The organism is Ralstonia insidiosa (assembly GCF_008801405.1).
Taxonomy (GTDB): domain Bacteria; phylum Pseudomonadota; class Gammaproteobacteria; order Burkholderiales; family Burkholderiaceae; genus Ralstonia; species Ralstonia insidiosa.
Genome location: NZ_VZPV01000003.1, coordinates 1 through 57,330, shown reverse-complemented (window position 1 = coordinate 57,330; position 57,330 = coordinate 1). Strand labels below are relative to the sequence as shown.

Genomic DNA, 57,330 nt, shown 5'->3' with positions numbered 1-57,330 from the left:
TTTACCGAGCACGGCGTGGTGGTGGAACGCGGCCCGGCCGAGCAGCTCTTCTCGTCACCGGCGAGCGAGCGCACGCGGGCATTTCTGTCGCGCGCGCTGTCGGGGCATGCCGGGGCACGGCCGCCTGCACATGCGCCGTGGCACGCCGCCTTTGCAAGCGCGGCGTTTGCTGTCTGATCCCCCTCTCCTACCCACCGATGGCGTGCAGCTCCGCCACGGGCGCGTGCTGCAGCGCCTGCTCCAGATCGGCAATCAGGTCGTCGGCATCTTCCAGGCCAACGTGCAGGCGCAACACCGCACCGCTGCGGTTCCATTGCACATGGTCTGAAAGGCGCTCGGGCGCAACCACCGTGACAAGGCTTTCATAGCCACCCCACGAGGCGCCAATGGCGAAGAGCTGCAACGCGTCAGCAACACGCTCCGCAGCGTACTGATCTGCGTCCTTGAGTACGAAGGAGACCAGCCCGTTGGCGCCCGAGAAATCGCGCTTCCACAGCGCGTGGCCAGGGTCGTCCGGCAATGCCGGATAAAACACCTGCCCCACGCCCGGCTGCGTCTGCAACCATTGCGCAACACGCGTTGCGTTGCGTTGGTGCTGCGCCATCCGCACAGGTAGCGTGCGCACGCCACGCAAGGCCAGGTAGGCATCGTCTGCGCCAATGGTCAGGCCCAGCACATCGTGGGCGGCGGCAATGCGGGCGGCCACGGCCTCGGTGCGCGCAATCACGGCGCCCAGCATCACGTCGGAATGCCCGGCCACGTACTTGGTGGCAGCCAGCACCGAAACATCGGCCCCCGCCGCAAGCGGACGGAACAGGATGCCGGAGGCCCAGGTGTTGTCCGTCGCCAGCACGATATCGTGGCGCCGCGCCACACGGGCAATGGCCTCCAGATCGTAGATCTCGTACAGCAGCGACCCAGGCGACTCGGTAAAGATCAACCGCGTGTGTGGTCGAATGGCCGCTTCCAGGCGCCCGTCGTTGGGCTCGACATACGACACCTCGATCCCCAATCGCTGCAGCAACACGGCATCCAGCCGGCGCACGGGTGCATAGATGCTGTCGGTCACGATCACGTGGTCACCAGGCGAGAGCAGCGCCAAGAACGTCAGCGAGATGGCCGACAGGCCCGACGGCGCAAGGAACGCTCGCACGCCGCCCTCCAGCGCCAGCAGTGCATCTTCCAGCGCGCGGTGCGTTTGCGAGCCATGGCGGCCGTAGCTGGCGATGTTCTCGCCGGCCTTGCGGCGAGCGTGCACGTCGTGCAGGGCAGCGGTGCTGGCATGGCGCACGGTGCTGGTGCGTTCAACGGGCACATTGACGGGCGCGGCTCCGTCAACAAACGGTGGGCTGCCCGCATGGATGATGCGTGTGGCAAGCGCTTCGGGCACGTTGTGGGATGCGCGGGTGAATGTGCGGGTCATGGGGCCACCACCTCTGCCGTTTCGTTGACGATTGCACTCGGGCTGCCGAGCGCAAACAGCGCGCGCTCCTGCGCATCGAGTTGCGCTACCAGCCCGATCTCCCAGGCGAGATAGCCACGCGCGGCATCGAGGTTGCCGTCATGGCGGTCATGCACGAAGAAAAGGTAGTCAATGCGCTCGGCGTCTGCCGGCAGTTCTGGCGTCGCCTCAAGCGGATACCCGGCGGCATGCCACGCGGCAACGCCACCTTCGAGTCGCCGCACGGAAGCCGCCCCCTGCTCCAGCAAGTCCACCGCCGCGAGTGCGCTAACTGCAGCGTCATCGTCCACCAGCACGACCTGTGCGCCGCGCACGTCGTGCAACTGTCGCCGTGTGGCCCACCGTGCGCCGGGAATATGCGCCGTACGATAGGCCGCACTGCTGCGCAGATCGAACAACACGACTTCTCCATGCGCGAAGGCGTTGCGCAGCGTGCCCGCGTCGATCCCCACAGGGAGTGCCGGCTGCCAAGGCGTATCCCGTGTTGTCAGCAAGGCCGCATTCGCTTCGTTCAAACCGCCTTCCAGCACTGCGGCGTCGTGCCCCTGCTGGCGCAACCAACTGGCGATCACGGGAGCGCGGATACCGTCATCGTCGAAGACGATCAACCAGGCGCCGCGCACGCCGACGTACTGGTCTGTCGCCTGCAGCAACTGGCCGCCCGGCGCATGCACGGCACCCGGCAGGCTGCCGCGCGCAAAGGCATCCGCGGTGCGCACGTCGAGCAGGAAGACCGTACGCGCCCCTTGCTGGATCTCGGCTTGAACCGCCACCGCTGTGACTGTTGGCACAGCAAAGCGATCGGACAGATCCGCCACCGCTGCCTTCGCGCGCCGGCGTGCCGGCACGTCGATCGTGTCGGGGTAGCGGCGGTCGGCGCCGTGCTCCAACGTCAGGCCGTGCAACTGCCAGCCTTGCGTACCGTTCTCCAGCGCGTAGATCGGATTCGGCAGCCCCAGATTGCGCAGTGTTTGCGCACCGATGATGCTGCGTGTGCGCCCCGCGCAATTGATGACAACCGGTGTGTCGTCATCCGGCACAAGCGCATGCACGCGCAGTGCCAGCTCACCGTTCGGGCACGCAACAGCACCAGGAATGGTCATGCGGCGGTACTCGGCGACGGTGCGCCCATCCAGCAGCACGTGGCGCTTGTGCTCGCGCTGCCAGGCGGCCAGCTCACCTGCCGTGATGTGCGGTGTGTGATAGGCCAGCTCAGCCAGTTCACCAAACGTCTTGGATGGCACGTTGATGCCCTTGAACAACGCAAACCCGGCGGCCTGCCAGCCGGCATTACCGCTCTCCAGCACGTGCACGCTGTCGTAGCCAAGATCGAGCAAGCGCCGGGCTGCCAGCACGGAGAGCGCACCACCATCGGCATCCGTCACTACCAGCCGAACGTTGCGCCGGGGCACCAGACGCACGGCGTCGATCTCCAGCCGGCTGTATGGTGCTGGCGTTGCCAGGAAGAGATGTCCTTCGCCAAATTCACCAGCCTCGCGCACGTCGAGCAGTGCAATCTCCGCGCCGTCGTGGAGCCACGCCTTCAACGTGACGGCATCAATGGAAGGAACAGACATGCGGGCCTCGCGCGTAACGGAAAGGCCCATGGTAGGCACGCCGCCCCGCGCGCGAGAACGAACCGATGCGTCTATGCATATGCAGGATGCTGCGTTGGTGGTGCGTGCCCGGCGTTCTACACTGGGGCGTCTCTCCTCTGCCCTTCATTGTTCACAACGCGCCATGAGCCTCACCGAGCAACGGGACCACGCGGTCCGTCAAACCCTCATCGCCATTCGTGCCATTGCTGCGCAGGATGGCATCACCTACGCGTCACTCACCCGCATTGCTGATCGGTTGCAGGAACTGGCCGCGCAAGAGGCGCTGTTCCCCTTCGACGCCTTCCCGCCACCACCGGCAGACGAAGCCGATGCCTCCAGCCGCTACCTGCTGCATGAAGAGGCCGACAAGACCTTTGCGCTGTACCTGAACTCGATCAACCCGGGCAAGATCACGCCGCCGCACAACCACACCACGTGGGCAGTGATCGTTGCACTGGAAGGCGAGGAGTTGAACCGCGTGTACATCCGCACCGATGATGGCCGCGACCCTGAACGGGCCACGCTCGCCCTGTCGCGTGAGGTGGTCGTGCAACCCGGCACGCCAATCACGTTTCTGGCGGACGACATCCATAGCATCCACGTGGTCGGCAACAAGCCCACGCGCCACTTCCACCTGTACGGCCGCGCGCTGGAAACGCTCACCGGCCGCGTCGGTTTTGACCTCGCCACGGGGCGCGTGCTCAACTACAACCGCAACTACATGAGTGCGACCAAGCAGGCCGCCTGACCGCGCGCTACGTCGTCTTGCGCGCAGCGCCTGCCGCGGCCTGGCGCGGCATCCGGCCCAGCACCGGCTTCAGTACCGGCGCCTGCTGGGCCAGAAAATCCCACAACCGATTGGCAACGGGCCCGTGCGGCCGATCACGTCGGCGCGCCACCGCCAAGTCCTGGATCATGCCGGGGAAGTGCTTGCCTGCAATCGAGAGCAGACGCCCCTCGCGCAATTCCGCCTCGATCATGAAGCGCGGCAGATGTCCCCACGCCATACCGTGCACGATCAACTCCTTCTTCATCAGCTGATCCGGCACGAAGCACTGCGGGGCGCCCTCCAACACGTAGTGCGCCTGCGATGACGGCTGACGCGCCGAATCGTTGATCACGCATTGCATGAAGCGCTGCATCTGCTGCGGCGTAAGGCCGGACGTTGGCGCAAAAGGCAAAAAACCCGGCGCGACCACCGGCACCATCGCGATCTTGCCCAGGTCGATCCATTCCATGCGCACATCGCCTTTCGGCACGCGGTGCACGATCAGATCGGCCTCGTCTTCCAGCAGGCGCTCCCAGGGGCCGGTCACGGCTTCGAACTGCAACTGCAAGCGCGTTTGCGGGCATTGGCCGAAGAACTGGCTGAGCAATGCCAGCACCGGCTGCAACGGGCACAGATCGCCCAGCACCACGCGCAACTCGGCTTCCTCCCCCATGGCCAGTTGCCTGGCGTGGGTCCGCAACTCTTCGCTCTCCCGCAGCAATGACTGGACTTTGCGATGGAAGGACTGACCAGCCTCCGTCAACCGCACCCGATAGCCACTGCGGTCCAACAGGCTCAAGCCGAGTTGCTCCTCCAGCTTGGCCACCGCTGCAAACACCGAGGGGTGCGAGCGGTGCAGCCGGTCAGCCGCCGCCTGAAAGCTCCCCCCTGCCACCACCGCATCGAAGCACTGCAGCTCATGGAGCGTGAAGTTCGACATTGTTTGTTGAATCTACAGAGTTCTTTCAAACTTTATAGTATCCATGAAACAGCCCGGATTCTAGGATGACTCCACCTCAAACACGTTCTGGAGCCCATCATGGGATCTCACAACACCCTTTCGTTCATCACCACCGGCGACGGCGTACGTCTCGCCTATCGCTTTGACGGCTCGCCCAACAAGCCTGTCCTGCTGCTGTCCAACTCCATCGGCACCGATCTGCATATGTGGGACGTGACGGTGCCGCAGCTTGCCGAGCACTTCCACGTGTTGCGTTATGACGCGCGCGGCCACGGTGCGTCCGATGCGCCCACCGGGCTGTATTCACTCGATCGACTGGGACGCGATGTGGTGGAGCTGCTCGACGCACTCGGCCTGCAGCGCGTGCACATGCTGGGGCTTTCGCTGGGGGGCATCGTGGCGCAATGGTTGGCCATCCATGTGCCGGAGCGCATTGACCGCCTGGTGCTGTCGAACACCGCTGCCCACCTCGGCCCGGTGCAGTACTTTGACAACGCCATTGCGGAGCTGCGGCGTGCCCCCGACATGCAAGAGACGGCCGAGACCTTCCTGCGCAACTGGTTCCCGGCACACATGCTGGAGGCAAATGACCCGGCGGTCGCACCGTTCCGCCGCGCGCTGCTGGAAACGCCGCGCGAGGGCATCATCGGCGGCTGGACTGCCGTGCGGGATTCAGACCTGCGTCGCACGATCGCGCTCATCCCGCATCCCACGCTGGTCATTGCGGGCCTGCACGACACGGTGACGTCTGCGCGCCACGGCGAGGAGATCGCCGCCGCCATTCCGGGCGCACAACTGCGCATGCTGGACACCGTGCACCTTGCCAACGTGGAAGCGCCGGACGCGTTTATCGGGCTGGTGCTGGATTTCCTGGCCGTGCACGAGACGGCATAACGGATCGGCAACGATGCGCCGCAACCCGCCCGGTTGCGGTTAACATGGCGGCCATCCAACCGATGTGCCGCCAGACATGTCCCGCGTCAAGAACGAAGACGAATTCGAGCTGCGCCGCGAAAGCGTGCTCGACACCGCCGCTGAAGCCTTTGCGGCTGACAGCTACCCGAGCGTGTCGATGAACCAGCTCGCCGCCGCCTGCGGTGGCTCGAAGTCGCGCCTGTACCACTACTACGAAGGCAAGGAAGCGATCCTCTTCGATCTGCTCGACCGCTACACCACGCGGCTGGCCGACCTGGTCGAACGCGCGGAGAGCGATGCGCTGCACGCCAAGCTGTCGGCGCGGGCCACGCTACATCTGCTGATCCGCACCTTCCTGGCCGAATATGCGACGTCGCGCACGCGGCACGTGGCACTGCTCAACGACGTGAAATACCTGTCGCCCGACCAACGTGACATCGTGCTCGCCCGCGAGCGGGACGTGGTGGCCGCTGTGGGCCGGCAGCTCGGCGCGGCCTACCCCGACAAGGTGGACGAGGCTAACCGCACCCCCATCACGATGATGCTGTTCGGCATGATGAACTGGACGTTCACCTGGCTCAAACCCGATGGCCCACTGTCGTACGAAGGCTATGCCGAGATGGTGATCGAGATGCTGGAGAACGGGCTCGGCAGCCCAGGCGACAAGAAGGGCTGAAGCTCAGCAACCATCAGCGCTCGTCATAGCTCACGACAACACGCTGCGTGAGCGGACGCGCCTGGCACGTCAGCACAAAGCCTTGTTGGATCTCCCAGTCTTCCAGCGTGAAGTTCTTCTCCATCTCCACGCGCCCTTCCAGCACCTTGGCGCGGCACGTGCAGCACACACCACCCTTGCACGCATAGGGCAAGTCCAGCCCAGCATTCAGCGCGCTGTCGAGCACCTTGGCATCCCCCGCCATCGGCACGTCATGCGACTTGCCGTCGAGCACCACCGTCAACGCCACATCGCCAGCCACCGCCGCACGCTTGCGCGCTTTGGCCGATTCAGTCGACGCGTCGCCCACCGGTACGCCAAAGCGCTCGGCATGCACGCGCTCGCGTGGCACACCACGCTCCAGCAGCGCAGCTTCGACCGCATCGATCATCGTGGATGGCCCACAGATAAAGGCAGCGTCGATATCGTCGGGAGGAATCAGCGCATCCAGAAAGGCATGCGCCTTCGCACCATCCAGCCGCCCGTTGAACAACGCAATCTCCTGCGCCTGGCGCGACAGCACGTGATACAGCGCAAACCGATCGAGATAGCGGTCCTTCAGGTCTTCCAGCGCCTCGCCAAAGATGATGCTGTCGATGCTGCGGTTGCCGTAGACCAGCGTGAAGCGGCTGTGTGGCTCGGCGGCCAGCGTGGTCTTGATGAGCGAGAGGATGGGCGTGATGCCGCTGCCGGCAGCAAAGGCGACATAGTGGCGCGCACTTTCCGCAGCCAACGGCACATAGAAGCGACCATCCGGCGGCAGCACATCGAGCGATTGCCCCACGCGAATGCGGTCGTGCAGGTGGTTGGAGAACACGCCCGCATCCACACGCTTGACGGCCACGCGCAGCTCGCCATGCGCGTCGTAGTCCTGCACGGAACAACAGATGGAATACGAGCGCCGCACATCGCTCTGCCCTGTCTCGGGCACCGGCATGCGCAGCGTCAGGAACTGGCCCTGCTTGAAGCGATACGCATCGCGCAGGTCGTCCGGCACATCAAAGCGTAGGGAAATCGTATCAGCCGTCTCGCCACGCACTTCGGCAATACGCAGCGGGTGAAATTGCGGGGTCATGGCGATCGTTTCGTTTAGTAGGGCTTGAAGTAGTCGAACGGCTCACGGCACGCGCGGCAACGGTACAGCGCCTTGCACGCGGTCGAACCGAAGGCGGAGATGAGCACCGTGTCGTGCGAGCCGCATTGCGGGCAGGCAATGTGCTCGCCCTGCGCGGGGCGCATCAGGCGAATCGGGCGCGCGTTGCCCATCGTCACCACGTGGGCCGGCGGTGCAATACCGAAGTCGCGCAGCTTACGGTGCCCTTCGGGCGTGATCCAGTCCGTCGTCCACGCTGGCGAGAGCACGGAGCGCACGCGATACGCCCCCACATCCGCCGTCTGCAGCGCGCGGCTCACGTCGTCAGCAATCTGGTCCATCGCCGGGCAGCCGGAATACGTGGGCGTGATGGTTGCCACCACCGTGCCACTGCCATCGATCTCCACGTCGCGCAGGATGCCCAGTTCAGCGATCGTGACGACGGGGATCTCCGGGTCGGTCACCGCATCCAGCGCGGCCCGAGCGCGTGCAAGCCGTGTGGCCACATCGGCGGAAACAATAGGCTCGGCTACCACGATGCCCCCGGAAACTGGCGCGCCAGCCCCTGCATTTCGGCCAGCAGATAGCCCATGTGCTCGGAGTGCTCGCCGTGTTTTCCTGTGCTGACGTAGGGGCCAGACTCGGGCAAGGCAAGTGTGGCCTCAGCCAGCGCATCATTCACGGTTGCCTGCCATGCATCACGCAGATCGGCAACGCGCACGCCAATGCCGGCATCGGCCACGGCATCTTCAATGGCATCGGCGGCAAAGAACTCGTTGGTGTAGGGCATCAACCAGTTGAGCGCAGCCTGAGCACGTGCATGCGACACCTCGGTGCCATCGCCAAAGCGCACCAGCCAGTCACGCGTGTGTGCAAGGTGATAGCGCATCTCTTTGACCGACTTGGCGGCAATGGCGGCCAGTTCTGCATCCTTGGATGCGGCCAGCGCCTCCCACAACGGCACCATCAACGCCGCATACAGGAAGTGGCGGACGATGGTGACCGCGTAGTCGCGTGCCGCTGCAGATGTGGCAACCAGCGGCCCCACATGGGGCAATTCGAGCAGGGTGTAGTTGCGGAACGCGCTCTCTGCGCGCAAGTAGGCATAGTCGTCTTCGGTGCGCGGCGTGCCTGTCAGTGCGCCTTCAAGCTGGCCGGCATGTGTATAGAGCAGTCGCGCCTGACCGATCAAATCGAGGCTCAGGTTGGACAGCGCGATGTCCTCTTCGAGCACGGGGCCATGCCCCGTCCACTCAGCGTTGCGCTGACCAAGAATGAGTGCGTTGTCGGCCAGACGCAGGATGTATTGCAGATGCGCGTTGGAAGTCATCGCCACGGCTCACATGTGGTTGACTTCATCGGGCAGCCGATAGAACGTCGGGTGCCGGTAGATCTTGTCGGCCATTGGGTCGAACAGCATGGGCTTGTCATCGGGCTCGCTGGCGGTGATGGCGGCCGATGGCACGACCCAGATCGAGACGCCTTCCTGCCGGCGCGTATAGACGTCGCGCGCCATCTGCAACGCCTGCTTGGCATCGACCGCATGCAGGCTGCCGCAGTGCTTGTGCTCCAGACCCTGCTTGCTGCGGATAAACACTTCCCACAGCGGCCATTCGTGTTGATGCGTGGTTGTACTCATGCTGCGGCTCCTCAGGCGGCTTGTTCGGTGGCGGCCGCACGTTCGGCCTGTTTGCGTGCGTAGGCAAGCGCGGCTTCGCGCACCCACTCGCCTTCTTCATGCGCGCGCTTGCGGGTGGCGAGGCGCTCACGGTTGCAGGGGCCATGGCCGTCCAGCACACGCTTGAATTCGGACCAGTCCAGCGGTGAAAAATCGTAGTGGCCACGCGCCTCATTCCACGTGAGTCCAGGGTCAGGCAACGTCACGCCCAACACACGCGCCTGCTCGACGGTCGCGTCGACAAAGCGCTGGCGCAAGTCATCGTTCGAGATACGTTTGATGCCCCAGGCCATGGTCTGCGCGCTGTTGGGCGATGCGGTATCAGGCGGCCCGAACATCATCAGCACCGGAAACCACCAGCGGTTGACTGCCTCCTGCACCATGTCGCGCTGCGGCTGCGTGCCGCCCATCATGGTCAGCAGCGACTCAAAACCCTGGCGCTGGTGGAACGACTCTTCCTTGCAGATGCGGATCATGGCGCGTGCATAGGGGCCGTACGAGCAACGGCACAGCGGCACCTGGTTCATGATGGCCGCGCCGTCCACCAGCCAGCCGATCACGCCCACGTCTGCCCATGACAGCGTCGGGTAATTGAAGATGGACGAATACTTGGCCCGCCCCTCGTGCAGCGCGTCGATCATCTCGTCGCGCGTGCTGCCGAGCGTTTCGGCGGCGGAGTAGAGATAGAGGCCATGACCCGCCTCGTCCTGCACCTTGGCCAGGAGGATGGCCTTGCGCTTGAGCGACGGCGCGCGGCTGATCCAGTTGCCCTCGGGCAGCATGCCCACCACCTCTGAATGCGCGTGCTGCGAAATCTGCCGCAATAGCGTCTTGCGGTACGGCGCGGGCATCCAATCCTGCGGTTCGATCTTGTGGTCAGCACCGATGCGCGCGTCAAAGCGCGCCTGCAACTCGGCTTCGCCTTGCGGCACAGCGGCCAGTTCCTGTTCGGTGGGCAAGCCGCCAGGCTGGTCCAGGCTTTGGGTGTACATGCGATCCTCCGGCCCCGCGTTGGGGAGTGCTGGATGTGCGTGCCCCGCCATTCACGTCATGCCGGAGCTGGATCGATTATAAACAGTCCGACCGGTCGGTCAATAACGGATTACACCGCATGCCTCGATTGAGACATGCAGTGTGAATCAGCTTAGATGGAGGCTGCGGAGGACGCCTGATCCTGCGTGTGCGCGTGTGCACGTGTCCGTACGAAGGCGCCGGCCAGTGCAGAAGCCAGCACAGCCGCAATCGCCCCCAGCAGGAAAGCCAGGTGATAGCCGCCATTGAGTGCGGTGGCCGCATCGGCTCCCGCGGCAGTCAGGTTGTTCGTGCGGGCTGCCGCCAGGCTTGCGAGAATCGCCAGCCCCAATGCGCCACCCATCATGAATGACGTGTTGACCACGCCCGAAGCCAGGCCAGATTCATCCGGCGCGACATCGCTCATCGCCGCCAGCAACACCGGGTTGAAGGCCACGCCTGCACCCAGGCCCAGCAGCAGCATGCCCGGCAGCACGTCCAGCATGAAGTTGCCGCCAGCCGGCGCACGCGCAAACAGCACCAGCCCGACGGCCGCCACCAGCAAACCCAGCGACAACGGCGCGCGAATGCCAAAGCGCATCACCAGCTTGGCCGACAACCCCAGCGAGAACACCGCCATGATGATGTTGGCCGGCAGGAAGGCCAGCCCCACCTGCATGGCGCTGTAGTTCAGCACACGCTGCATGTAGAGCGCCGAGATGAAGAACCACGCGAACATCGCAGCTGCCCACAGCACGCCCACCACGTTGGCCGTGGCCACATTGCGCAGCGCGAACATGTGCAGCGGCATGAGCGGATGCGACACGCGCGACTCAATGACGAGGAACGCAATCATCAACGCGACAGCCGTGCCCAACTGGGCAAGCGTTTGCGTGGACGTCCAACCGACCTCGTTACCGTGCACGATGGCGTACACCGCCAGCATGAGCGAGGTCGTCACGGCAATCGCGCCTGCCACGTCCAGCTTGGCGCGATCTGCCAGTGGCTTGCCAGCAGGCAGCAATGCCATGCATGCGGCGTACACCGCCACACCAATCGGCAGGTTGACCAGGAAGATCCAGTGCCAGCTCAGCGCGCTGGTCAGCAACCCGCCCAGCAACACGCCGATGCTGCCACCGCCTGCGCACACGAAGCCGTAAATGCCCATCGCCTTGGCACGATCGGCCGGCGAGGTGAACAGGTTCATGATGAGCGACAGCGACACCGCCGACACCACGGCCCCGCCCAGCCCCTGTACCGCACGCGCCGCAATCAGCAACCCCTGCGAGTTCGCCAGACCACACGCCGCAGAAGCCAGCGTGAACAGCGTGATCCCCAGCAAGAACAGCTTGCGATGCCCGAACAGGTCACCCAATCGCCCACCCAGCAGCAGGAAACCGCCAAAGGTCAGCATGTAGGCGTTGACCACCCACACCAGCGAGGTTTCGGAAAAGCCCAGATCCGCCCGGATGGACGGCAGTGCGACGTTCACGATGGTCGTATCCAGCACGATCATCAGCACGCCCAGGCAGAGCACGATGAGGGCCAGCCAGCGCTTGCGTTCGTCGATGCCATGCGTCATGGAACCACTCCTTGAATGCGCTGCAGCCTCGCTCAGGATTCCGCAGCCAATTTGAGATTGGCGAGACCGGCCTCGAAGTCCTTGCCGATCACCGCGTCCATACTGAAGAACAGGCCCATCACCTTCGAGATGAACGGGCTCGGGCCGTACATGGCCCAGGTCACATGGGTGAGATCGCCCGCAGGCTTCAACGTGAATTCCGCTGTGTTGTGGGCTTCGAAGGGCTTCAGGAAATCCAATTGGATCTGGATGCGGGCGGGCGCGTTCGACAGCGAGGAATCGACGATCTCCATGCGCCCGGCGCCGACCTTGCTGGAGCCTTCCCACGCATAATTCGCGCCCTTGCCATTGGTCGGGCCGCCGTACGTGCGCTTCATCGCCGGGTCGAGCTTTTCCCACGGCGACCAGGCGGTCCAGTGGTGAAAATCATCGATCAGGGCAAACACCTTTTCGGGCGGCGCCTTGATGTCGATCTCGCGCTGCACGCGAAAGCTGTCTGGCCGCGTGGCCGCAAACCCAAGCACGGCAACAATGGCAACGACGATGACGATCGCAATGATCTTCAGCATGAAGACGGTCTCCAGAAATGGGGCTGCAGGTGAGTGGACGCCTTCGCGCAGGGAATGCGAAGGGTCGCGGCCAGAGCGGCCGGCCACCCGGGGGTGGTTTCGTTGATATTGGTAAGGCCCCGGTGAAAGCGCAGTCTAGCACCGGTCAGTCACCCGGCGCCAAGGCAAACCTTCCTACGGCTTTGCGCCGAACGGCCACCATCGGGTGGCCGTTTGCGCCGACACAATGCTTACATCGGCTTGGGCGCAATCACCATCCACGTGATGCCGAAGCGATCGGCCACCATGCCGAATGCGTTGGCAAAGAAGGTTTCCGACATCGGCATGGTCACCTGACCACCGTCACCCAGCGCCTTGAAGGTGCGCTCGGCCTCGGCCTTGTCAGCCACACTCACCGACAGCCCGAAGCCTTTGAAATCGGCCTTGCCCGAAGCCATGCCGTCGGATGCCAGGACCTGCGTTTCACCCACGCGGAAAGCTGCGTGCATCACCTTGTCGAGCGGGGGTGCCATGCCGCCACACTGCTCGGCGGTAGGTTGCGCATCCTTGGGCGCATCCTTGTAGTGCATCACCACGTCAACCTTGGCGCCAAGCGTCTTCTTGTAGAACTCAAGCGCTTCCTCACAACGGCCTTCGAAGAACAGATACGGTTGAATTTGCATCACAACTCCTTGGGGTAGGTAGGGACTCCGGGTGAAGATCCGGCCGCGCGTTGGGTCACACGGTCAGGGGAAGCCACGCATCAACAGACGCCGTCAATTGCACGCCGGTTCGGGCACCGGCATTGGCACGGAGGCGTGCTCGTGCACCACCAGCCAGCGGCCATCGATCTTGCGGAAGCACACCGTGGCACGTGTTTGCGCATCATGCTTCGCGCCGTCGCGATAGCGCGCACGCAAGCGGTTCACGCTGAAGCAATAGGCCAAGTCGCCACTCACCTCGAGGTGCAATTCGACGAACTGGAAATCAGCCTGCCCTTCCAGCGCATCGAACCAGCCCTGCCAGTTGCGCCGGTAGGCATCAGCACCTTTTACAAACAGCGGCGGCATGACATCAAACACCACCACATCAGGCGCGTAGTGACGCATCACTGCGTCCACGTCCTTGGCGCGCACGGCGGCGGCCCATTCTTCGATCAGCGCACGCACCTGCGCTTCATCATTCGCGGCATTTGTTGCAGTTGTCATGTCGGCCTCCGATGACGAAAAAAGCGCCTTGGAATCTACGACAACAGCGCCTAGTGTTGATTTGTGAACACTGTCCACAAACGATAGCAGACATAATGAACAGTGTCCACATAAAGCTTGCGGAGATTGCATGACCCAGGAACCACCCCGCCCGCCCGCGCGATCGACCTATCGTCACGGCGATTTGCGGCGCGCGCTGCTCGACGCCGGCATTGAGCTGGCGCGTGCCGGCGGCCCAGATGCCATCGTGCTGCGCGAGGCAACGCGCCGCGCTGGCGTTGCACCGAATGCGGCCTACCGGCACTTCGCCGGGCGACTGGATTTGCTGCAGGAGGTGCGCGCGGCGGCGCTGGCAGCATTGGCACGCGCCATGGAAACGGAACTGGATGCAATCGACCCGACCTGGCCGCAAGATGCGCAGGCCCGCGCCTCCTTGCGCGCCATCGGCGTGGGGTACCTGCGTTTTGCGCAAATGGAGACCGGCCTGTTCCGCACCGCGTTTGCCGTGCCCGATGAAGTGGAGAACGACGCCGACCCGGACAAGGCCGGCAACAGCGGGCTGAACCCGTTCCAGTTGCTAGGCCTGGCACTCGACCGCATGACTGCCGCAGGCGTGCTCCCAGCCGAGCGCCGTCCGGGCGCTGAATATCTCGCATGGTCTGCGGTGCACGGGCTAGCGCTGCTGATCATCGACGGCCCGCTACGCGGCCGCCCGCCCGAGCAGACAGGCGCCATCGCCCTGCGCGTGGTCGAGATGGTGGAGAACGGCCTGTAGCCGCTTCGGCTGGACGAAGCCGCGCAATCTGCGCGCAGGTTCTGACGACATGCGCAACGCTTCGTTCGTCTGCGCCGCCTTCAATGCAACGATGTCAGCCTTGTCGCGCCCGCCCACCCGGCGGTGGCGCACACCGATCCACCGGAGCCAACCTCCGCGACCAGGATGTCAACGTGACCCAAACCCACCTCGAAACGACGCCCGCGCGCTATGGCGCGGCGCTGGAGAAAGACCTCTTTGACCGCGTCGCCGCCGTGCACGCGCCACACCTGCCGCCTTCACGCACCGAGCCACCGCGCGATGCGCAAACCCCAGAAGAACGGGAAGGGGTGATCGACTACGCGCTGTGGAACGCCGCGCACGATCTTTTCATCGTGCAACTGGCAAGCGCCGGGCTGGACCGGCTGTTTCGCGACGAGCCCGAGTTTCAGCTCGCGCTCTCACGACAGATTGGCGACGACGGCTTTCACGCGGTGGCCTCGCGCGAGCGCATCCGCGTGCTGTCGGGGCACGACCAGATCGACCGCATTGCGCAAGACGTACGCCACCACTGGGACATCCTGGGCGACTACCCGCTGACCAGCCAGGCCGCCTTCCTCGCATGGGAGTTCCACTACGAGCATCACATCCTCGCGCGGCTGCAGGTCAACCGGCGCACCTCGCGTGTGCTCGATCTCGCCAACCGCGACTTTGCCGAGAACCGCATCATGCCGGACGAAGAGGTGCACCGCATCCTCATCACCGAGTGGTGGCATAACAAGCTCAATGCCGCATCGGATGCGCAACGCGAACAACTCGTCGGTGAAGTGCTGGAAGCCGACGACAAGCTGCAAGTGCTCCTGGGCGACTACCTGCGCGAATCATGGGCACTGAACGAACGCGCGGCCGGCATCGATACGCGCAACCATGTTCCGCTTTACGACGCGTGGCGGCGCGAGATCCTTGGCGTGCTGCTGCAGCGCCCTGCTGATGCGCTGCCCACCCTGACCAGCCTGGGTGCCTGAACACGATGGCCAAGAAACCGATCCTGCTCAACGCGTTCAACATGAACTGCGTGGGCCACATCAACCACGGCCTGTGGACCCACCCGCGCGATACCTCCACCGATTACCGCAAGCTCAGCTACTGGACCGACCTCGCCAAGTTGCTGGAGCGTGGCCTGTTCGACGGCTTGTTCATTGCCGACATCGTGGGCGTGTACGACGTCTACCAACAATCGGCCGACCTCACGCTGCGTGAGTCGATCCAGCTGCCGGTGAATGATCCGCTGATGCTGGTTTCCGCCATGGCGGGCGTGACGGAGCATCTCGGTTTCGGCCTGACCGTCAACCTGACGTATGAAGCGCCGTACCTGTTTGCGCGGCGCTTTTCCACGCTCGATCACCTGACCGACGGGCGTGTCGGTTGGAACATCGTCACCGGCTATCTGGACAGCGCGGCACGCGCCATGGGCCTGCGCGAACAGATCGCGCACGACGAGCGCTATGACCGCGCGGATGAGTTTCTTGATGTGGTCTACCAACTGTGGGAAGGCAGCTGGGAAGACGATGCGGTGCTGCGTGATCGCGCCGCACGCGTGTTCGCACAGCCCGACAAGGTGCACCGCATCCAGCATCACGGCCGCTACTACGACGTGGAGGGCTACCACCTGAGCGAGCCGTCACCACAGCGCACGCCGGTGCTGTTTCAGGCGGGCTCATCCGCACGCGGACAGACCTTTGCGGGGCAGCATGCGGAATGCGTGTTCCTGTCGAGCCAGAGCCAATCAGCCACGCGCGATCAGGTGGCGCAGTTGCGGCAAGCCGCCGTGCAGGCTGGGCGCCGAGCAGAGGACGTCAAAGTCTTCATGGGCATCACCGTCGTGGTCGACAAGACCGAGAAGCTGGCCCGCGAAAAGCTCGCCGAATACCAACGCTACGCCAGTGCGGAAGCCGGTCTTGCGCATTTCTCGGCAGGCTCCGGCATCGACTATTCGACCTATGCCTTGGACGATCCGCTGCGCGCGGTGAAGACGAATGCGATCGAGTCCTCCATCCGCCGCGCCACTGGCGGCGACACGCAGTTCACCGTACGGCGACTGCTTGATCAGCTGGCATTGGGCGGCCGCTACGCCACCATCGTGGGCGACCCGCAGCAGGTAGCCGACGCGCTGCAGCAGTGGATGGATGTGACCGACATCGACGGCTTCAACCTGGCGCGCACCGTCACGCCGGAAAGCTATGCGGATTTCATCGATCTGGTGGTGCCGGAGTTGCAGAACCGCGGTGTCTACAAGACCGCGTATGCGCCTGGCACCTTGCGCCGCAAACTGTTTGGCGCCGACCGTTTGCCGGACGCCCACCCGGGCGCGCAACGGCGCCGGCAACCTGCACAGGAGCTGGCGGACCAACCCTAGGCACTGGTCGTTGGCGCGCCCAGCATCTGTTGAAAGAGCGGAAGCAACGCTTCGTACGTACCCAGGTAGCCCGTTGATCCGGCATGGCGCGACGCACGCGCGGCGCAGAACAGTTCGTTGCGCAAATCGACAAGCGATGCGCGCCTGCGCTCGCGTGCGGCGCTGGTGCACGCCTCAAACGAGCCCAGCTCTTCATAGCCGTTGAACGACATGGCAAAAGCGAAGACGCCCGACACATCGGCCGGGTCAGGCAGGTCTTGCCAGGAAATTTCGTTTTTCATGATGCCCCCCGCATGACCAAACCGCCGCTCAGGCGGCCGAGACTTCCTGCACGCTGACCGCGACTTCCACACGATGCTCGCCACCGCCGAGGATCATGCCGCGCAGCAACGACACATCGCTGTAGTCGCGGCCGATCGCCAACGTCACGTGATCCAGATCGGCCAGCACATCGTTGGTCGGGTCCAGATCCACCCAACCGCTTTGCGGGCAAAACACCGACACCCACGCGTGCGAGGCATCGGCCCCAATCAGGCGCGGTTGTCCGGCCGGGGGCTCGGTACGCAGATAGCCGCTCACGTAGCGCGCAGGCAACCCGAGCGCGCGCAGGCAACCGATCATCACCTGCGAAAAGTCCTGGCACACACCGCGGCGCAGGCGAAACGCTTGCGCTGCAGGCGTATCGAAAGCGGTTGCCGTGGGTGCGTATTCAAAGTCGGTGTGAATGCGATGCATCAGGCTGATGGCACCGGCCACCACTGGCACCCCGGGCTCAAAACTCTGTCGCGCGTAGGCCTGCAACTCCGGGCTCAGCACGATGTTGGGCGAGGCAAAACAGAATTCGGCTTCCGGGTAGAACACGGAGCCCGCCTGATATCGCAGACATTGCGCGACATCCTCCCATGCCGGCGTGGCGGCCGGGTCCAGGCCACGCCAGCGCGGCAGCAGCTGTACCGTGGTCTCGCTGGTCATGCGCAGGCTTTCATGCGGCGTGTCGAGCGAGAAATACAGCACGTCGTTGCCGAAACCATCCACGCGACTGGTCACGTACGAGGGCGAAGGATCAATGTGCTCCTGATGCGCAACGATCGTCTGCCACATACACGCGCGCGGGCGAATGGTGGCCAAATGCTGGGCGGTCTCCACCGCCGTCGCGTAGTGGTAGACGGTGCTGTGCGAAACCGACAGAACTGTGGCGTGCGCGTCCATCAGGCCACCTGTGCGGTCGGAATGCTGGCGTGGCTGAAGTAGCGCGCGCTGATTTCATTGGAAGCCGCCGCCACATAGTCACCCAGCGTGTCGCACAGGCGGATGAGGTTGGCGTAGCGCCCCTCGGCATCGATCTCACACAAGGCTTCGAGGGACGGCAGCGTCGCGACCTCGGGCATCAACTCCGCAAACCGCGTGCGGCGTGTACTGGCAGCGGCGCGCTCGATCTGCCCCAGCTTGGTCCGCAGCCGGTCATACACACCGTACAGCCCGCGCGGGTTACTCGGCTCGACCACCAGCAGATCAAGCAGTGCAGGCACCTCCAGGCGCCCCGGATACATTGACCGGTACGTCAGCGTGCTGTCAAACAGCTGCAGCAGCAGGTCAAAACCTTCGGCGGTGGCCAGCGTGCCCTGCTCGGCCAGCACGCGCAGGAAGGTGGTCATGGCCCACACGCGCTCGATGTGGCGCCCGGCAAACAGCAGGCGCCAGGCCTCGTCGCGCGTCATGCGGTCACCCTGCGCGCCACTGATGGCGGAAAGTTGCGTGGCCAGGTACTCCAGCAAGTCAACCAGGGCCACGCGATCATGGGGGCCATCCGTCATCAGGTTGGCGAGCCCATCGCGAAAATCGTTGCGTGCCGCAAGGATGATGCGCCAATGGTCGTTCGATAGGCGCCCGCGCACCTCGCCAGACGCTCGCGCCTGCGCAGCCAGACATTGGCCAATGCCTGTCGTACCCGACTGCTCGCTCAAGCCAACCACCAACGCCCGCTCAAATGCCTGCGGGCTGCTGCGCGCAAACACGTCGGCGGTAAAGATCAGGCCGGACTCGGACGCCAACTCAGTCAGCGTGGCAAACATCGTGTCCGCATCATTGGCTTCGAGCGAGCCGAGGATCAGGCGGCACAGTCGCACGCCGTTCTCGGCGCGCTCGCCATAGCGGCCGGACCAGAACAGGTTCTCCGCCGCCCGGCTCGATACCGTGTGATGCTTGCGCGCCAGATCGGCTGGCCGGATCGGCGACGGTAGCAGCGTGAACGGCGCAGCGGGTTGCGGCTGGTTCGACAGCACCCAGGTGTCGACACTGCTACCGCCCATTTGCATCGATGGGGAAACTTGCCGATTGGCCGCGAGGCGTGTGAAGCCGCCGGGCATGACATGCCAGCCGCCAGCCAGATCGGCAATGGCATAAACGCGCAGCACCGAGGGCCGGCCGGCCAGCATGCCAGCCTCGTAGCGCGGCGTGCAGGAATAGGGCAGCGGCGCCTGAATCGTGAAGGCCTCGGGAGCCCGATCGATGCGCGCATGCCAGTCGGCCAGTGTCTGTTGGCCCTGCGCCATGCCGGGTGGGCCATCGGGGCTTTCGCTGGGCCAGCCGGGCCACGTTGGCAGCAGCAGCCCGGTGGTCAATCGGGCCTGCGCTTCATTGCGCGCCAGCGCCTCACCGCACCACCACGTCGGCACGCTGGGCAGCACCAGTGGCTCACCCAGCAATGCCTGCGCGATGCGCGGCAGGAAACCCAGCACAGCCGGTGACTCGACAAACCCGGCGCCGGGCACGTTCGACACCATCACATTGCCCGCACGCATCACCTGCAGCAGACCCGGCACCCCGATGGTGGAATCGGCGCGCAGCTCCACCGGGTCGCAAAACACGTCGTCCAGGCGGCGCAGCACAGCATGCACGCGCTCCAGGCCGTTGAAGGTCTTCAGATAAAGCTTGTCGCCACGCACCGTCAGGTCTTTACCTTCGGCCAGCGTCACCCCCAGATAGCGCGCCAGAAAGGCGTGTTCAAAATAGGTTTCGCTGAAGGGGCCGGGGGTGAGCAGCACGATGTGCGGCGAACCGCCCGCCTCGTCCCCACGCATCGTGGTGTGGGCGGCAGCGGCCAACGCGCCGATCAACTGCGAATACGTTGGCGCGAGACGCGTGGCGTGCAACTCGCGAAACGCATCGGCAAACAGGCTGGAGACGATCAGCCGGTTCTCCAGTGCATACCCCAGGCCGGAGGGCGCCTCCGTGCGGTGGCCGACAACAGTCCAGGTGCCGTCGGGTGCGCGGGCCAGATCCACCGCCACGATCTGCAGGTAGTGCCCGCCCGGCGGCGTATAACCGCGTACGGCACGCAGGTAGCCCGGATGGCCGAACACCAGCGCAGGCGGCACCAGCCCCTGCGCAAGCAACGATTGTGGGCCGTAGGTATCCGCCACGATGGCGTTGAGCAACCGTGCACGCTGGGTAACGCCCTGCTCGATCACCGCCCAGTCTGCGTGATCAATCAGAAACGGCAGCACGTCGAGCGCCCACGGGCGGGGCTCGCCCTTGTCGGCGTAGACGTTGTAGCTGATGTCGTTGTCGCGCACCTGCTGCGCGACGGAAGCGCGGGCCTGCTCCAGCCCGACCAAGCCGCCCTCGCGCACATGCTCGAAAAACTGCCGCCAAGGCGCACGCAACGCGCCCGTCGCGTCGTGCAGCTCATCCCAGTGGCCCTCCCGCACCGGCAACATGCGAAGGAGGGCCAGCACATCCGCGTGGGCGGCAGCGGGCTGTAGTGGATCAAGCGGCAGGGTCGACTGGTAAGACAAGATCGGCTTGGCTGGAAGAGATTAGTAGCGGCGTAAATCCAGCGTAAACGGAAACTCCAGACTGCGCTCGGGCGCCCTCACCTCCATCGGGCCGGGCGTGTGCCCGGTGGTGAAGAAGCGCGCGCGGCGGCGGCTTTCCGCCTCATAAGCGTTGACTGGAAACGTCTGGTAGTTGCGTCCACCCGGATGCGCCACATGATACTGGCAACCACCCAGCGAACGGCCGGTCCAGGTATCGGCCAAGTCGAACGTCAGCGGCGCATGCTCGCCAATGGTCGGGTGCAAGGCCGATGGCTGCGACCACGCCCGGAACCGCACCCCCGCCACCTGCTCGCTTACGCGGCCGGTTGGTTGCAATGGCAAGGGAATGCCGTTGACCGTCACCACGTGGCGGTTCTCGTTCAGCCCCAGCACGCGCACCTCCAACCGCTCGACCGAGGAATCGACATAGCGCACCGTGCCGCCCTGCGCACCCTCCTCGCCCATCACGTGCCAGGGTTCGAGCGCCGCACTGAGCGTGAGCGAGATCCCGCCCGTATGCAGCTCGCCCACCAGCGGGAAGCGGAACGAAAAATGCGGTGCAAACCAGTGGCGCTCAAAGGCGTAGCCTGCTTCGCGCAGGTCGGCGAGCACGTCGTCGAAATCCATCTGTACGAAGGTGCCGAGCAGGAAGCGGTCGTGCAGCTCCGTGCCCCAGCGCGTGAGGCGCGTGGTGTACGGCGTCTTCCAGAAGCGGGCGACCAGCGCGCGCAGCAGCAGTTGCTGCACGAGGCTCATGCGCGCGTGCGGCGGCATCTCGAAACCGCGCAGCTCCAGCAGGCCCAGGCGCCCCGTGGGGCCGTCGGGCGAATAGAGTTTGTCGATACAGAACTCGGCGCGGTGCGTGTTGCCGGTCACGTCGATCAGGATGTTGCGCAGGATGCGGTCGATCAGCCAGGGCTGAATGCTGGCCCCATCCACCCCCCCCAGGCGATCAAGCTGACGCTGCAGCTCCGCAAACGCGATCTCCAGTTCGTACACCTGATCATTGCGCGCCTCGTCCACGCGCGGCGCCTGGCTGGTCGGCCCGATGAACAGCCCCGAGAACAGATACGACAGCGACGGATGGTTGTGCCAGTACGCAATCAGGCTCGCCAGCAGATCGGGCCGGCGCAGGAACGGGCTATCCGCCGGCGTGGCCCCGCCCAGCACGAAGTGGTTGCCGCCGCCGGTGCCGGTGTGGCGGCCGTCGAGCATGAACTTCTCGGTGCTCAGGTACGACTGGTGGGCCGATTCGTAGAGGTATTCGGTGTGGTCGACCAAATCATCCCAGTTGCTGGCGGGGTGGATGTTGACCTCGATCACACCGGGATCGGGCGTCACCTGTAGCAACTTCAGGCGCGGGTCGCGCGGCGGCGGATAGCCTTCGATAACGACCTGCACGCTCAACTCGGCGGCGGTTGCTTCCACGGCGGCCAGCAGGTCGAGGTAGTCGTCCAACACCGTCAGCGGCGGCATGAATACGTGCAGTTGGCTGCGGCCGGAGCCGAAGGTGTCGCTCTCGACCTTGGGGCCGGCAGCGCGGGCGGGGTCGCGCGCTTCGACGCACAGCGCGGTGCGGTGGACCCACGAGGCGGATTCGCTGTGTGCCGGCATACGGGCATCGAGGGCCGTGCCTGTGCCGCCTGCGGCGGATGCGGCTTTCGCTGCCGCGCCGGCAGACTCCCCCTGGTATTGCATGCGCAGCTCCGCCGCCGTGCGCAGCGGGGCGATGGGGCCGAACGGATCGTGCGCATGCTGATACGGATAGTCGCTCTTGCTGACCCACGGCAGCGAGTCGAGCGGCAGGCGATAGCCCATCGGCGAATCGCCGGGAATCAAATACATGCGGTCATCGCGGAAGAACCACGGGCTGGTCACCCAGCGCGCACCGGCCAGCGCGGCATCGTGTTCGCGCGCCAGCGGCAAAACGTAGCCGGTGACGGCTGACAGGCCGGCATCGAACACGCGGCGCAGGCGCACGCGTTCCATTTCATCGTCGAGCCGCGAATCAAACGGGTCGACATTCACCGGCAGGCGCCGCTCGCGCCAGAGGTAGTACCACGTGTCTTCATAGCCGGGCTGGATGCATTGCTCGTCCACCGACAGCTTGCGCGCCAGATGGTGCAGAAAGCGCTGCGCATCGGCAGCGGTGTAGCGGCCGGGCTCGCGTTCGTCGGCAAACAGCGTTGGATCATTCCAGCACGGCTGGCCATCAGCCCGCCAGTAGAGCGACAGCGCCCAGCGCGGCAACTGCTCGCCGGGGTACCACTTGCCCTGGCCGATATGCAGGAAGCCGTTGGCACCGTAGCGCTGGCGCAGCTTGTCCATCAGCCCGACGGCGTAGCTGCGCTTGGTGGGGCCAAGGGCGTCGGTGTTCCACTCGGCGGCATCGCGGTCGCGCACGGCCACGAAGGTGGGCTCGCCGCCCATGGTCAGGCGCACGTCCATGGCGTCGAGGTCAGCGTCCACCTGCGCGCCCATACGCACGACGTCTTCCCAGTGCGCCTCGGTGTACGGCTTGGTCACGCGCGGAGCCTCCAGCACGCGCGTGATCGACATCGTGTGCTCGAATTCGACCTCGCACTCATCCACCGCGCCCGAGATGGGCGCCGCGCTGCCAGGCTCCGGCGTGCAGGCCACGGGGATATGCCCCTCGCCCGCCAGCAGGCCGGAGGTCGGGTCAAAGCCGATCCAGCCTGCGCCGGGCAGGTACACCTCGCACCAGGCATGCAGGTCGGTGAAATCCACCTCGGTGCCGCTGGGGCCGTCGACGGCTTTTACGTCCGGCGTGAGCTGCAACAGATAGCCGGACACAAAGCGCGCCGCCAGCCCCAGTTGCCGCAGCGTCTGCACCATCAGCCAGCCCGTATCGCGGCACGAACCGGAGCCGAGCGACAGGGTCTCTTCCGGCGTCTGCACGCCGGGCTCCATGCGGATCAGGTAGCGGATGTCCTGCTGCAGTCGCTGGTTCAACTCCACCAGGAAATCGATGGTGCGGCGCGGCGTGCGGTCAATGCTGGCGACAAACGCGGCAAAGTGCGGCGTCATCTCCCGCTTGACGAGGTAGGGCGCCAGCTCGGCGGCCAGCGCATCGTCGTAGGTGAACGGAAATTCCTCAGCCTCAGGCGTCAGGAAGAAGTCGAACGGGTTGTAGACCGCCATCTCGGCAACCAGGTCGATGGTCACCTTGAACTCACGCGTCTTGTGCGGAAATACCAGCCGCGCCTGGTAGTTGGCAAACGCGTCTTGCTGCCAGTTGATGAAATGCTCGGCCGGCTCCACCCGCATCGAATACGAATGGATGGGCGTACGGCAGTGCGGCGCCGGCCGCAGGCGCACCACCTGCGGCGACAGCTCGACGAGCCGGTCATAGCGATAATGGGTAACGTGGTTTAGCGCGACTCGGATCGACACACGGACTCCTCGGTGGCTCGTAATGACGTGCCGGCGCGGTGCCGGCGGGCGGTTCAAGCAAGGTTCATGCCGTTTGTGCGGCATGCCCGGCTTTGGGCGACAAGCCATCGTGCCACGCGTGCACAGCCGTGCGTATGACACGCCAATGCGGTACAACGCTTGCTGGACGGCTCGCCGCTGCCATCCCACCATCTTGGTTGGCGAGCACCCCGAACGCCAGCCCTTGCCCCGCCCCTGGATCACCATGAAAACGTTCCACTGCAACCGTTGCCAGCAGCTCGTCTTCTTTGAAAACGTCTTGTGCGAGCGCTGCGACGCCCTGCTCGGCTACCTGCCTGACGTGGGCGAGATCAGCGCGTTTGAAGCCACTGGCGAAACAGCAGAGGCTGGAGACAACCTCTGGCGCAGCCTGCACCCAGATGCGCACGGCCAACTCTACCGCCAATGCCACAACTACGCGGTCGAAAACGTCTGCAACTGGATGATCCCGGCAGATTCGCCCGACACACTGTGCCGCGCCTGCCAGTTCACCGACACCATCCCCGACCTGACCGTGCCGGAAAACCGGTTCTACTGGTACAAGATGGAGGTCGCCAAGCGCCGGCTGCTCTATACGCTCATGACGCTGGGCCTGCCGCTGGAATCGCGCCTGGAAAACCCCGAAACCGGGCTGGAATTTGCGTTTCTGCAAAGCAAGGAAGACAGCGAGCCCGTGATGACCGGCCACAACCACGGCCGCATCACGCTCAACGTTGTCGAAGCCGACGATGCCGCGCGCGAAAAAGCCCGCACCGACCTGCGCGAGCCCTATCGCACGCTGCTCGGTCACTTCCGTCACGAATCCGGGCACTACTTCTTTGATCGCCTGATTGCCGGCAAGCCGATGTGGGAAGCCGCGTTCCGCCTGCGCTTTGGCGATGAACGCGCCAGCTATGCCGACGCGCTCAAGGCGTATTACGACAATGGGCCGCCGGCCGACTGGGCGCAGCACTACATCAGCGCCTACGCCACCATGCACCCATGGGAAGACTGGGCCGAAACCTGGGCGCACTACCTGCACATGGTCGACGCACTGGACACCGCCGTGTCGTACGGCCTGGCCCTGCTGCCCGACCACCCGCAAGAGCCCGAACTGACCGACCAGACCCCAGTGGAAGAAGCCAGCTTCAACAACCTGATGAGCCGCTGGTTTCCGCTCACCTACGTGCTCAACAGCCTCAATCGCAGCCTGGGGCAGCCCGATGGCTACCCGTTCACGCTGGCATCCCCCGTGATCGACAAGCTGCGTTTCGTGCACCGCGTCATCGCAACCTCCGCCAAGAAACCCGGTTGATCGCACCAATGTTGTGCGATGCAGGCGCCAATTTGGATCGAGGGAATAATTCGTGCGGCTGAGGCGTTTACCATCCAGAAGGTCAATCCCAGCCTTCCCCCGGAGAACGCCATGCCAAGACAACTCAGCAGATGGATCAGCCTGACGGCACTTGCCCTGTGCGCGTGTGCCTCGCTCAACCCGGTGCAGACCGCGCAAAAGATGATCGGCCAGCCAGAAAGTGCCGTGCAAGAAACCTTTGGCGCACCCACCGAGACCTATCAGCTTGCGGGCGGCACGCACCGCTGGATCTATTCCAAGCAGCCGCTCGGGCACGAGGTCTATGCCGCCGATTTTGACGCCAGCGGCAAGCTCATCAGCTACCGGCAGATGCTGACTGAAAAGGAAATCTACGAAGCGCGCCCCGGTGTGTGGACCAAGCGCGATGTGCTTGAACGCTTCGGCACACCGAAAGAACCAACGCAGTACTACCCGCTCATGAAGCGCGAGGCGTGGTCATACCGGATGTATGTTGCCGGATATCAGCAGGCGCACTTCAATGCCCTATTCGACGACAACGGTGTGCTGGACCGCACGATGATCGTCGTCGATCCGCTTGGCGGCGATCACCACAGCCGCAAGTGATGCCCAGGTGATACCCGGCGGCGCATTGCACGCCGCCGGTCATTCGCCATGCTTAGGCCAGCGCCGACGCAATCGCCTGCGCCAGTTCATTGGCCTCGAACTTGGCGACGTAGCCATTGGCACCCACGCGGCGCACATGGTCCTCATTGGCCGAGCCCGACAGCGACGAGTGAATCACCACCGGAATCGACTGGAACGCCGGCTCGGTCTTGATCTTGCGCGTGAGCGTAAAGCCGTCCATCTCGGGCATTTCCAGATCGGTCAGCACCAGGGCGATCTTGTCGCGCACGGTCTTGCCCTCGCGGGCTGCATCACGGGCGATGTTCTGCAGCGTGTCCCACGCTTCCTGGCCGCTCTTGGTCATCACGTAGGGGGTGCCCATCGCTTCCAGACCATTGGCAATCAGTGAGCGCGCGAGGCCCGAATCGTCAGCCACCAGCAGCTTGGCGCCCGGGGGCAGCTTGATCGGACGCTCGTCATTGTCGGGGGCCAGATCGGTGCGGCGCGTCGGGAATACGTCCACCAGGATCTGCTCGACGTCGATCACCTGCGCCAGACGCGAGTTGTCGGCGTTGCCGTCCAGGCGTGCCAGGCTGGTGATGTTGCTGCTGCCTACGCTGGCCTCAGCCGGGAAGATCTGGCTCCATTCCAGGCGGACGATCTCATCCACCTCTTCCACCGCAAAACCTTGCGTGGAACGCGCGTACTCGGTAATCAGCAGGATGTTGGCATTGCCATTCTTGGTGCCGATCACGCTGGCCAGGTCGATCACCGGGATGATCTGACCGCGCACGTTCACCGCGCCCAGGATGTGGGCACCGGCATCCGCCACGTGCGTCACTGGCGGCATGACCATGATCTCGCGCACCTTGAACACGTTGATGCCGAACATTTCGCGCTGGTTGGATCGCGCAGATTCGCCCAGGCGGAACAGCAACAGCTCAAAGCGGTTGTTGTTCGTCAGATTGGTCCGTTCATCGACTTCCAGTTGCGAATGCAGTGACATTTGCGTCTTCCCCCCGTTCAAGCACACGTTATGTGGCGGTAAACGGCACGCCCGCATGCAACTAAAGAGGCAACTTGAAGGGATTTACGAATGTGAACGCCACGCCCTTCCAGCGTGGGGAGACGGCCGCCTAGGCAACCTTCACATGCGCGACCAGAAAGTCCAGAAACGCCCGTACACGCGCCGGCAAATGCGCGCCCTGACCGACATAAACCGCGTGAATATCTTCGGTTTCGCCGGGGTTGTACTCCTCTAGTACCGGCACGAGACGGCCGGCATCAAGATCCGCCCGCACCTGAAACTCGGCCAGCCGCGCCAGGCCCAGGCCGGCCACGGCCACCGCGCGTAGGGCCTCGCCGTCGCTGATCTGCGTGTTGCCCTGCGGCATGACCTCGGTGCGGCGCCCCCGTTTCGTGAAAGGCCAGCCGTTGACCGCACGCACGTAGCTGAACGCCAGGCAGTTGTGATTGGCCAGGTCGGCCGGCATGCGCGGGGTGCCCATACGCGCCAGATAACCGGGTGAAGCCACGACCATCAGCCGTGTCTGCCCCAGCTTGCGCGCGACCAGGCGGGAGCTCTTCAGCGGCCCGCTACGCAGTGCAACATCGGTGCGGTCTTCAAGCAGATCGACCACCCGATCCGTGAGTGCAATGTCGAGCGACACCTGCGGATGACACTCCAGAAACGCCGGCACGATTGGCAGCAGCAGATGGGTGCCGACCGGCACATTGGCGTTCACACGCAACCGCCCCGACGGCTGCGCACCGGCTGACGCCTCGCGCTCGGCCTCGTCCAGATCTGCCAGCACCGCCACGCTGCGTTCATAAAATGCCGCGCCTTCCGGCGTGAGCTGAAAGCGCCGCGTTGACCGGTTCACCAGCCGTGCGCCAAGCCGCGCTTCCAGCCGCGCCACCAGCTTGCTCACCGCCGACGGCGTCATCCGGCACGCCCGCGCCGCCGCTGAAAACCCGCCCTGCTCCACCACCCGCACGAAGACTTCCATCTCGCCAAAGCGATTGATATCAAGCCGCGACATTGTGATTTCAATTCATAGATGTTGTGCTTCCAGGCAGTCTATCGCACAAGCCACGGCGTCGACATACTTGGCCGCATTCCGCCACTGCGGCCAGTTTCAAGGACATCGAACCATGCCTGTCGCTTTACTCGCCCTGACCGCCGGTGCATTCGGCATCGGCGTCACCGAATTCGTCTTGATGGGGTTGCTGCTGGAGACCAGTGCAGACCTGCACGTCACCGTCGCCCAGGCGGGCCTGCTGATTTCCGGCTATGCATTCGGCGTCGTGCTGGGTGCCCCGGTACTGACTACGCTCACGGCGCGGTGGCCACGCAAGGCCGTGCTGCTGGGGCTCATGGTCATCTTCACGCTGGGCAACGCGGCTTGTGCGCTGGCACCCAACTACGCCCTGCTGATGACCGCCCGCGTGCTGACCGCATTTGCACACGGCACGTTCTTCGGCGTCGGCTCGGTGGTTGCAACCGGCCTGGTGCCGCCCAACCGGCGTGCCTCGGCCATCGCCATCATGTTCACGGGGCTGACGGTGGCGTCCATCCTGGGCGTGCCGCTGGGCACGTGGCTCGGCCAGGCGTATGGCTGGCGCGCCGCGTTCTGGGCCATCGTGGCCGTTGGTGTGGTGGCGCTGGCCGTCATCGCCCGCTTTGTACCGAACGAACCCGCCCCGCAGGATGCTGGCGACTGGCGCCAAGACATGCGCGTGCTGATGCGCGGCCCCGTGCTGCTCGGCCTGCTGACCACGGTGCTCGGCTATGCCGGCGTGTTTGCGGTGTTCACCTACATCGCCCCGCTCATCATCGAGGTGACGGGCTATACCAGCGCAGCCGTCTCGCCAGTGATGCTCGTGTTTGGCGGCGGGCTCATCGCCGGCAACCTGATCGGCGGGCGACTGGCAGACCGCCACCTGCGCGGCACGCTCATCGGCACCCTCGTTGCCCTGGCCGTGACGCTCGCGCTGATGACGTTTGCTGTGCACGACAAGATGTGGGCCGTGGTGTTCGTGGCATTGCTGGGCGCCGTGGCCTTCTCCACCGTACCGCCACTGCAGATGTGGGTGCTGGAGAAGGCGCAGGGGGCCGGTCAGAGCATCGCATCGAGCTTCAACATCGCGGCGTTCAACCTGGGGAATGCGCTCGGTGCGTGGGTTGGCGGCGTGGTGATCTCACATGGCCCGGGGCTGACCGCCCTGCCTTGGGTTGCCGCCCTGGCCCCCATCGGCGCGCTGCTCCTCATTGCCATCGGCCTGCGCCTGCATGGCACTGAAGATGCCGCAACGCAACGCCCGCAAACGGCCTGATCGCAAAGCACATCACCGCACACCGTCATGACTGCACACCACAAAGTCGCCCTCGTCGTGGGCGCCCAGGGCGTGATCGGCCGCAACCTGATCGACCACCTCGCTACGCTGGATGACTGGCGCATCGTCGGCCTGTCGCGACGTGGCGGCGAGTCGACCGAGCGCGTCCACCACATCGCCGTCGACCTGCTGGATGCGGCTGACACCCGCGCCAAGCTCGGTGCGCTCAGCAACGTCACGCACATCTTCTACGCCGCCTACCAGGACCGCCCGACCTGGGCCGAGCTTGTGCCGCCCAACCTGGCCATGCTGACCAATGTGGTCGATGCCATGGAAGGCGTGGCGCCGCACCTCGCGCATATCAGCCTGATGCAGGGCTACAAGGTCTACGGCGGCCACCTTGGGCCTTTCAAGACCCCGGCACGCGAAACCGACGCGCACTTCATGCCGCCCGAATTCATGTTCGACCAACAGACGTTTCTGGAGGCGCGCCAACACGGCAAGGCGTGGACATGGTCGGCCATCCGCCCGTCGGTGGTCGGCGGCTTTGCGCTGGGCAACCCGATGAACCTGGCGGTGGCGATTGCGGTGTATGCGTCGATGTCGAAAGAACTTGGCCTGCCGCTGCGCTTTCCCGGCAAACCCGGCGCGTACGACCACCTGCTGGAGATGACCGATGCCGGCTTGCTCGCCCGCGCCACGGCGTGGGCCGCCACCGACCCGCGCTGCGCCAATCAGGCCTTCAACATCAACAACGGCGATCTGTTCCGCTGGAGCGAGATGTGGCCCAAGATCGCGCGCTACTTTGATCTGGAGGTCGCCCCGCCACTGCCCCTGTCGCTCGACACCGTCATGGCCGACAAGGCGCCCCTTTGGCAAAGCATGATCGCCAGACACGGGCTGGCCGACACACCGTACCGCGACGTGTCTTCGTGGCGCTTTGCTGACTTCGTGTTCTCGTGGGATTACGACATGTTTGGCGACGGCTCCAAGGCACGCCGCTTCGGCTTTCATGAATACGTGGAGACGGAAGCGATGTTCATGCGTATCTTCGACGACTTGCGACGGCGCAAAATCATTCCGGGCTAGAGCGTCCGGATGCCTCGACCGGCCCGGTCGACTGACCGATCGGGCTAGGGAAATGTCCCGACTCGGGTTTCCTCAGCAAGCGTCGATATAGTAAAGGCGGGACGGTAGCTCATGGGTCGAGCAGCGCCGGTTTACCGACGCAGGCAGGCAGGTTCAAGTCCTGTACGTCCCACCATTTCTTCGACAATGGCGCGCTTTTCCGGATGCAGGAAAAGCGCGCCATTTCAATGCTTCGCGCTCTGATAGTGCGCCTCCAGGCAGCGCACCACCTCAGGTGCAGGCGTCAATTCGCCCTCCACATCAATCTCCCCGCTCGCCACCACAATCCGGACGACCGCCGAGCCGCGGTCGCCTGGGTACCGACGAAGGGTCAACGCAACCTCGGCAGGTGATTCGGCAACGGACTGGAGATCCCAGAACGTTTGGGTCAAATCCACCAGCACGGCGCCGTCAGGCCGCATCACTTTAGGGGCATCGACCCAGTGCGAAGGACGCGCTTCGAATGGTGCCAGGTCGATGAGAATCTGGCCGTTGCAATACGTCTTGGGTTGATTCATGTTGGTTTGCACGCAGGCTGCCGTGTCTATTCACAACCGTTGGAAAGTCTCCGCATAACGGGATTGGGAAAATGAACTCGCGCGATTTCACTTGCCGACGTTTTCATCTCGCGCTCGATCCCCGACCACCAAATATCGCTTAGGCAGTGAACGCGAATCAATCGGCCAATCGCAAATCCCACCGCGAAAAACCGTTCAATGCTTGCCCTATCAGCAAACAAAACAGCACTCGCCTATACAGCAAAACACCCACACAAACTTTTGAACCACTTTTCGATGCGCCCGGAACCGTGGAAAATCGCACACTGATTCCCTCTCTCCACCCTGCGGTTCGGCATGACAGACAACAATCCCTCGGAGACCGCGCGGCACGCTCTCAAGCTGCTGGCCTCACGCAGGTTGGCCCCCACGCCAGACAACTTTGCTGCGGTCTACTACGAAATTGCCGACAGCCAACCCAATGGAGACGCGCAGAACGCAGACCGGATGACGCTGGTGCGGGAGTTGCGCGAACAGCTTGCGCGCACGGTTGAGCACTGCCTGCCTGCGCTGGGCGAAGATGACGTCGCGATCGGCCCGGTTGCCTGGGCATTGATCAAGACCTGTCGCTCAGAAACAGAAAGCCTCACGCACCTGAACACCAAGCTGGCGGCGTTCAACCATCGGCTATCGCTGGTGGCAGATGACCAGAACGAGATCCGCAAATCGCTGCTGGGCCTGCTGCAGCTTGTCTTTGAAAACATCGGCCAGTTGTCGCTGGACGACCGCTGGCTGCGCGGCCAGATTGACGCCCTGTTGAAAGCCAGCGAAGCACCAGTCAACCTGCGACGGCTTGACGACGTACGGCGCCGCCTCAAAGAGGTGATCCACAAACAAGGCGTGCTGAAGGCCAAGTCAGTCGAAGCCCAGGAAGACATGAAACGGCTCCTGGCCTCGTTCATGGAGCGGCTGTCTACGGCTGCTGAAACGTCCGGCGAGCATCACCGGCAGATGGAGGCGTGCGCCAAAAAAATCGAGTCGGCCGAGACCCTCTCCGAGATTGCCCCCGCCATTCAGGACGCACTAGCCGCCACGCGCTGGATGTCGCAGCAGGCCGCCCACAATCGCGACGAGCTTTCGGCAATGAAGCAGAAGGCCGAAGATGCCGCGGCCGAAGTTGCGAGTCTTCGCAAGGCGCTCGACATGGCGTCGGCCTCGGCACGTCACGACCTGCTCACGGGGGCACTCAACCGCAAAGGGCTGGAAGAAGCGTTGGAGCGCGAGGTCGCCCGCGCTGCGCATCAGAACTCGACGCTCTCCATCGCTTTCCTGGACATCGACAACTTCAAATCCATCAACGATGCCCACGGACACAGCCTCGGGGACGATGCCCTGTCACACCTGGCCCAGGTAGCGCGCGAATGCATACGCCCCCAGGACGCACTCGCGCGTTTTGGCGGTGAAGAGTTCGTGATCCTCATGCCCGGCACCTGCCTGGAAGACGGTGTGCAAGCCATCACACGGCTGCAACGCAGCCTCACCCAGCGCTTCTTTGCCGCCGGTGAGACCCGGCTTTTCATCACGTTCTCTGCCGGCGTGGCGGAACTCGGCAAGGATGAAGCCCCGATGGCGGCGATCCAGCGCGCGGACCGTGGCATGTATCAAGCCAAGCGCGCCGGGAAGAACAAGGTCGTCAGTGCGTGACGCGTTTTTTGCATCTGGGCGGACCAAGGGGCGCTGACTAGCGCGACTTGCTCCGCGCACCCTTGCTGCCCACACCGCCACGCCCAACCTCCTGCCCGGCAACAGCCCCCTCCCCGCCCATGCGCTCCAGCCACGACAGCGCATCCACATACGCCAGGAACTGCCGCAGATACTCCGGCGACACCTCACGCATCAGCAACAGCGACCGGTGCACAAGGCTGCTCGAATTGAGCGGCCCAGCGTTAGTCGGCACTTGATCAAGCGATTGGCGCAACTGTTTCTCCGCACTGACGCGGGACCAGGTTTCCCTCACGTCTTCGAGAATCTTCAGTTCAGTGGCGGCATGGGGATGGCGCTCTAGGCCAATGGCCGCGGCGCTGCCGGCATCCACGCGCGCGCGATTGGCGATGCTGCCGAGCAATTCAGCCAACGCGCTACGGGCAGGCTCACGGGACCCTACATCCGGCTCGGACGAGGGCGTCGCTCGGTCAAGGTCATCCGCATAGGCCGCGATCAGGCTGTCCAGTCTTTCATCCAGGATGTGCCGCACCTCGCCCGTCTGGCCGACCGCACGGCGATGCAGCGCTTCAATGAAATGAAAGCGCACGCGATCGAAGCGATCCGCACCACGTGCGCGCCACGCATCGAGCGTTGCCTGCGTGGACGAATCAGTTCGACTCACGACGCCCACCGTTGGAAGCAGACTGCCTCGGCACCGGTGCAATCTCCACGCGCCGGTTCTTCGCGCGGCCCACATCATCCGCATTGGAGCTCACTGGCTGCTGCGAGCCAAATGCCGCAGCAAACACGCTGGACGCGGGGATGCCCTCATCAATCAACGCGCGCGTCACGGTCAACGCACGCTTGGCAGACAGCTCCCAGTTATCGGCAAATTGGCGATTGCCTGCCCGCACCTGCTGGTCATCGGAGAACCCGCTCACCATCAGGATCTCGTCACGCGATTTGAGATAGGCCGCCAACGGGCCCGCGAGGCTCTTCATCAGCGCGCGGCCCTCCGGCTGCAACTGGTCAGAGTTGAGCGCAAACAGCACGTTGCCGTTGATGCCGATCCGCCCGTTGACGAGCGTCACGCGCCCCGCCGCCAGCGGGCCTGCCAGCGCCTGCTCCAGCGTCTTGCGGCGCTGCGCCTCTGCCTCGCGCTGCTTGACCTCGTTCTCCAGCTTGGACGACAGCTCCAGCTGCACGCCAATCACGCCCACCAGAATCAGCACGAAGGCGCCCAGCACCACCGACATCAAGTCGCCAAACGCGGCCCAGACCGGCGCGGACTCCAAGCCGCCGTCAATCTCGTCGCTCATTGCGTCACTCATGCCGCTTCGCTTCCGGCAAGGGCACGCTGGTCGCCCGAATGGCCACCCACGCGCTGCAGGTCTTCAAGAATCTGCTTTTGCGACAGCATGCTCAGATCGATCACCTCACGGGCCTGCGCCACGTAGTAGGCGAGCTGTTCATCGCTGCGCGTGAGCGACTTGTCCAGCGCAGCTTCGATCCGCTGCAGGTGCGCCACCAGCTTGTCGTTCGACTCGCCAAACAGGTGCACCGCCGCGCCAAACGCCTCGCCCAGGCTCGCTACCTCCACGGCACTGCCGGTCACCTGCGCGGCCACTGCGCCCAGCTTGCCGGTCTCGGCCTCGACCCGATCGGTGAACCGCACACCAACGCGTTCGAGCAACTCTGCCGAGCTTGCCACCAGCGCATCCACCGCGGTGCGCTGTTCGGTCGACGCGTGGTTCACGGCGTCGAGCAGCGTCTCCAGCGTGCCCAGCATGCGCGTGCGTTCTTCCAGCATCGCCGTATCGCGGACCATGCTGTCGGACAGCTTCTGGCGCAGCTCGGCCACCACTTCGGCAGCAGCCTTTGGCGCCTCCGAGGCGGCCTGCACCAGTCGAGAAATCTCGGCGATCGTGTCGTTGGCGTGGGCCTGTGTTTGCGAAGAGATGTCGCGCGCAGTCTGCGCCAGCGCATCGCAAATTTCCTGCTGACGGCTCGCCGTGTCGGCACCCACCTTTTCCCATTCCTGGCTCAGCTTGGCACCCATCGCGCCCAGCGCGTCGGTCCAGGCTGTCAGGCGTTGCTCGTCGCGGGCTTGCAGCGCGGTTTGCAGCTCCATGAGCGATTGGCGCGACGCGTCCTGCGCCGACGCAACATCGCGTGCGGTCTGCGCCAGCGCATCGCAAATCTCCTGCTGGCGGCTCGCCGTGTCGGCACCCACCTTTTCCCATTCCTGGCTCAGCTTGGCGCCCATTGCACCCAGCGCATCGGTCCAGGCGGCCAGACGTTGCTGATCGCGGGCTTCCAGCGCGGTCTGCAACGCCACATGCGATTGGCGCGATGCGTCCTGCTGCGCGACGATATCGCGGGCAGTTGCCGCCAGCGCATCGCAAATCTCCTGCTGGCGGCTTGCCGTGTCGGCACCCACCTTTTCCCATTCCTGGCTCAGCTTGGCACCCATCGCGCCCAGCGCCTCGGTCCAGGTTGCCAGACGTTGCTGGTCACGCGATTCCAGTGCGGTTTGCAGCGCCGTATGCGATTGGCGTGACGCGTCCTGCAGCGAGACAGCGTGCTGCTCGAATGTCGCCACAGCCGCCTCCAGCGCGCGCTGGTTCTGCCCGGCCAGGGCTGCGTGGGTACGCTCCTGTCGCGCAAGCGCATCGTTCCAGGCACCGGACAAGCTACCGGCCGTAGCGTCCAGACGCTCGGCAACGCCATCGAGCAAACGGGTCGAGCGTTGCTCAAAGGTGTCGGCAAACCGGTCCAGCGACGTGCCCACGTTCCCCACCAGCGCAGCGCTTGCGCGTTGGTGCTCCGACAAGGCGGTGTTCCAGATGCTCGCGACCGTCTCGGCGGTTGTTTCGAAGCGCGTCGACAGGCCGTCCAGTTGGCGCTGCACGGCATGCGTCACCGTCTCATGCAGCGCGGCCGATTCACGCGCAAGCCCCGCCATCGTCGAGTCAACCACCGGTTGCAGCGCTGCACCGGCAACGCGCGCACTTTCAGCGGCGCTGTCCTGCAACGACTGCCCGACAGAAGACGCCAGTTGACGGTAGGCCGCCTCCGTCTTGTCGAGAAACGCTTGCTGGCTGGCGATCTGGCGTTCACTGCTGGCGGCGCTCTGTTGCTCCAGCGCGGCCATCATTGCCTGCAGCCGGTCCACCAGGGCAGGCATGGCATCCGACTGCCGCTGCAGCAGCTTGAACGTCTCTTCACGTTGATGCGCGTGGGAATAGATGCGCAGTGTCGTAGCGATCTGGGTGTCGAGTGCCTGAACGGCCTGCAGCCGCTCACGCCGACACAGCGCGGACAGCAACCCCAGCATGGCAGACGTGGCCACACCGGCAATCGACGTGCCAAACGAGAACCCCAACCCCTTGACCGGCGCGGCCAGCGACGCGCGAATCGCCTGCAGGTCGGTGGCGCTCTCCAGCGCGGCGCCCGTGCCCTTGAGCGTCATCACCATGCCGAGCAACGTCCCCAGCATGCCCAGCAGGACAAGCAGACCCACCAGATACGGCGTGAGCGCCGGCCCGGGCAACGCAACGCGCTCGCCTTCCACGCGCAGGCGCACGGCGTTGCGCAGGCTCGGATGCAGTTGATCCAGCCAGGCCCCCAGCTTGGGCGGCTGTTCAGACAGCCCGGCCACGGCTTGCGTGAGCGTGCCGGTGGCCTGCTGATAGCGGCGCAACTCCAGCGCACCCGTCACATAGGCGGCGCCAATCACGATGGTGACGACCAACGCGAGCGGGTTCATGCCCACGACATAGCCTGCCGCGATCCACCCCAAGGCAGCGAGTCCAACAAAGAAAACGATGAGATTCAGGTGATTTCTGGACATGGTGTCCTGTTGAACGCTTAGCGAGTCCGAAGGGCGGCAAGCAACCCGTCGACCGGTTGAAAACGAACATCCAGCTCTGCAAGCAGCACGCTCTGCATATCCTTGCGGAACGCATGCAGCCATGCGCGGGATGTGGGTTGAGTGGGTTGGGCCGTGCTCTCCGATGGCAACTCAGCCAGCAACGCGGCCTGCAGCTGCTCGGCCGCGCGCAAACGCTCGAAGTACGGCCCGAGCATCGTCGGGATGGCACCCAATAGCGTGCGTTCCCGTGCGCCAAGGGCCTGCTCCATGCTGGCGTCCAGCACGGCAAGCCGGGCCAGATCCGGCGTCTTGGCGGCCAGCACGCGTCGCAGGCGGCCACGCAGGTCGCCAATCTCCATCTCCATGGTCTGCTGCACCAAGATGTAGCGCTGCCGAATGTCCGCATAGTCAACCGGCGCGGCCGGCATGGCGGGTTGAATCGGCGCGCGCCCACCTCCGCCCGGCCTCACATCAGGCGCACAAGCGGTGGCGATGGACTTTGCCAATGCGGCGCGGACACGGCTGCACATGGTCTCGGCGTCCAACCCAACGGGCCGCACACCCGGGGTGATGGCCGGCGGACTGGCGGCCAGCGCCGTCGAGAGCGTGATGGCATCCGTCCAACTGAGCCATTGACTCAGCCGGTCTGAAAGCGGCTGCCCGGATTCGGAAACATCAGCGTCCGTCAGGCGAGCAAGTAAGCGGATCAGCGCAGGGCCGCTGAGCGCCCTACGCGGCTGGGCGTGCGCCATGCTACGAGTGCCAAAAAAAGGCTGGAGTTTACACTGCCTGCCCACCCAGACCGCCTTCCGCGAGCGGCGAAAGCATCACTTGCGCAGGAAGAATCGTAACAACTAGCCAGACCGCGGGCGATACAAGGCTGCGTCGGCCAGCGCATAGCGCTGCATCAAGCCTGGCTTCCGGGTGCGAAAACAGGCCAACAGCCACTTGGATTATCCTCGTGCCCCTTGCAAGACTGGGAGCATCCGCATGCGAATCGCCGTCATCGGCACATCCGGGGTGGGCAAATCGACGCTCGCCCGGCGGCTGGCCGCATCGACCCAGGCTGCGTACATCGAGCTCGATGCCATCAACTGGCAAGCGGAATGGAAAGCGCTGGCCACCGATGACCCTGCGGAGTTCTACCGCCGGGTGCAGGCCGCCGTTGATGGCCCATCGTGGGTCTGTGATGGCAATTACTCTGGCGTGCGGGACATCGTCCTGGCGCGCGCAACGCACATCGTGTGGCTGGACTACGCCCGCCCGGTGATCATGTGGCGGGTGATCCGGCGCTCGTTCTGGCGCGCCGTCACCAAGGCGGAACTGTGGCCTGGCACGGGCAATACCGAGGCATTTTCGGCATGGCTCGACAAAGGCCACCCAATCCGCTGGGCGTGGGACACGTTTGCGCAGCGCCGCGCGCAGTACGCCCACCTGCTTGAAGCGCCGATCCTGGCGGCAGCGCAAAAGTACCGTGTGACACATCCCCGGGATCTTGCGGCAGTCGAATCCATACTGGGTCTGCAGCACGATGGCACCAGAACATGATCAGACAGGTGCAGTACCCTGCGCCCGCCTGCATTGTGTGTTTGCACCGCCAGCGGTATCGTGTCGCCCACTACCGCGCCCTACCCCGCCTTCTACCCATTCCGCTGTGACCCATCACCCCATCCTCACCTGGACCGACGTTGAAACCGACGCCGTCCACACCGCCCTGTGGCGCTCCGAAGCCGGCAACCCGCCGCCCAAACGCGTGGTCATTGCCGACGACCGCACCACGGCAGACACCGCCTACCGCCTGGCCTGCGAAGGCACCGCACTGCTCTGGCGCGGCGACTTCCAGAACGCGCGGCAACTGCTACAGGCCATGTCCCGCCGCACCGATCGCAAACCGCGCAAGGAGGCCACCTCGCCCATCGAGGCGTTCAACTTCCACCGCCAGGCCCAATCGCAGCGCGCCCGCACGCTCGGCATGCTGCTGATTCCGCTGGATGCCGATTACACGATCCCGCTGCGCCGTGCGCCTGACATGCGCGAAGCCTGCAATGAAGCCTATGGCGCGGGTGAAGCTGCATCCGTCGTCTCGCTGCGAGAGTTGCTCGGCCTGATCGGCGCGCACGAATGGCGCAAGAAAGGGGTGGAGATTCCCGCGCTGGATGGCGCGCGCATTCACCCGCACTACGGCGTGTTCTCACCCGTGCGTGGGGAATACATCGATCTGGTTGCGCAAGCGCCGTTGCCGTCCAAGGCGCTGGCGTTCGATATCGGCACGGGCACGGGTGTGCTGGCTGCAGTGCTGGCCAAGCGCGGCGTCAAGCGCGTCGTCGGCACCGATCAGGACCCGCGTGCGCTGGCTTGCGCGCGAGACAACCTGTCGCGCCTCGGGCTGCAAACCCAGGTGGATGTTGTTGACGCGGATCTCTTTCCCGAAGGGCGTGCGCCGCTGATCGTGTGCAACCCGCCGTGGCTGCCGGCGCGGCCCAGCTCGCCGATCGAGCGAGCCGTCTATGACCCGGATAGCGCCATGTTGCGCGGCTTCCTCAATGGCCTTGCCGCACACCTGGAGCCCGGTGGCGAGGGCTGGCTGATCCTGTCGGACTTTGCCGAGCATCTCGGCCTGCGCACGCGCGAGGCTCTACTGGCCATGATCGACGCGGCCGGCCTGCAAGTCGTCGGCCGCCAGGACATCAAGCCCAAGCACCCGAAAGCCTCGGATGAAAACGACCCGCTGTACAAAGCGCGCGTGGCCGAGGTGACCTCGCTGTGGCGCCTGAAGGCGCGCTAACGCCTTGATGCGCTAACGCCCTAACGCGTCGCCAGATAGTCGAGCACGCCCCGCCCGGCGGCTGCGCCCGTCGCAAAGCACGCTGTCAGCAGATAGCCGCCTGTCGGGGCTTCCCAATCGAGCATCTCGCCCGCGCAGAACACGCCGGGCAGGCGCTCGATCATCAGGTTGGCATCCAGCGCTTCAAACGCCACGCCGCCCGCGCTGCTGATCGCTTCGTCAATCGGCCGGGTGCGCGTGAGGCGCAGCGGCAGCGCCTTGATGGCGGCGGCCAACTGTGCGAGATCGGCAAACGCCTCTTTCGACAGGCACTCGCGCAGCAACCCCAGCTTCACGCCCGTGATGTTCAGCTTGCTCTGCAGATGGCTCGACATCGAGCGCGCGCCACGCGGGCGCATCAGCTCATCGCGCACGCGTTGGGCACTCCAGCCGGGCGCCAAGTCCAGCCAGATCGTCGCCTCACCGGCGGCGGCCAGCGCATCGCGAATGGGCGCCGACAACGCATAGACAAGGCTGCCTTCCACCCCCGTCTGCGTGACCATGAACTCGCCCTGGCGGAACTCCAGCGCACCGTCGTCGCCAGACGGCAAACTAATGCCAACCGACTTGACCGGCTGCCCCGCAAAGCGCTCCTGAAAATGCGGGCTCCAGTCCGCATCGAACCCGCAGTTGGCCGGTTTAAGCGGCAGCACCTGCACGCCGCGCGCCTCCAGGTGCGGCACCCAGGCACCATCGGAACCCAGACGCGGCCAGCTACCGCCACCCATTGCAAGGACGACGGCATCGGCCTGCACCACGCGTTCGCCATCCGGCGTATCGAAGCGCAGCGTTTGCGCATGCCCTGCATCTGACGGCGTGCCCCAGCCGATCCAGCGATGCCGCATCTGCAAATGCACGCCGGCTTGGCGCAGCCGATGCAGCCAGGCGCGCAACAACGGCGCCGCCTTCATCTCGGTCGGAAACACGCGGCCCGAGCTGCCGACAAACGTGTCGATGCCCAGCCCATGAATCCACGCACACAGGGCATCGGGGTTGAGGCGATCGATGATCGGCGCAAGCTGCTCGCGGCGTGCGCGATACCGCCCCAGAAATGCATCCAGCGGCTCCGAATGCGTGATGTTCATGCCGCCAATGCCCGCCAGCAGGAACTTGCGCCCGGCTGAGGGCATGGCATCAAACACCTCCACGCGCACGCCTTGGTTGGACAACACTTCAGCGGCCATCAGCCCGGCCGGGCCGGCGCCAATGACAGCAACCAGGGGAACGTTTTGGGGTTCAGACATGCGAAGGTGAATCAGAGGAATAAGTGCCGGAGATCAAGCAGATCGACTCCAGATCCTGCTCGGCGCATTGCATTCGCAGAACCTGAAACGTTGCAAACGCCCCCTCCATCAACCACCCGAACGCTTGCCGCGCAAACGCGCGAGCACGTCCGCAGCGGGCTTGACCTCGCCGTCTACCGCCTCCTGCGTGCCCAGCGCCAGCACCTTAAGCAGCGCATGCGTCTCTTCATAAGACGTCTCGTCTTGCAGCACCGGCTTGGTTTCGCCGTTCTGGGTGGTGAGTTTGACTGGGAATGCGTAGCGCATAGGGGAACGGGCTTCCGTGAGGGGGGACTGAATATAGTCTTTTGACGAGCCTCGAACAACCACAACCGCGCGCCAAAAGCAAACTTAATTAGCTTATTTGTTAGCAAAATGCTAACATGCTCTCATGCACGCAATCGAGTTCACGAAGCAAGCTGCACAAGCCCTGAAAGCCATGCCGCGCAATGTCGCAGCAACGATTCGAGCCAAGATCGATCCACTTGCAGTCGACCCCTATGCGCCAAACCCGAACGCAAAGAAGCTCGCTGGGCGTGAGGGCTACCGGCTCCGCGTTGGTGACTGGCGTGTGCTGTACCAGATTGAAGATGGCCGCGTTGTGATCGTGGTGCTGGCCATCAAACCGCGCGGAGGCGCATATCAATGACGCAAATCCAATACATCGAGCGTGATGGACATCGCGAATTTGCCGTGGTGCCCATCGAACTCTGGGACCGTATCAAGCACCTGGCAGAAGACCTGGACGACGAAACCCTGTTCGACCAAGCCAAGGCCGAAGACGACGGCTTTCGTGTGCCGGCCGCCGTTGTGGATGCCGAGCTTGCCGGTGATCACCCCGTGCGCGCGTGGCGCAACTACCGGCGCATGACCCAAGATGCCCTGGCAGAGGCCACCGGTATCAGCAAACCCTATCTCAGCCAGATTGAAACCGGGCAGCGCGGCGGCACAGCCGAACTGCTCAAGAAGCTGGCCGATGCATTGAACGTGCCCCTCGACCTGCTGGTCGATGCTCAACATTGATTCACCTGCGATGTCCAACAAGACCCACGAAATCCGCCCCAACCAGTCCGTCGAGCTGCTCAAGGAACTGCACATCCTCACGCGCGACGGCAAGATGAACCAGGACAGCCGCCGCAAGCTCAAGCAGGTGTATCACCTGTTCCAGTTCATCGAGCCGCTGCTGGCCGACGTGCAGCAGGCCAAGGGGCATGTCTCGCTGGTTGACCACGGTGCGGGCAAGTCGTACCTGGGCTTCATCCTGTATGACCTGTTCTTCAAGGAGCAACCCGCTGGTAACACCGCCCATGGCACCTCGCACATCTACGGCATTGAAACGCGCGAAGAGCTGGTCACCAAGTCGACCGAGCTTGCGGCTCGGCTCGGCTTCAAGGGGATGTCGTTCCTGAATCTGTCGGTGGCCGATTCCATTACGTCAGACCGCCTGCCCGCCACCATCGACATCGTGACCGCGCTGCATGCGTGCAATACCGCCACGGATGATGCGATCCGCTTTGCGCTGGAAAAGCACGCGCAGTACATCGTGATCGTGCCGTGCTGCCAGGCAGAGGTGGCCGGGGTGCTGCGCAAGAACAAGGGCAAATCGCTCGGCAATGCGCTGACGGAAATCTGGCGCCACCCGCTGCACACGCGTGAATTTGGCAGCCAGGTCACCAACGTGCTGCGCTGCCTGCAGCTGGAAGCCCACGGCTATCAGGTGAGCGTGACCGAGCTGGTTGGCTGGGAGCACTCGATGAAGAACGAGCTGATCATTGCGCAGTACAAGAACCTGCCGCGCAAGCGCCCGACCGAGCGGCTGCACGAGGTGATCAGCACGCTGGGGCTGGAAGAGCTGCATGAGCGGTTCTTTGCGCCGGCTTGATTGACCGACGTCCTGCGCCAGTGCCGCCCGGTCAAACTGGCGGTGTACGCGCGCTACACACGGCGCGGCGGGCTGGACATCAACCCGTTCCGCACCAACTACAACACGCCGTGGCCGGATAACTTCCGGAATGCGCGTCAGTAAGTACTGCCCCTTAGCAAGACACGCAAGGCGCCTTCGGGCGCCTTTTTTCTTACCCGCTCCGTTGTGCAACCGGAACACACACCCCTAGAAAAAAGTAGGACCAGTCTGATCGTGTTGCACCGCTTTGTAGGACAAGGCTGAGTCGTCCGCCCTCAAAATTCCTTTAGGACAATTCTTATTCTGAGAAAGCTTCACGATCTTTAACGTTCCTGGTGCACATCCACTCATCGAGGTTTTCCATGAAGACACCAGGACGCAAGACACCGCCGCGCCGACAGGGCTGGCAAGCATGGGGCAAGCGCATCGCCCTCACCCAAATTGCTGCGCAGATTGGCCTGATCGTTGGCCCCCTCTACACCGCGCACGTGTATGCGCAAGAGGCCGACGCCAACGCACAAGAGCAACAGCAAACCGAACAGCAAAAGCAGCAAGACGCCCACCTGCAAAAGCTGGCCGAGATCACCCAGCAGATCGGCCAATCGGTCAGCACGCCCAACGGCAACGTTGACCTCAAGGGCATGGCTGGCCAGCAAATCAGCGGCGCCGCCGCCGAGGCCGCACAGAACGCCCTGAGCCAGTTCGGCACCGCCCGTGTGGACCTGGGCGCCGTGCACGACATGCGCAACTTCAGCGGTGCGGTCGACACGCTCATTCCGCTGGTCGATACCGAATCGAACCTGTTCTTCACCCAGCTCGGCCTGCGTCGCAACGACGGCCAGTTCACCGGCAACCTCGGCTTTGGCCACCGCCACTTCACCGACAACTGGATGCTCGGCTACAACGCCTTCTACGACCAGAACATCAGCCGCGGCCATCAGCGCTTCGGCGTCGGTATCGAAGCCTGGCGCGACTACCTCAAGCTCTCGGGCAACGCGTACGTGCGCATCTCCGACTGGAAGGCCTCGCCTGACCTGCTCGACTACGACGAGCGTCCGGCCAACGGTTTCGACCTGCGTGCCGAAGGCTATCTGCCGTCCATGCCCAGCCTGGGCGCCAAGCTGATGTATGAGCAGTACTTCGGTAACGAAGTCGGCCTGTTTGGCCCGAGCAACCGTGCGTCGAACCCGGCGGCGGTGACCGTGGGCCTGAACTACACCCCGATCCCGCTGGTGAGCATTGGTGTGGACCACCGTCGTGGCAATGGTGGCAACAGCACCAGCGCCAACGTGCAGTTCACGTATCAACTGGGCCAGCCGTGGTCCAAGCAGATCGACCCTGCCCAAGTGGCCGCACGCCGCAGCCTGGCCGGCAGCCGTACCGACCTGGTCGAGCGCAACAACAACATCGTGCTCGAATACCGCAAGCGCCAGATGATCAAGCTGAACTTGCCCGCGCAAGTGACGGGCAAGAGCGCGAACACGGTCGACCTGCACTACACCGTGGAGGCCAAGCACGGCCTGGGCCGCATCCAGTGGCAAGACGGTGCACTGGTGGCTGCCGGTGGCGCCATCGTCGATGCGGGTGGTGGCAACTACCAAGTGCGTATGCCGCTGTACCAAGCCGGTACCGCCAACGCGTACCCGCTGACGGGCGTGGCCTATGACGTGCAGGGCAATGCCTCGCAGATGGCCGCCACGACCGTCATCGTGTCCCCGGGCGACCCCGATGCCGCCAAGTCGACCGTCAGCGCTTCGCCGCTGATGATTCCGGCCACGGGTAAGGGTGTCTCGGTCGTGACGATCAATCTGGCCGACAAGGACGGCAACGCCATTGGCGGTGCTGCTGAAACCCTGAGCGCCACGCTCACGGAAACGCTCGACGCCGCTGGCGCCACCGTCTTCTCCCTGCCGCCGCAACCGGCCACGCTGGGCACGGTGGCCGAGGTGCAGCCGGGCGTCTACCAAGTGACGGTGACCTCGGGCACGCGCCCGGGCACGCTGGTCGTGTCCCCGAAGGTGCAAGACGCCGCGCTGGCCGAGGTGACGATTGCCGAAGTGGCCGATGCAGAAAGCGCCCGCTTTGAAGCCGGCAACTTCGTCGTCGTGGCCGATGGCGCAGTCGCCACCGGCACCGCCACCAACCAAGTCAAAGCCCGTGTCACGGACGAAGCCGGCAACGCGCTGGCAGGCATCACCGTGGCCTTCAGCCTGAGCGGCTCGGCCCAAGTGGCCGGTGGTGGTTCGCTGAACGTCAAGACCGATGCCGATGGCTATGCAGTCCTTGCCTTTACCGACGTGAAGGCCGAAGTCGTGACGATTGGTGCGAGCCTGGTCAATGGCGCAAGCGCCAGCGTGCAAGCCACGTTCATTGCCGACGCCGCCACCGCCAGCCTGACCGGCAGCGACATTGGTGTCGACAAACCGGTCGTGATCGCCAACGGCATCGACCGCGCGCAATTCAGCGCTACGGTCAAGGATGCCAACGGCAACGTCGTGCCGGGTGTGACGGTGGAATGGAAGACCGATGTCGGTGCGCTGAGCGGCACGAGCAGCACGACCGATGCCAACGGCGTCGCCACGGCGAACCTGAGCCACATGCTGGCGGGCATCGCGCAAGTGACCGCCAAGGTGGGTTCGGCAACCGCCGTCAATGCGCCGACCGTGACCTTCGTGGGCGACAGCAGCAGCGCCGGCATCGGCAGCGGTGACTTCACGGTCGACAAGACGACCATCGTGGCCAACGACACGGACATCGCCACCTACACGGCGATCGTGAAGGATGCCAAGGGCAACGTGGTGGTGGGTGTGCCGGTAGCCTGGGCGACCGATCTGGGGACGTTGAGCGCGGAAACCACGCCGACCGATGCGACCGGCACGGCCAAGGTGTCCCTGCACGGCACGAAGGCTGGCACGGCCCAAGTGACGGCGCAGGTGAATGCCACGCCGGTCGACGCACCGAAGGTGACGCTCACGGCTGACAGCGCGAGCGCCGGCATCGGCAGCGACGGCGTGACCGTGGACAAGACCTCCGTCGGGGCGGATGGCACGGACGTGGCCACCTTCAAGGCACTGGTGAAGGACGCCAACGGCAACCCGGTACGGGACGTCGATGTCACGTGGAGCACCACCTTCGGCAACCTGGGCGGCACGACCAGCAAGACCGACGCAAACGGCATTGCCACCGTGACCCTGAGCAGCACTGCGCTTGGCGCAGCACAAGTGCAGGCACGTCTTGGCAGCTCGGCAGCGGTGGATGCCCCCGTGGTGACGTTCATTGGCAGCATTGCGACGGCCCGAATCTCGGCACTGACCTCCAGCATCGCCAAGATCACCGCCACCGGCGGCGAATCGACCACGCTGACGGCCACGGTGACGGATGCTGCCGGCCACGCTGTGCCAGACGCAACGGTTGACTGGTCGACCACGGCGGGCGATCTGGCGGGCGCCACATCGAACACCGGTGCCGATGGCAAAGCCACCGTCACCTTCACTGCAGTCCGTACGGAAACGACTAACGGCACCGCCACAATCACTGCGGGCATCAACAGCACGACGCGTGACACCAACGTGACCTTGCGTACGGTGTTGGAGGCGGGTGGCAAGTACTACTGGACCCAGAACACTGACTACAAGCCCACGAGTGAAGCCAATTCAGACGCCATGTGCAGTGCGCACGGTGGTGGCACGACGGCAACGCAGGCTGATTTGCAAGCTTTCGCAACCGCAGGCGGGGATTTCAAGGGCATGAAAGTGACTGGTGAGTATGCAGGTGCGACTTATGGAGGTTGGTATCGCTTGGGAGGTACTTGGACGACCACAGCCGGCAAATTCGACTCAACAGGCGACCCTGTGGGTCATACCCTGCCCCCCGGCATGCTTGACAACATCAGCGTCTGCGTGAAGTAAGCCAACCTTGGATTGGGGCGCTTGAAGAACAGGCCGCCTTCCACAACCCAAAGCCCCTCGCCAAAAGCGAGGGGCTTTTCTCATGCCCACCGCGCACCGTGGCCTACGCCAATTCTGATTTATAGTTCCGCCCGTTGTTTCAACGAAGCCATAGCCCCTACACTCGCGGCACTGCTTTCGGTGCCATAGAGAAAGTGGTCGAGGTGTGGAAGCCTCGCGTACAACGGGCAAGTGCCGGGCATTAGGCGCTTGTCCTCAGTTGCTATGGCTTGGCTTCGTCTTCAAAGGGCGAGCCAGGCTCGAACGGCTTCGGCCGTGCCGGTTGTTGTGCGCCGGTCTTCCACCCTGCCTGTGCTCGCCCACCCTCCTTCCTCAACAGCAGGGTCGGGCACACGGTTCCATTCATCGCTCATGAACAGGACGCCCAATGACCTACCCCACGCCCCAATCCTTCGACTCCCGCCGCCTGGAAGCGCACGACGCGCTGTATGACAAGCTCGGCAAGCTGCGCACGATGCGGGGCATGCTGCACGCCAGCGGCTTTGAACACTTCCGTCGCATGGACGAGCACCGACAAGCGGAATACCTGGGGACGTGTATGGAACTGGCGGACGACGCCTATGCGGCCATGCTCGTCACCGACGGGCTTGCCGGGTAAATCGCCCCTTTCACGACCACGACACCGCCGTGCACGCGAGCCCGATAGGCGTGCATGCGCGGCCGACTGGCACAGCCACTCCAATGGAAACAAGACCACCCGTGTCATCTGATCTCGCTCATCAAGGGCACAGTCAACACCAGCACCCGCGGTGAAGTGGGTGCGGTGGTGGGTGGCGGCTTCTACTGGTAGGCCGCAACCAAGGCTCTAGCACGCACTTCCGCCCCGTTCGCCTTCTGGTCTTGCTCTTCCCGTTCCTTCCGGGGTGGACAGGTCGGATGTGCTGCCCATGAGGGAAAGGGCTCCGAGAAACCGGGGCCCTTTTTCATGGTGCGCTCGCGCGTGCGTTGCAACGCGCCTGGTCACCACCTTGCGGGCGGGCAGTGCACCCACCACGCTTGCGGCGGCCATCCCCCCGGATCGGCGTGATTCATTTCATCCAACAAGGAACACGATGCCTCAAAACCTCATCTCCTATGCGCCCAGCGTGGCCAACCTCGCCGCCATTGACGCCGCCATCAAGACGCTGGAAGACAGGCTTGTCAGCCTGATCGATCTGACGCCGGAACAGCGCGGCGCGCTCGTCAAGATGGGCGACAAATCCGAAGCCTTCTGCCGCAAGGCGGTGGAAGTGCTTGGCGCCAACCCCAACGTGCTGCCGCCCAACTTCAACGTGCCCGAAATGCGCCGTGATCTGGCCGGCTTTGACGCGCTGCGCACGCGCCTGACCCGCATCGACCGCGTGGTGGAAAAAATGCGCGACTCGCAACTCGCCCTGGGGAGTGACCTGATGACCGCATCGCTGGAGGGCTACGCCCTGCTGAAGGTCTCGGGCAAGGGCGAGGCGCTGGACACCGCGCGCAAGGCGCTGTCGGCACGCTTTGCCACCCGCGCCACAAAGAAGGAAACCGCCACGGCGCAATAACGCTGTAATGCTGTTGCCAGGCCCCCGCCCCCGTGCGGGGGTTTTGTGTTTTTGATGTGGATCAAATGGCGCTACGGCGCGGCTTTCCGGGGCGTGCACCCGCATATTTTTTAGGATCATTCTCATTCAGCGAACACCGCCCAATCCTTATTCTGACCTTGTCAACTTTGGCTACTTGGAAGGAAAGGGAAATGAACAAAATCTATCGCTCCGTTTGGAACACCACCACCAACACGTGGACGGCCGCTGCTGAAACAGCGAAGTCGCATTCGAAGGGTTCGGCCCGCGCAGCGCGAAGCGTGCTGGCTGCGCTCGTGCAGGGTGGCGCAGCCATGGGCGGCGCATCGGCGGCCGAGGTTTGCACTACGGAAGATGGCAAGCGTGGCGCGCTTGATGCGACAGGAGCATGCCGAGTGACCACGTCCTCCAGCGAGGCAATCGGCACGATGGGCTCTATCGGCGCTACGGCTACCTTGGACGATGCCTATATCAAAGTAGGCAATGGCAACGGCGCATGGGGCAACGCAGCCATCTCGGGCAATGCTGCCAATATTGCGATCGGTGCAGGGTCCCAATCATCAGGTACGAACAGCGTGGCTGCTTCGGTGGCTGTCGGCGCCCTATCGAAAGCGACGGGCGACTCCTCCACCGCGCTGGGCTCGGACACTACGGCGAGTGGACTAACGTCGACTGCAGTTGGCAGCAACACCAGCGCCACGCATTCCAATAGCGTTGCCTTGGGCTATCAGTCGGCAACCGACAGGGCAGACAGCGTGTCGGTTGGCTCTACATCAAAACAACGTCAGATCACCAACATGGCCGCCGGCACGCAGGCCAACGACGCCGTCAACGTGTCGCAGCTCAAGTCGTCGGTGGAAGCACTGGGCGGCGGCGCAACGATCAACCCGGACGGCACCATCAAGGCACCCAGCTACACGCTCGCCAACGGCGGCACACAAACCACCGTGGGCGGTGCGCTGGGCGCACTGGATGGCGCTATCACCACCACCAACAACAACGTCGCGGCCAACAAAACATCCATCGAAAACATCCGCACTGACCTGAGCAGCGGTACGCTCGGCCTCGTGCGGCAAGCCGCTGCCGGTGCTGACCTGACGGTGGGCGAGGACATCGACGGCGCCGCGGTCAACTTTGCTGGCAAAGCGGGCAACCGCACGCTGACGGGTGTGGCCAACGGTGCGGTCTCGGCCACCAGCGCTGATGCGGTCAACGGTTCGCAACTGCATGGCGTGTCCACCAGCGTGGCCTCGGCCATCGGCGCGGGCTCGACGGTCAACGCAGATGGTTCGATCACGGCACCGAGCTTTACCGTGGGGGATGGCAAAGGCGGCACGACCACGGTCAACAACGTGGGGGCCGTGGTGAGCAACCTCGACGGCCGCACGACGAAAAACGAATCCGACATCGGCAGCATCCGCGATGATATGAACAGCGGCTCTATCGGTCTCGTCAAGCAAGCCACGCCGACGAGCAACATCACCGTGGCAGCGGACTCGGGCGGCTCGGTGGTCAACTTTGCCAACAACACGGGCGGCAACCGCGTGCTCAGCGGCGTGGCGGCCGGCATCGGCAACAACGATGCGGTGAGCGTTGGGCAGCTCAAGTCGGTGATTGGCTACAACATCGTTGATCCGCTGGACCCGCTGATGGCGGTGCGTTATGACGACGCCAGCATGAAATCCGTCACGTTCGGCACGGACTCCATGGGCATCTTCCTGAACAACGTGCGTGGCGGTGATATCTCGGCGGGCAGCCTGCAGGCTGTCAACGGCGGGCAGCTGTACGCCATGCAGCAGGATTTCAACAGCCGCTTTGGCAAACTGGACGACCGCGTGAAGGACATCGAAAGCGGCAGCGGCGTGGGCCCTGGTTTGCCTCCGGGCGGCGGTGCCGAAGAAGGCTCGGGCGGCCCGGGCTCGATCGTGGTGGGCGACGGTGCAGATGCCTCGGGCAAGAACAGCTCGGCCATCGGTTCGGGGGCGGTTGCCTCGGGTGAGAACGCTTCGGCAATCGGCAACGGTGCGGTGGCGTCGGGCAAGGACAGCACGGCGATTGGCCAGGGTGCGCAGGCGACCCACGAAAGCTCGATGGCACTGGGCACGGGCTCGCAAACCAGCCGTGAAAATGAGGTGTCGATTGGTGCACCAGGTGCTGAACGCTATCTCGGCAACGTCAAGGATGGCGAGCTGGACCATGATGCGGTGAATGTGCGTCAGCTTCGAGGCGTGCAGAACCAGGTCGATACCAACCGCCGTGATGCCATGGGTGGTACGGCTGCTGCGATGGCGGTGGCTGGCTTGCCGCAGTCGTCAATGCCGGGCAAGACGTTCATGGCCATCTCGGGCAGCACCTACGGTGGCGAGCAAGGCACCGCAGTGGGCGTGTCGTACATGTCCAAGGACGGCCGCTGGCTCGTCAAGAGCGCGGTCAACACCAGCACCCGCGGTGAAGTTGGCGCGGTGGTAGGTGGCGGCTTCTACTGGTAAGCCAACCTGCCAAGTCTCTAGCGCGCACGCAAGACCTGTTCACCTCCTGGCTTCGCTCTTCCCCTTCTTCCTCGGGGGCGAATGGGTCGAACGTGCGGCACGTGAGGGAAAGGGGCTCCGGGAAACCGGGGCCCTTTTTTCATGGTGCGCTCGCGCGTGCGTTGCAACGCGCCTGGTCACCACCTTGCACCTGTGTGCATGTCCGTTGGGTGACACATCCCACCATGAAGCCCACAGCTGTCTGTACGGCCTGATGGCATCCCCGCCCGTCTCAGGGACACGTCCTTCTGGTTGTTACTGGCGCTCGCCAGCCCGCTCTACGGCGGACAGCACTTCCCAGGTTTCAGGGTTGACCTGACACCCTTCCAGCACCATCGACACAAACGCGCCGATGCCATCCAGAAACCCCGCGCGATATTCCGGCGGGTGCCCGACGGCATAGGCCAGCGCCCAGCGCAGCGTGTCGGCGCGAAACTGGCGGTGGATGCGCAGATCGGCCTGCGTGCGGCAGAGGTAGTCCCGCGCAGCCAGTGCGCCAGTCAGATACGTACGGCGTTGGCTTGGGGTCATTGCGCGCCTCCTGAAAAGCGGGGGCAGCGTATGGGTGGGGATGGATAGGACGCGGGGCGGTGCCCGGTGAAGACAGATGGCATGTCGGCCTCTCTAGGTTGCATTGGAGGCTCGCCATCTCGTTGCTACACGGGGTGGCGGGCCTGACAGCGGGGGTAGCAAACCGGCCCCTAGAGAACGACCGGCAGACCCGAAGGTCTCCCCGCCCGGCCCGCCATAAGAAACACAAGCGAACGAAGGCGGACCATCGCTTGCGCGATAGTCTCTCTAGGAACAGCTGTGCAGGTTGCTACGCCCGGCTACCGTTGGTGCGGCAGCGGTGGCAATTATAACGATGAGGATTGCGCGCGGATTCTGATTCTTGCGCACTAGATTGCAATCGCCCAAACAAAAGGCCGCCCTTGCAGGCGACCTCAATCACATCATGTCGTTGGCACTGTGCGTGGCACCTGTCTTTGCACGACATGCCAGCAACTTCGCCGCGCAGAAAACGCTGGCACCAAACAAAGAACCGGCCACATAGGCCGGTCATGTCATCCGCTTCGACACTTAGGGCGCAATTTGCGCGTCGGTTTTCTGGGCACTACCGGAATCGTCGATCCACGTAAAAGAGAGTCTGCCCTCGCCTTGCTGAGGCGCTTGGCCAGGTACCGGCAACTCAATGGAGGACAACGGCGGCACCACGCCATCGCCCGGTTCCAACGGCGTCTTTGCGTCACCCAACTCGACAGTCGCCAGGTTGACATGCCACGGCGTCGGGTTCTCGATATGCAGCTTGCGGTCGTTACCCTGCCCCACCCAGCGCCAACGCAACATGGCCGGCGCTTCGGCAGCGCTGCCGGGCAGACCTGACGGGCGATAGAACAGTTTGATGCGCGATCTGACAGCCAGATTCAGCTTGGCATCGACTGTGTTGGAGCGCTCCGGCACATGCAGCACGTTGATATAAAACAGGGCCTCACGATCGGTTGCCAACGCTGCGCGGTCAACCGTCAGAATCCGGATCGCCTGCTGGCTGTTGGGCTCGAGCCGAAAAAACGGCTTCGACACCACGAAGGGGATTTTCAGCTGCGCGGGATCGGCAAAGCGGTCCCCCTGATCCAACCAGAGTTGAAACAACGCTGGGCGCTTACCCGAATGGATGATCGGCAGCGTTTGTTCGCGGTCAGCCTGCGTCAGGACGACGCGGGTTACACCAAGGTTGGTGCCACCGCCGTCACTGCCAGCGTGGGCGGTCAACGATGTACTGCAAGCCAGCACCACACCGGCCAAAGCACGCGCAAGCGCCCGTGGTTTCATGTACGCCATCTCCATGCTGAGCAGTTGGCCCAGCGTATGGTTGGACGCTGGGCCAACGTAGGTTCAACGGTAGTCGATTGTAAACGTTGCCTCTGCCTCGATTTTTCCCGGGGTCACAATGGACTCCGTCTGATACAGGGCTGCGCGCAACGGAACCGTATAGTTGCCGGCCAAGCCAGCAAAACCGGGCACCGCATATGCCGTGCCAAACGCCAGCGTGCTTTCCGTACTGCCGCTAATGCGCCGCACGCGCACACCGAGGCCGGTTGCGCCACCCGTGTTCAGTGCCAGTACACCATTCGCCTCGTCTACGGGCGTGATCACCGAGTCCAACTGGTAAGTCATGGTCGCAATCGCGGGGCAACCGGTCAGGGTTAAATTGAAATCGCGCTGTGCCGGGGTAGAACCCACGCCGGTGAAGTTGGCAGCCGGAATGGCGCCAAAGTTCACCTCAACATCGGAAGTGGTGCATGAAGGTCGGACTACGCTGGTCTTTCCTCCTAGGACGTATTCCGTCTCTAGGACTGTGCCAAAGTAGTTGAGCGGCGGCGGCGAGCCAGTAACACCCATCCGAGATTTCGCAATGACAACACCATCCAGGTCAATGGGTCCAGCACCCACCGGACCTTTCGTCCGTACCAGTGCGACCGCGACCCGCTCGGCAATCGGCGGTCTTCCGGTGTACGGCGAGGTACCACCATTGCTATATCCAGCCGATGCATAGGACAATTGGTTCGAGAGGGAGCTATAGGCTTGGTAGTTAGTGCAAGTGGCACAGATCGTGTTGCCATAGGCGGCTCCTGCAACCGCAATACCAATTCCTGGCACGCCGGTCTCGAATACGGCAATCTTGGCACGACCTGCATCCGGAGCAATCACAGTCGTATCAGTAAGGCTATTGCCTCCGTTGTACTGCATGGTCGATGTCGCTCCGCCGGCGGAACTTGCGCCCGCCGTAACAGTGCAGAGGTACCGAGTCGGCATGGATGTTGCGACCCAATTTGACAGTAGGTCACCCTCCGCTGCTTTGGCTGGCACCGTTATCGTTGCTGGCAGCGGCACCGGCACGGTGCCCCCGCCCGAGCAGTTGGATACACTGATCGCCGCACTCGCAGCACCTGACATCAGCAGCATTACGGCCATCGGCAGCAAGCGTTCCATCACAAATCGATTCATTTCATCCGCTCCATTCCGAGCACATCGCACTCAATATTCAACGCAAACCCGCGCGCTTTGGCACCGCTTCGGTCACCGCCCCAGCGGCGTCTTTAGCGAGCCGCTCTTGCCGCAAGCGGCGTCAAGTTCCGGTTCTTCGTCAACACATCCACACGACACTTGGTAACCACCAGTTCGCCGCTGGCCACGCCTGCCAGGCTGTAGTCGATCGCACACTGCTGTGCGGCACCTTGACCCCAGTTCACAGACAGGCGCCCCTTTTCTTCCACACCACGCACCCACAACCGGCTGCCCTGGCCCACCACGCCCACCACTTCGCCGGCTTCGTTGGTCACTTCCACACCAAACGGCAGCGGTTGACCGTTGTCTTGCGGCGCCTCGATCAGCGCACTGCGACCGCTGACGGTGGGCACCGTCACCTTCACGATTGCGCCGGCGGTGGGCACCGTCATCACGGAGGCCACCTTCAGATCGATGTCCAACGGCAGACCCTTCGGGTCCACCGTGACGTCGTTGCGGCGGTAGGGGCTCAGATACGGCACCACGGCAAACCCCTTGGCGTTGGTTTTCACACCCACCGCGTTACCAATCTGCGCGCCTTCCGCATTGGGTACTTCCACAATACCAATGGTGTCGCCCAACTGCTGCGAGAACGCCACACCACCCTTGTGCAACACCACGCCGCCCGAAGCGCCCACCGACAACTGGCGGCTGCCCGATGCCTGGCTGACGCTGGCATTGAGGTTGGCAACCGGCAGGTTGTAGTTCAGGCCGCCACCCACGTTGTTGCTGCCGGTGCTATGCCCCACCGAGGCGTTATAGCTGCCCTGGCGGTTTTCACCAAAGCTGCCGCTCACGTTGCTGTTGAAGCTTGAATTGCCGCTGCTGCTGCGGTTGAAGCTGGTGCTCATCGACGGTGCGTTGCTGCCCACCTTGCCCAGCGGAATACTCACGTTCAGGCTGATGGTGTTGTTGGTGCGCGTATTGCCACCATTGAACAGCGATTGTTCCGTCGTGCGTTGAACGTTGATGTTGTAGTTGATACGGCGCCACGAGTTGCTGTAGCCGGCCGAGTAGCTGGTGGTGCGTTGGCTGTTGCTCCAATAGTTGGCGCTGCTGCCGCTGATATACAGCGAGCCGTTGCCTTCGCCCAACCGCTGGTTGACGGTCAGATCAACACGGCTGCGTTGGCGTTGCACATTCTGCCCGTCCAGCCCGGCGTTCAGGCTGCCACGCAGGCGCGCCGCGTCCGACAGCGACAGGTAGCCCTGCGTGGAGTACCGATAGGCCGCCACCGAGAAATAGGTGCCGGTGGAGACCATGTTCTTGCTGTAGGTCACGCGGTAGGACTGACCCGACATGGTGCTGCCAAAGCCGGGCATCTGGCCGGGCAGGTTTGTCCTGGACGCGGTCACGTCCCCCGAGAAGGCACCCAAGCGCGTATTGACCGCGCCGCCAAACAGCGCAGCCCCGTAGCCTTGAGATGCCGTCACGCCGCCAAAGAGCGTGACCTGGTTGCTGATGCCGCGACGCAGCGTTGCCTCCACAAAACCGGGCTCGCTGTATGTGGTGGCATTGCGCAACTTGCCGGCCGTCACGCTGTAGCGCTGCTGGCCTTCGCGCAGCAGTTGTGGAACGGCGGCAAAGGGCACGGTGAAACGCTGCACGCGGCCGTCGGCCTCGGTCACCTCAACCTGCAGGTCACCACCGTAAGCCGTGCCGTACAGGTCGGCGATCTCAAACGGGCCTGGCGACACCATGGTTTCGTAGACGACCGTGCCAAGCTGGCGGACCGTCACGCGCGCGTTGGTCTGCGCGATACCACGTACAACGGGCGCGTAGCTGCTCTGGGAATCGGGCAGCATCCGCTCATCGCTGCTGATGTTGGCACCGCGATAGTTAACGCTGTCGAAAATATCGCCGTTGGTGGTGAAGTCACCCAGCGTGAGCTGCGCTTCCAACTTTGGCACGGCGCGCTGAACGTAGGTACGCCCCGCACTGTAGTGCGTGCCAGCGCCGCTGGTGTCCGAGAGATAGCCGTCGTGACGGAAGCGCCATGCCCCCACGTTTGCGCCCGCATTGAGCACCACGCTGGTGGTGTAGTTGCTGTCACCGCCGCTGCTGTTCAAGCGCAGGTGGTTGGCGCTGTAGCCTACGCGCGCGGCAGTAACGCCGTCGTCCCAAAGCTCCGGGCTCACCCACCCGCGCGGATCGCGTGCCAGATAGGCCTGCGGAATGCTGACGTCGAGCACCTGCTCACCAGCGTCAAAGCTGACGGTGGCGTCGGGAATGTAGTTGGACAGGGCATCGCAGAACGTCTCTTTGGGCAGCGGGCGCAGTTGTGTCGCCTCGCCGGTTTGCTCCGACACAACCCGCCTGGCTTCCACACGCGTGGCGTTCAGGCCGAATAGCTCCACCAGCTCGGGCGTCAGGCAGATGGCGGTACTGCCGTTGTCCATGGCGCGCACTTCCACGTCACGGCGGCCAACGGTCGTGCCGTTGATACGGACGTCGGCACTATAGGTGCCCGGCAACGTGTCGCCCTTCTCGAAACGATCCAGATCAACCTGCTGAGCGGATTTGCCGTACAGGAAGTTGCGGTTGAACTCAACCGCCTGTGACGCCATAGCAGCCGACGGCAACAGCAACGTGGACATCACCGCTTGAGCCAGTTGGCTTCGTCGCAACCCGATGAGGGTCAGAGGTGAATTGCGGGACATAGCGGGATGCTCGGGAAAATTTGGGCGCAGGAATGCGCCCACGCAAATGCGTGGGGCGCACCACACTTGGGGAAACGGGAACTGACTACGAGATGCGATACCGCTTCAAGAGCGATCAGCGTGCGGCTTGTGCCAGCGGAACCGATTGGGCGCGCACTGCGCCTTGGTCATTCACGTACTGGAACTGCACGTCGCCAGCTGCGGGCTTGTGATTCAAGCCTTTGAGCGGGAACACCGCGACAGACGCCGGTGCCACCAGGCCGATGTCGCCATACGGGTAGTTCTGCCCATTGGCGCTCAAGCCCACGCTACTGAGGTTGACGTAGTACGGCGTCGGGTTGTTGGCTTGCAGAGCCCAGCCGCTGCCATGAGAAACGACAGACCACTGCAGGTGTTCCTGGGCCTCTGCTGCGTCCACCGCATTCAACCCTTCAGGGCGATAGATCAGCTTCAGACGCGTACGCACGCTGAGCTGCATGTAGTTGATCGGTGTCGCATCGACTTCAGTCTTGGCAGAAGAAGGTGCTGGCGGAATGTCGAGCACGTTGAGCCAGTACAGGCTCTCACGGTCTTTGGGCAGGTTTGCAGCAGTCGACAGGATGCGCAGCACTTGGCTCTTACCCTGATCAAGACGGAACATCGGGGGGCGCAACACAAACGGCGCATTGGCCATTTCCGGCGTCGACTTTTCATTGGTGCCGTCATCTGCCCAAGCTTGGACCAGCGCTGGGCGCTTACCGGTATTCTGAATCCGGACTGTGACCTCACGCTCCTTGCCAGGAAAGAGAACTCGGGTGCCGTGCACAATGACCTCGGCTTGTGCAGCCACGCTGGCGAGCAACGCCAGCGGCGCAAGTACGCAAGCGCCAATCAGATGGTTCTTGATCTTCATTGTGCATTCCCCCTTTTAATTAGTCCTGGGAGCCTCCCCAGGGAGTGGCTGGGGCCACCAGTGCCCCAGCCGCTGCAATCACCCAATAAAGGTCGATTACGGGTAGATCACCGAGTATTCAACGCTGGTGTCCACCAGACCTGCAGTCGCGGCACCCGTGGCGTAGTACTGGCCGTACAGCGGAATCGTGGCCGAGCCGCTGGTGATGGCGATGGTTTCGGAGTTGG

The 57,330-nt window shown here is 63.9% G+C and carries 52 protein-coding genes and 1 pseudogene (1 of these 53 only partly in view); 23 read left to right on the top strand and 30 right to left on the bottom strand.

Annotated elements, in window-relative coordinates:
- On the top strand, positions 1–177 hold the end of the coding sequence (locus F7R11_RS22390; protein WP_064807723.1) for an amino acid ABC transporter ATP-binding protein. 678 nt of this gene lie to the left of the window's left edge; the window shows 177 of its 855 coding nt (coding positions 679–855); its start codon lies beyond the left edge, outside the window; its stop codon occupies positions 175–177.
- Between the two features lie 10 nt (positions 178–187).
- Here the strand turns inward: F7R11_RS22390 and metC are convergent, their stop codons facing one another.
- Both metC and F7R11_RS22380 read right to left on the bottom strand, forming a co-directional pair.
- Positions 188–1,423, bottom strand: coding sequence for a cystathionine beta-lyase (gene metC / locus F7R11_RS22385; RefSeq protein ID WP_064807725.1), 1,236 nt, complete (start codon positions 1,421–1,423; stop codon positions 188–190).
- Positions 1,420–3,039, bottom strand: a complete 1,620-nt coding sequence (locus F7R11_RS22380) for a rhodanese-like domain-containing protein (RefSeq protein ID WP_064809068.1) — start codon at positions 3,037–3,039, stop codon at positions 1,420–1,422. The genes metC and F7R11_RS22380 overlap by 4 nt, the downstream gene beginning before the upstream one ends.
- A 163-nt stretch (positions 3,040–3,202) precedes the next feature.
- Between F7R11_RS22380 and F7R11_RS22375 the strand changes: the two genes are divergently transcribed.
- Positions 3,203–3,808, top strand: coding sequence for a cysteine dioxygenase family protein (locus F7R11_RS22375; protein WP_064807727.1), 606 nt, complete (start codon positions 3,203–3,205; stop codon positions 3,806–3,808).
- Between the two features lie 7 nt (positions 3,809–3,815).
- On the opposite strand, the gene F7R11_RS22370 is transcribed toward F7R11_RS22375, so the two are convergent.
- Positions 3,816–4,769, bottom strand: coding sequence for a LysR family transcriptional regulator (locus tag F7R11_RS22370; protein ID WP_064807729.1), 954 nt, complete (start codon positions 4,767–4,769; stop codon positions 3,816–3,818).
- A gap of 99 nt (positions 4,770–4,868) precedes the next feature.
- Between F7R11_RS22370 and F7R11_RS22365 the strand changes: the two genes are divergently transcribed.
- Both F7R11_RS22365 and F7R11_RS22360 read left to right on the top strand, forming a co-directional pair.
- Positions 4,869–5,684 carry an alpha/beta fold hydrolase gene (locus tag F7R11_RS22365; protein WP_064807731.1) on the top strand — a complete coding sequence of 272 codons (816 nt, stop codon included), beginning with the start codon at positions 4,869–4,871 and terminating at the stop codon, positions 5,682–5,684.
- Between the two features lie 76 nt (positions 5,685–5,760).
- Entirely contained in the window at positions 5,761–6,381 is a 621-nt protein-coding gene (locus F7R11_RS22360) for a TetR/AcrR family transcriptional regulator (protein ID WP_021193707.1), read from the top strand.
- Between the two features lie 13 nt (positions 6,382–6,394).
- Here F7R11_RS22360 and paaE read toward each other — a convergent pair whose 3' ends face one another.
- The 9 genes from paaE to F7R11_RS22315 all read right to left on the bottom strand — a co-directional run bounded on the left by paaE (position 6,395) and on the right by F7R11_RS22315 (position 13,540).
- Entirely contained in the window at positions 6,395–7,495 is a 1,101-nt protein-coding gene (gene paaE / locus F7R11_RS22355; protein WP_064807734.1) for a 1,2-phenylacetyl-CoA epoxidase subunit PaaE, read from the bottom strand.
- Between the two features lie 14 nt (positions 7,496–7,509).
- Positions 7,510–8,049, bottom strand: coding sequence for a 1,2-phenylacetyl-CoA epoxidase subunit PaaD (paaD, locus tag F7R11_RS22350; protein ID WP_064807736.1), 540 nt, complete (start codon positions 8,047–8,049; stop codon positions 7,510–7,512).
- The gene (paaC, locus tag F7R11_RS22345; RefSeq protein ID WP_064807738.1) at positions 8,043–8,843 is read right to left on the bottom strand and encodes a 1,2-phenylacetyl-CoA epoxidase subunit PaaC; all 801 of its coding nucleotides are present in this window, start codon (positions 8,841–8,843) and stop codon (positions 8,043–8,045) included. The genes paaD and paaC overlap by 7 nt, the downstream gene beginning before the upstream one ends.
- Positions 8,844–8,852: 9 nt before the next feature.
- Positions 8,853–9,152: a 1,2-phenylacetyl-CoA epoxidase subunit PaaB gene (paaB, locus tag F7R11_RS22340; RefSeq protein ID WP_048931478.1), complete on the bottom strand. Its 300-nt coding sequence runs from the start codon at positions 9,150–9,152 to the stop codon at positions 8,853–8,855.
- 11 nt (positions 9,153–9,163) lie between these two features.
- A complete protein-coding gene (gene paaA, locus F7R11_RS22335; protein WP_064807740.1) occupies positions 9,164–10,183 on the bottom strand; it encodes a 1,2-phenylacetyl-CoA epoxidase subunit PaaA in 1,020 nt (339 codons plus the stop codon).
- 152 nt (positions 10,184–10,335) lie between these two features.
- On the bottom strand, positions 10,336–11,784 hold the full coding sequence (locus tag F7R11_RS22330) for a DHA2 family efflux MFS transporter permease subunit (RefSeq protein ID WP_064807742.1): 1,449 nt from the start codon (positions 11,782–11,784) through the stop codon (positions 10,336–10,338).
- 32 nt (positions 11,785–11,816) lie between these two features.
- The gene (locus F7R11_RS22325) at positions 11,817–12,353 is read right to left on the bottom strand and encodes an SRPBCC family protein (RefSeq protein ID WP_064807744.1); all 537 of its coding nucleotides are present in this window, start codon (positions 12,351–12,353) and stop codon (positions 11,817–11,819) included.
- Positions 12,354–12,583: 230 nt separating this feature from the next.
- A complete protein-coding gene (locus F7R11_RS22320; protein ID WP_064807746.1) occupies positions 12,584–13,015 on the bottom strand; it encodes a VOC family protein in 432 nt (143 codons plus the stop codon).
- 93 nt (positions 13,016–13,108) lie between these two features.
- Positions 13,109–13,540: a YybH family protein gene (locus tag F7R11_RS22315; RefSeq protein WP_064807748.1), complete on the bottom strand. Its 432-nt coding sequence runs from the start codon at positions 13,538–13,540 to the stop codon at positions 13,109–13,111.
- A gap of 130 nt (positions 13,541–13,670) precedes the next feature.
- Between F7R11_RS22315 and F7R11_RS22310 the strand changes: the two genes are divergently transcribed.
- The 3 genes from F7R11_RS22310 to F7R11_RS22300 all read left to right on the top strand — a co-directional run bounded on the left by F7R11_RS22310 (position 13,671) and on the right by F7R11_RS22300 (position 16,710).
- Complete coding sequence (locus F7R11_RS22310) at positions 13,671–14,315, top strand: TetR/AcrR family transcriptional regulator (RefSeq protein ID WP_064807751.1); 645 nt, start codon at positions 13,671–13,673, stop codon at positions 14,313–14,315.
- A 173-nt stretch (positions 14,316–14,488) separates the two neighbouring features.
- Positions 14,489–15,319, top strand: coding sequence for a hypothetical protein (locus tag F7R11_RS22305; protein WP_064807753.1), 831 nt, complete (start codon positions 14,489–14,491; stop codon positions 15,317–15,319).
- Between the two features lie 5 nt (positions 15,320–15,324).
- Positions 15,325–16,710: an LLM class flavin-dependent oxidoreductase gene (locus F7R11_RS22300; RefSeq protein ID WP_064807755.1), complete on the top strand. Its 1,386-nt coding sequence runs from the start codon at positions 15,325–15,327 to the stop codon at positions 16,708–16,710.
- Here F7R11_RS22300 and F7R11_RS22295 read toward each other — a convergent pair.
- From F7R11_RS22295 to F7R11_RS22280, 4 genes are read right to left on the bottom strand one after another with little or no spacing between them, the layout of a single operon-like run.
- Positions 16,707–16,991, bottom strand: coding sequence for a hypothetical protein (locus tag F7R11_RS22295; protein WP_021193694.1), 285 nt, complete (start codon positions 16,989–16,991; stop codon positions 16,707–16,709). The genes F7R11_RS22300 and F7R11_RS22295 overlap by 4 nt on opposite strands.
- Positions 16,992–17,019: 28 nt before the next feature.
- Positions 17,020–17,919 carry a transglutaminase family protein gene (locus tag F7R11_RS22290; protein WP_082932933.1) on the bottom strand — a complete coding sequence of 300 codons (900 nt, stop codon included), beginning with the start codon at positions 17,917–17,919 and terminating at the stop codon, positions 17,020–17,022.
- Positions 17,919–20,507, bottom strand: coding sequence for a circularly permuted type 2 ATP-grasp protein (locus F7R11_RS22285; protein WP_064807760.1), 2,589 nt, complete (start codon positions 20,505–20,507; stop codon positions 17,919–17,921). Before F7R11_RS22285 ends, F7R11_RS22290 begins: the two co-directional genes overlap by 1 nt.
- A 21-nt stretch (positions 20,508–20,528) precedes the next feature.
- Positions 20,529–23,942, bottom strand: coding sequence for a transglutaminase family protein (locus F7R11_RS22280; RefSeq protein ID WP_064807762.1), 3,414 nt, complete (start codon positions 23,940–23,942; stop codon positions 20,529–20,531).
- A 244-nt stretch (positions 23,943–24,186) separates the two neighbouring features.
- On the opposite strand from F7R11_RS22280, the gene F7R11_RS22275 reads away from it, so the two are divergent.
- Both F7R11_RS22275 and F7R11_RS22270 read left to right on the top strand, forming a co-directional pair.
- Positions 24,187–25,275: a zinc-binding metallopeptidase family protein gene (locus F7R11_RS22275; RefSeq protein WP_064809069.1), complete on the top strand. Its 1,089-nt coding sequence runs from the start codon at positions 24,187–24,189 to the stop codon at positions 25,273–25,275.
- Between the two features lie 111 nt (positions 25,276–25,386).
- Positions 25,387–25,899: a hypothetical protein gene (locus tag F7R11_RS22270; protein ID WP_064807764.1), complete on the top strand. Its 513-nt coding sequence runs from the start codon at positions 25,387–25,389 to the stop codon at positions 25,897–25,899.
- A gap of 52 nt (positions 25,900–25,951) precedes the next feature.
- Here the strand turns inward: F7R11_RS22270 and F7R11_RS22265 are convergent, their stop codons facing one another.
- Positions 25,952–26,905, bottom strand: coding sequence for a chemotaxis protein (locus F7R11_RS22265; RefSeq protein ID WP_021193688.1), 954 nt, complete (start codon positions 26,903–26,905; stop codon positions 25,952–25,954).
- Positions 26,906–27,035: 130 nt separating this feature from the next.
- Positions 27,036–27,941 (bottom strand): LysR family transcriptional regulator, encoded by a 906-nt coding sequence (locus F7R11_RS22260; protein WP_064807767.1) that lies wholly within the window; start codon positions 27,939–27,941, stop codon positions 27,036–27,038.
- Positions 27,942–28,053: 112 nt separating this feature from the next.
- Between F7R11_RS22260 and F7R11_RS22255 the strand changes: the two genes are divergently transcribed.
- Together F7R11_RS22255 and F7R11_RS22250 are read left to right on the top strand one after the other, a co-directional pair.
- Positions 28,054–29,235 (top strand): MFS transporter, encoded by a 1,182-nt coding sequence (locus F7R11_RS22255; RefSeq protein WP_064807769.1) that lies wholly within the window; start codon positions 28,054–28,056, stop codon positions 29,233–29,235.
- A gap of 27 nt (positions 29,236–29,262) precedes the next feature.
- On the top strand, positions 29,263–30,324 hold the full coding sequence (locus F7R11_RS22250; RefSeq protein ID WP_064807771.1) for an SDR family oxidoreductase: 1,062 nt from the start codon (positions 29,263–29,265) through the stop codon (positions 30,322–30,324).
- A 224-nt stretch (positions 30,325–30,548) separates the two neighbouring features.
- On the opposite strand, the gene F7R11_RS22245 is transcribed toward F7R11_RS22250, so the two are convergent.
- Complete coding sequence (locus F7R11_RS22245) at positions 30,549–30,881, bottom strand: hypothetical protein (RefSeq protein ID WP_064807773.1); 333 nt, start codon at positions 30,879–30,881, stop codon at positions 30,549–30,551.
- 336 nt (positions 30,882–31,217) lie between these two features.
- Between F7R11_RS22245 and F7R11_RS22240 the strand changes: the two genes are divergently transcribed.
- Entirely contained in the window at positions 31,218–32,564 is a 1,347-nt protein-coding gene (locus tag F7R11_RS22240; protein WP_021193683.1) for a GGDEF domain-containing protein, read from the top strand.
- A gap of 37 nt (positions 32,565–32,601) precedes the next feature.
- Here the strand turns inward: F7R11_RS22240 and F7R11_RS22235 are convergent, their stop codons facing one another.
- Genes F7R11_RS22235 through F7R11_RS22220 form a run of 4 tightly spaced genes read right to left on the bottom strand, consistent with a single transcriptional unit; the run spans position 32,602 to position 37,190 of the window.
- Positions 32,602–33,246 carry a DUF2894 domain-containing protein gene (locus F7R11_RS22235; protein ID WP_231973388.1) on the bottom strand — a complete coding sequence of 215 codons (645 nt, stop codon included), beginning with the start codon at positions 33,244–33,246 and terminating at the stop codon, positions 32,602–32,604.
- Entirely contained in the window at positions 33,233–33,883 is a 651-nt protein-coding gene (locus tag F7R11_RS22230) for an OmpA family protein (protein WP_064807777.1), read from the bottom strand. The genes F7R11_RS22235 and F7R11_RS22230 overlap by 14 nt, the downstream gene beginning before the upstream one ends.
- Positions 33,884–33,891: 8 nt before the next feature.
- Positions 33,892–36,417: a DUF802 domain-containing protein gene (locus tag F7R11_RS22225; RefSeq protein WP_064807779.1), complete on the bottom strand. Its 2,526-nt coding sequence runs from the start codon at positions 36,415–36,417 to the stop codon at positions 33,892–33,894.
- A 17-nt stretch (positions 36,418–36,434) separates the two neighbouring features.
- The gene (locus F7R11_RS22220) at positions 36,435–37,190 is read right to left on the bottom strand and encodes a DUF3348 domain-containing protein (protein ID WP_064807781.1); all 756 of its coding nucleotides are present in this window, start codon (positions 37,188–37,190) and stop codon (positions 36,435–36,437) included.
- Between the two features lie 238 nt (positions 37,191–37,428).
- Between F7R11_RS22220 and F7R11_RS22215 the strand changes: the two genes are divergently transcribed.
- The gene (locus F7R11_RS22215) at positions 37,429–37,986 is read left to right on the top strand and encodes a P-loop NTPase family protein (protein WP_064807783.1); all 558 of its coding nucleotides are present in this window, start codon (positions 37,429–37,431) and stop codon (positions 37,984–37,986) included.
- Positions 37,987–38,092: 106 nt separating this feature from the next.
- Positions 38,093–39,223 carry a methyltransferase gene (locus tag F7R11_RS22210; protein WP_064807785.1) on the top strand — a complete coding sequence of 377 codons (1,131 nt, stop codon included), beginning with the start codon at positions 38,093–38,095 and terminating at the stop codon, positions 39,221–39,223.
- A 20-nt stretch (positions 39,224–39,243) separates the two neighbouring features.
- On the opposite strand, the gene F7R11_RS22205 is transcribed toward F7R11_RS22210, so the two are convergent.
- On the bottom strand, positions 39,244–40,506 hold the full coding sequence (locus F7R11_RS22205; RefSeq protein ID WP_064807787.1) for a TIGR03862 family flavoprotein: 1,263 nt from the start codon (positions 40,504–40,506) through the stop codon (positions 39,244–39,246).
- A 108-nt stretch (positions 40,507–40,614) separates the two neighbouring features.
- Positions 40,615–40,812, bottom strand: a complete 198-nt coding sequence (locus tag F7R11_RS22200; protein WP_082932935.1) for a hypothetical protein — start codon at positions 40,810–40,812, stop codon at positions 40,615–40,617.
- A 124-nt stretch (positions 40,813–40,936) separates the two neighbouring features.
- Here F7R11_RS22200 and F7R11_RS22195 point away from each other — a divergent pair, with 124 nt between their 5' ends.
- The 9 genes and pseudogenes from F7R11_RS22195 to F7R11_RS22160 all read left to right on the top strand — a co-directional run bounded on the left by F7R11_RS22195 (position 40,937) and on the right by F7R11_RS22160 (position 50,446).
- The gene (locus F7R11_RS22195; protein WP_064807791.1) at positions 40,937–41,194 is read left to right on the top strand and encodes a type II toxin-antitoxin system RelE family toxin; all 258 of its coding nucleotides are present in this window, start codon (positions 40,937–40,939) and stop codon (positions 41,192–41,194) included.
- Positions 41,191–41,568: a helix-turn-helix domain-containing protein gene (locus F7R11_RS22190; protein WP_064807793.1), complete on the top strand. Its 378-nt coding sequence runs from the start codon at positions 41,191–41,193 to the stop codon at positions 41,566–41,568. Before F7R11_RS22195 ends, F7R11_RS22190 begins: the two co-directional genes overlap by 4 nt.
- A 10-nt stretch (positions 41,569–41,578) precedes the next feature.
- A complete protein-coding gene (locus F7R11_RS22185; RefSeq protein WP_064809070.1) occupies positions 41,579–42,427 on the top strand; it encodes a class I SAM-dependent methyltransferase in 849 nt (282 codons plus the stop codon).
- 6 nt (positions 42,428–42,433) lie between these two features.
- A pseudogene (locus F7R11_RS22180) lies at positions 42,434–42,571 on the top strand (NADPH-dependent 7-cyano-7-deazaguanine reductase QueF); the annotation flags it as partial.
- A gap of 239 nt (positions 42,572–42,810) precedes the next feature.
- Positions 42,811–46,356: an inverse autotransporter beta domain-containing protein gene (locus F7R11_RS22175; RefSeq protein WP_064807796.1), complete on the top strand. Its 3,546-nt coding sequence runs from the start codon at positions 42,811–42,813 to the stop codon at positions 46,354–46,356.
- A 427-nt stretch (positions 46,357–46,783) separates the two neighbouring features.
- The gene (locus F7R11_RS22170) at positions 46,784–47,014 is read left to right on the top strand and encodes a hypothetical protein (RefSeq protein ID WP_064807798.1); all 231 of its coding nucleotides are present in this window, start codon (positions 46,784–46,786) and stop codon (positions 47,012–47,014) included.
- Between the two features lie 54 nt (positions 47,015–47,068).
- Positions 47,069–47,206: a hypothetical protein gene (locus tag F7R11_RS27115; RefSeq protein WP_156669032.1), complete on the top strand. Its 138-nt coding sequence runs from the start codon at positions 47,069–47,071 to the stop codon at positions 47,204–47,206.
- Positions 47,207–47,468: 262 nt separating this feature from the next.
- Entirely contained in the window at positions 47,469–47,939 is a 471-nt protein-coding gene (locus F7R11_RS22165) for a hypothetical protein (RefSeq protein WP_064807800.1), read from the top strand.
- A gap of 191 nt (positions 47,940–48,130) precedes the next feature.
- Entirely contained in the window at positions 48,131–50,446 is a 2,316-nt protein-coding gene (locus F7R11_RS22160; protein WP_064807802.1) for a YadA family autotransporter adhesin, read from the top strand.
- Positions 50,447–50,740: 294 nt separating this feature from the next.
- Here the strand turns inward: F7R11_RS22160 and F7R11_RS22155 are convergent, their stop codons facing one another.
- From F7R11_RS22155 to F7R11_RS22135, 5 genes are all read right to left on the bottom strand, one after another.
- Complete coding sequence (locus tag F7R11_RS22155; protein WP_064807804.1) at positions 50,741–51,016, bottom strand: hypothetical protein; 276 nt, start codon at positions 51,014–51,016, stop codon at positions 50,741–50,743.
- A 549-nt stretch (positions 51,017–51,565) separates the two neighbouring features.
- Positions 51,566–52,330 carry a fimbrial biogenesis chaperone gene (locus tag F7R11_RS22150; RefSeq protein WP_082932936.1) on the bottom strand — a complete coding sequence of 255 codons (765 nt, stop codon included), beginning with the start codon at positions 52,328–52,330 and terminating at the stop codon, positions 51,566–51,568.
- A 48-nt stretch (positions 52,331–52,378) separates the two neighbouring features.
- Positions 52,379–53,233, bottom strand: a complete 855-nt coding sequence (locus F7R11_RS22145; RefSeq protein WP_170288735.1) for a fimbrial protein — start codon at positions 53,231–53,233, stop codon at positions 52,379–52,381.
- 350 nt (positions 53,234–53,583) lie between these two features.
- Positions 53,584–56,148, bottom strand: a complete 2,565-nt coding sequence (locus F7R11_RS22140; RefSeq protein WP_197495065.1) for a fimbria/pilus outer membrane usher protein — start codon at positions 56,146–56,148, stop codon at positions 53,584–53,586.
- 178 nt (positions 56,149–56,326) lie between these two features.
- The gene (locus tag F7R11_RS22135; protein WP_064807811.1) at positions 56,327–57,103 is read right to left on the bottom strand and encodes a fimbrial biogenesis chaperone; all 777 of its coding nucleotides are present in this window, start codon (positions 57,101–57,103) and stop codon (positions 56,327–56,329) included.
- Positions 57,104–57,330 lie beyond the last annotated feature (227 nt).

Excerpts from the sequence above, each read along its gene's own strand:
- F7R11_RS22375 (WP_064807727.1), top strand. The coding sequence starts at position 3,203 with ATGAGCCTCACCGAGCAACGGGACCACGCGGTCCGTCAAACCCTCATC.
- F7R11_RS22160 (WP_064807802.1), top strand. The coding sequence starts at position 48,131 with ATGAACAAAATCTATCGCTCCGTTTGGAACACCACCACCAACACGTGG.
- F7R11_RS22260 (WP_064807767.1), bottom strand. The coding sequence starts at position 27,941 with ATGTCGCGGCTTGATATCAATCGCTTTGGCGAGATGGAAGTCTTCGTG.
- F7R11_RS22195 (WP_064807791.1), top strand. The coding sequence starts at position 40,937 with ATGCACGCAATCGAGTTCACGAAGCAAGCTGCACAAGCCCTGAAAGCC.
- F7R11_RS22200 (WP_082932935.1), bottom strand. The coding sequence starts at position 40,812 with ATGCGCTACGCATTCCCAGTCAAACTCACCACCCAGAACGGCGAAACC.
- F7R11_RS22330 (WP_064807742.1), bottom strand. The coding sequence starts at position 11,784 with ATGACGCATGGCATCGACGAACGCAAGCGCTGGCTGGCCCTCATCGTG.
- F7R11_RS22325 (WP_064807744.1), bottom strand. The coding sequence starts at position 12,353 with ATGCTGAAGATCATTGCGATCGTCATCGTCGTTGCCATTGTTGCCGTG.
- F7R11_RS22175 (WP_064807796.1), top strand. The coding sequence starts at position 42,811 with ATGAAGACACCAGGACGCAAGACACCGCCGCGCCGACAGGGCTGGCAA.
- F7R11_RS22245 (WP_064807773.1), bottom strand. The coding sequence starts at position 30,881 with ATGAATCAACCCAAGACGTATTGCAACGGCCAGATTCTCATCGACCTG.
- F7R11_RS22370 (WP_064807729.1), bottom strand. The coding sequence starts at position 4,769 with ATGTCGAACTTCACGCTCCATGAGCTGCAGTGCTTCGATGCGGTGGTG.
- F7R11_RS22255 (WP_064807769.1), top strand. The coding sequence starts at position 28,054 with ATGCCTGTCGCTTTACTCGCCCTGACCGCCGGTGCATTCGGCATCGGC.
- F7R11_RS22145 (WP_170288735.1), bottom strand. The coding sequence starts at position 53,233 with ATGCAGTACAACGGAGGCAATAGCCTTACTGATACGACTGTGATTGCT.
- F7R11_RS22185 (WP_064809070.1), top strand. The coding sequence starts at position 41,579 with ATGTCCAACAAGACCCACGAAATCCGCCCCAACCAGTCCGTCGAGCTG.
- F7R11_RS22365 (WP_064807731.1), top strand. The coding sequence starts at position 4,869 with ATGGGATCTCACAACACCCTTTCGTTCATCACCACCGGCGACGGCGTA.
- F7R11_RS22380 (WP_064809068.1), bottom strand. The coding sequence starts at position 3,039 with ATGTCTGTTCCTTCCATTGATGCCGTCACGTTGAAGGCGTGGCTCCAC.
- metC (WP_064807725.1), bottom strand. The coding sequence starts at position 1,423 with ATGACCCGCACATTCACCCGCGCATCCCACAACGTGCCCGAAGCGCTT.
- F7R11_RS22215 (WP_064807783.1), top strand. The coding sequence starts at position 37,429 with ATGCGAATCGCCGTCATCGGCACATCCGGGGTGGGCAAATCGACGCTC.
- F7R11_RS22170 (WP_064807798.1), top strand. The coding sequence starts at position 46,784 with ATGACCTACCCCACGCCCCAATCCTTCGACTCCCGCCGCCTGGAAGCG.
- F7R11_RS22315 (WP_064807748.1), bottom strand. The coding sequence starts at position 13,540 with ATGACAACTGCAACAAATGCCGCGAATGATGAAGCGCAGGTGCGTGCG.
- F7R11_RS22230 (WP_064807777.1), bottom strand. The coding sequence starts at position 33,883 with ATGAGCGACGAGATTGACGGCGGCTTGGAGTCCGCGCCGGTCTGGGCC.
- F7R11_RS22220 (WP_064807781.1), bottom strand. The coding sequence starts at position 37,190 with ATGGCGCACGCCCAGCCGCGTAGGGCGCTCAGCGGCCCTGCGCTGATC.
- F7R11_RS22225 (WP_064807779.1), bottom strand. The coding sequence starts at position 36,417 with ATGTCCAGAAATCACCTGAATCTCATCGTTTTCTTTGTTGGACTCGCT.
- paaA (WP_064807740.1), bottom strand. The coding sequence starts at position 10,183 with ATGTACACCCAAAGCCTGGACCAGCCTGGCGGCTTGCCCACCGAACAG.
- F7R11_RS22190 (WP_064807793.1), top strand. The coding sequence starts at position 41,191 with ATGACGCAAATCCAATACATCGAGCGTGATGGACATCGCGAATTTGCC.
- F7R11_RS22165 (WP_064807800.1), top strand. The coding sequence starts at position 47,469 with ATGCCTCAAAACCTCATCTCCTATGCGCCCAGCGTGGCCAACCTCGCC.
- F7R11_RS22240 (WP_021193683.1), top strand. The coding sequence starts at position 31,218 with ATGACAGACAACAATCCCTCGGAGACCGCGCGGCACGCTCTCAAGCTG.
- F7R11_RS22140 (WP_197495065.1), bottom strand. The coding sequence starts at position 56,148 with ATGTCCACGTTGCTGTTGCCGTCGGCTGCTATGGCGTCACAGGCGGTT.
- F7R11_RS22155 (WP_064807804.1), bottom strand. The coding sequence starts at position 51,016 with ATGACCCCAAGCCAACGCCGTACGTATCTGACTGGCGCACTGGCTGCG.
- F7R11_RS22135 (WP_064807811.1), bottom strand. The coding sequence starts at position 57,103 with ATGAAGATCAAGAACCATCTGATTGGCGCTTGCGTACTTGCGCCGCTG.
- F7R11_RS22250 (WP_064807771.1), top strand. The coding sequence starts at position 29,263 with ATGACTGCACACCACAAAGTCGCCCTCGTCGTGGGCGCCCAGGGCGTG.
- F7R11_RS22320 (WP_064807746.1), bottom strand. The coding sequence starts at position 13,015 with ATGCAAATTCAACCGTATCTGTTCTTCGAAGGCCGTTGTGAGGAAGCG.
- F7R11_RS27115 (WP_156669032.1), top strand. The coding sequence starts at position 47,069 with ATGCGCGGCCGACTGGCACAGCCACTCCAATGGAAACAAGACCACCCG.
- F7R11_RS22205 (WP_064807787.1), bottom strand. The coding sequence starts at position 40,506 with ATGTCTGAACCCCAAAACGTTCCCCTGGTTGCTGTCATTGGCGCCGGC.
- F7R11_RS22150 (WP_082932936.1), bottom strand. The coding sequence starts at position 52,330 with ATGGAGATGGCGTACATGAAACCACGGGCGCTTGCGCGTGCTTTGGCC.
- paaC (WP_064807738.1), bottom strand. The coding sequence starts at position 8,843 with ATGACTTCCAACGCGCATCTGCAATACATCCTGCGTCTGGCCGACAAC.
- F7R11_RS22265 (WP_021193688.1), bottom strand. The coding sequence starts at position 26,905 with ATGTCACTGCATTCGCAACTGGAAGTCGATGAACGGACCAATCTGACG.
- F7R11_RS22310 (WP_064807751.1), top strand. The coding sequence starts at position 13,671 with ATGACCCAGGAACCACCCCGCCCGCCCGCGCGATCGACCTATCGTCAC.
- F7R11_RS22290 (WP_082932933.1), bottom strand. The coding sequence starts at position 17,919 with ATGGACGCGCACGCCACAGTTCTGTCGGTTTCGCACAGCACCGTCTAC.
- F7R11_RS22275 (WP_064809069.1), top strand. The coding sequence starts at position 24,187 with ATGAAAACGTTCCACTGCAACCGTTGCCAGCAGCTCGTCTTCTTTGAA.
- F7R11_RS22360 (WP_021193707.1), top strand. The coding sequence starts at position 5,761 with ATGTCCCGCGTCAAGAACGAAGACGAATTCGAGCTGCGCCGCGAAAGC.
- F7R11_RS22300 (WP_064807755.1), top strand. The coding sequence starts at position 15,325 with ATGGCCAAGAAACCGATCCTGCTCAACGCGTTCAACATGAACTGCGTG.
- paaB (WP_048931478.1), bottom strand. The coding sequence starts at position 9,152 with ATGAGTACAACCACGCATCAACACGAATGGCCGCTGTGGGAAGTGTTT.
- F7R11_RS22295 (WP_021193694.1), bottom strand. The coding sequence starts at position 16,991 with ATGAAAAACGAAATTTCCTGGCAAGACCTGCCTGACCCGGCCGATGTG.
- F7R11_RS22270 (WP_064807764.1), top strand. The coding sequence starts at position 25,387 with ATGCCAAGACAACTCAGCAGATGGATCAGCCTGACGGCACTTGCCCTG.
- paaE (WP_064807734.1), bottom strand. The coding sequence starts at position 7,495 with ATGACCCCGCAATTTCACCCGCTGCGTATTGCCGAAGTGCGTGGCGAG.